At 43.5% G+C, this 57,671-nt stretch carries 48 protein-coding genes, 1 other RNA gene and 1 pseudogene (1 of these 50 running past the window's edge); 25 read left to right on the plus strand and 25 right to left on the minus strand.

All coding sequences use genetic code 11. The annotated features are described in order from the left end of the window. The first annotated feature begins 210 nt into the window (after nucleotides 1–210). Together AB4384_RS01940 and AB4384_RS01945 are read left to right on the plus strand one after the other, a co-directional pair. Nucleotides 211–1,761, plus strand: a complete 1,551-nt coding sequence (locus tag AB4384_RS01940) for a Na+/H+ antiporter NhaC family protein (protein WP_372128773.1) — start codon at nucleotides 211–213, stop codon at nucleotides 1,759–1,761. Nucleotides 1,762–2,127: 366 nt separating this feature from the next. Then, nucleotides 2,128–2,721 (plus strand): acetate uptake transporter, encoded by a 594-nt coding sequence (locus AB4384_RS01945; protein ID WP_010440610.1) that lies wholly within the window; start codon nucleotides 2,128–2,130, stop codon nucleotides 2,719–2,721. A 145-nt stretch (nucleotides 2,722–2,866) separates the two neighbouring features. On the opposite strand, the gene AB4384_RS01950 is transcribed toward AB4384_RS01945, so the two are convergent. From AB4384_RS01950 to AB4384_RS01965, 4 genes are all read right to left on the minus strand, one after another. Next, on the minus strand, nucleotides 2,867–4,414 hold the full coding sequence (locus AB4384_RS01950) for a sodium:alanine symporter family protein (protein ID WP_017069529.1): 1,548 nt from the start codon (nucleotides 4,412–4,414) through the stop codon (nucleotides 2,867–2,869). A gap of 470 nt (nucleotides 4,415–4,884) precedes the next feature. Beyond that, a complete protein-coding gene (locus AB4384_RS01955) occupies nucleotides 4,885–6,255 on the minus strand; it encodes an MBL fold metallo-hydrolase (protein ID WP_372128775.1) in 1,371 nt (456 codons plus the stop codon). A 147-nt stretch (nucleotides 6,256–6,402) separates the two neighbouring features. Then, a complete protein-coding gene (locus AB4384_RS01960) occupies nucleotides 6,403–7,170 on the minus strand; it encodes a 1-acylglycerol-3-phosphate O-acyltransferase (RefSeq protein ID WP_017065917.1) in 768 nt (255 codons plus the stop codon). Nucleotides 7,171–7,366: 196 nt separating this feature from the next. Next, nucleotides 7,367–8,305: a hypothetical protein gene (locus AB4384_RS01965; RefSeq protein ID WP_136974081.1), complete on the minus strand. Its 939-nt coding sequence runs from the start codon at nucleotides 8,303–8,305 to the stop codon at nucleotides 7,367–7,369. A 259-nt stretch (nucleotides 8,306–8,564) separates the two neighbouring features. Here AB4384_RS01965 and AB4384_RS01970 point away from each other — a divergent pair, with 259 nt between their 5' ends. From AB4384_RS01970 to AB4384_RS01995, 6 genes are all read left to right on the plus strand, one after another. Beyond that, nucleotides 8,565–10,277: a class I SAM-dependent methyltransferase gene (locus AB4384_RS01970; RefSeq protein WP_372128776.1), complete on the plus strand. Its 1,713-nt coding sequence runs from the start codon at nucleotides 8,565–8,567 to the stop codon at nucleotides 10,275–10,277. Between the two features lie 58 nt (nucleotides 10,278–10,335). Beyond that, on the plus strand, nucleotides 10,336–11,064 hold the full coding sequence (locus AB4384_RS01975; protein WP_017062812.1) for a DUF429 domain-containing protein: 729 nt from the start codon (nucleotides 10,336–10,338) through the stop codon (nucleotides 11,062–11,064). Between the two features lie 81 nt (nucleotides 11,065–11,145). After that, on the plus strand, nucleotides 11,146–11,955 hold the full coding sequence (locus AB4384_RS01980) for a M15 family metallopeptidase (RefSeq protein ID WP_372128778.1): 810 nt from the start codon (nucleotides 11,146–11,148) through the stop codon (nucleotides 11,953–11,955). Nucleotides 11,956–12,260: 305 nt separating this feature from the next. Next, entirely contained in the window at nucleotides 12,261–14,141 is a 1,881-nt protein-coding gene (locus AB4384_RS01985; protein ID WP_372128779.1) for an ATP-dependent zinc protease, read from the plus strand. 244 nt (nucleotides 14,142–14,385) lie between these two features. Beyond that, nucleotides 14,386–15,450: an HlyD family secretion protein gene (locus tag AB4384_RS01990; protein ID WP_017059741.1), complete on the plus strand. Its 1,065-nt coding sequence runs from the start codon at nucleotides 14,386–14,388 to the stop codon at nucleotides 15,448–15,450. Further along, entirely contained in the window at nucleotides 15,440–16,453 is a 1,014-nt protein-coding gene (locus AB4384_RS01995; protein WP_017059742.1) for a DUF2955 domain-containing protein, read from the plus strand. Before AB4384_RS01990 ends, AB4384_RS01995 begins: the two co-directional genes overlap by 11 nt. Nucleotides 16,454–16,566: 113 nt before the next feature. On the opposite strand, the gene AB4384_RS02000 is transcribed toward AB4384_RS01995, so the two are convergent. The 7 genes from AB4384_RS02000 to AB4384_RS02030 all read right to left on the minus strand — a co-directional run bounded on the left by AB4384_RS02000 (nucleotide 16,567) and on the right by AB4384_RS02030 (nucleotide 23,333). Beyond that, nucleotides 16,567–17,574, minus strand: coding sequence for a succinylglutamate desuccinylase/aspartoacylase family protein (locus AB4384_RS02000; protein ID WP_017059743.1), 1,008 nt, complete (start codon nucleotides 17,572–17,574; stop codon nucleotides 16,567–16,569). Between the two features lie 128 nt (nucleotides 17,575–17,702). After that, the gene (gene yfcC / locus AB4384_RS02005; protein ID WP_017059744.1) at nucleotides 17,703–19,181 is read right to left on the minus strand and encodes a putative basic amino acid antiporter YfcC; all 1,479 of its coding nucleotides are present in this window, start codon (nucleotides 19,179–19,181) and stop codon (nucleotides 17,703–17,705) included. Nucleotides 19,182–19,478: 297 nt separating this feature from the next. Continuing rightward, nucleotides 19,479–19,817 carry an Arm DNA-binding domain-containing protein gene (locus AB4384_RS02010; RefSeq protein WP_137001232.1) on the minus strand — a complete coding sequence of 113 codons (339 nt, stop codon included), beginning with the start codon at nucleotides 19,815–19,817 and terminating at the stop codon, nucleotides 19,479–19,481. A 443-nt stretch (nucleotides 19,818–20,260) separates the two neighbouring features. Continuing rightward, on the minus strand, nucleotides 20,261–21,211 hold the full coding sequence (locus AB4384_RS02015) for a hypothetical protein (RefSeq protein WP_372128781.1): 951 nt from the start codon (nucleotides 21,209–21,211) through the stop codon (nucleotides 20,261–20,263). A 302-nt stretch (nucleotides 21,212–21,513) separates the two neighbouring features. Further along, the gene (locus AB4384_RS02020; protein WP_372128782.1) at nucleotides 21,514–22,347 is read right to left on the minus strand and encodes a hypothetical protein; all 834 of its coding nucleotides are present in this window, start codon (nucleotides 22,345–22,347) and stop codon (nucleotides 21,514–21,516) included. A gap of 159 nt (nucleotides 22,348–22,506) precedes the next feature. Then, nucleotides 22,507–22,893 carry a hypothetical protein gene (locus AB4384_RS02025; protein WP_136982748.1) on the minus strand — a complete coding sequence of 129 codons (387 nt, stop codon included), beginning with the start codon at nucleotides 22,891–22,893 and terminating at the stop codon, nucleotides 22,507–22,509. A 77-nt stretch (nucleotides 22,894–22,970) separates the two neighbouring features. Beyond that, nucleotides 22,971–23,333, minus strand: a complete 363-nt coding sequence (locus AB4384_RS02030; protein ID WP_372128784.1) for a hypothetical protein — start codon at nucleotides 23,331–23,333, stop codon at nucleotides 22,971–22,973. Nucleotides 23,334–23,573: 240 nt separating this feature from the next. On the opposite strand from AB4384_RS02030, the gene AB4384_RS02035 reads away from it, so the two are divergent. Continuing rightward, on the plus strand, nucleotides 23,574–23,930 hold the full coding sequence (locus tag AB4384_RS02035) for a hypothetical protein (protein ID WP_372128785.1): 357 nt from the start codon (nucleotides 23,574–23,576) through the stop codon (nucleotides 23,928–23,930). A 60-nt stretch (nucleotides 23,931–23,990) separates the two neighbouring features. Here the strand turns inward: AB4384_RS02035 and AB4384_RS02040 are convergent, their stop codons facing one another. The 3 genes from AB4384_RS02040 to AB4384_RS02050 are packed head-to-tail and all read right to left on the minus strand — an operon-like array spanning nucleotide 23,991 to nucleotide 29,779. Further along, nucleotides 23,991–26,945, minus strand: a complete 2,955-nt coding sequence (locus tag AB4384_RS02040; RefSeq protein ID WP_372128787.1) for a type I restriction endonuclease subunit R — start codon at nucleotides 26,943–26,945, stop codon at nucleotides 23,991–23,993. Between the two features lie 8 nt (nucleotides 26,946–26,953). After that, nucleotides 26,954–28,234, minus strand: coding sequence for a restriction endonuclease subunit S (locus tag AB4384_RS02045; RefSeq protein WP_372128788.1), 1,281 nt, complete (start codon nucleotides 28,232–28,234; stop codon nucleotides 26,954–26,956). Nucleotides 28,235–28,240: 6 nt separating this feature from the next. Next, a complete protein-coding gene (locus tag AB4384_RS02050; protein ID WP_372128789.1) occupies nucleotides 28,241–29,779 on the minus strand; it encodes a type I restriction-modification system subunit M in 1,539 nt (512 codons plus the stop codon). A 382-nt stretch (nucleotides 29,780–30,161) separates the two neighbouring features. Here AB4384_RS02050 and AB4384_RS02055 point away from each other — a divergent pair, with 382 nt between their 5' ends. After that, nucleotides 30,162–31,448, plus strand: coding sequence for a hypothetical protein (locus tag AB4384_RS02055; protein WP_372128790.1), 1,287 nt, complete (start codon nucleotides 30,162–30,164; stop codon nucleotides 31,446–31,448). A 50-nt stretch (nucleotides 31,449–31,498) separates the two neighbouring features. On the opposite strand, the gene AB4384_RS02060 is transcribed toward AB4384_RS02055, so the two are convergent. From AB4384_RS02060 to smpB, 5 genes are all read right to left on the minus strand, one after another. Further along, the gene (locus AB4384_RS02060) at nucleotides 31,499–31,720 is read right to left on the minus strand and encodes a hypothetical protein (RefSeq protein ID WP_372128791.1); all 222 of its coding nucleotides are present in this window, start codon (nucleotides 31,718–31,720) and stop codon (nucleotides 31,499–31,501) included. A gap of 78 nt (nucleotides 31,721–31,798) precedes the next feature. Continuing rightward, nucleotides 31,799–32,950: a site-specific integrase gene (locus AB4384_RS02065; RefSeq protein ID WP_372128793.1), complete on the minus strand. Its 1,152-nt coding sequence runs from the start codon at nucleotides 32,948–32,950 to the stop codon at nucleotides 31,799–31,801. A 250-nt stretch (nucleotides 32,951–33,200) separates the two neighbouring features. Continuing rightward, nucleotides 33,201–34,475 (minus strand): tyrosine-type recombinase/integrase, encoded by a 1,275-nt coding sequence (locus AB4384_RS02070; protein WP_372128794.1) that lies wholly within the window; start codon nucleotides 34,473–34,475, stop codon nucleotides 33,201–33,203. A 96-nt stretch (nucleotides 34,476–34,571) separates the two neighbouring features. Then, nucleotides 34,572–34,938, minus strand: a transfer-messenger RNA (tmRNA) gene (gene ssrA, locus AB4384_RS02075). A 66-nt stretch (nucleotides 34,939–35,004) separates the two neighbouring features. Continuing rightward, nucleotides 35,005–35,490 carry an SsrA-binding protein SmpB gene (smpB, locus tag AB4384_RS02080; protein WP_004735156.1) on the minus strand — a complete coding sequence of 162 codons (486 nt, stop codon included), beginning with the start codon at nucleotides 35,488–35,490 and terminating at the stop codon, nucleotides 35,005–35,007. Between the two features lie 119 nt (nucleotides 35,491–35,609). On the opposite strand from smpB, the gene AB4384_RS02085 reads away from it, so the two are divergent. Together AB4384_RS02085 and AB4384_RS02090 are read left to right on the plus strand one after the other, a co-directional pair. Further along, nucleotides 35,610–36,038: an SRPBCC family protein gene (locus AB4384_RS02085; protein ID WP_010438915.1), complete on the plus strand. Its 429-nt coding sequence runs from the start codon at nucleotides 35,610–35,612 to the stop codon at nucleotides 36,036–36,038. A gap of 3 nt (nucleotides 36,039–36,041) precedes the next feature. Next, complete coding sequence (locus AB4384_RS02090; protein WP_016796754.1) at nucleotides 36,042–36,350, plus strand: RnfH family protein; 309 nt, start codon at nucleotides 36,042–36,044, stop codon at nucleotides 36,348–36,350. A 171-nt stretch (nucleotides 36,351–36,521) separates the two neighbouring features. Here AB4384_RS02090 and bamE read toward each other — a convergent pair whose 3' ends face one another. The 3 genes from bamE to nadK form a co-directional block, all read right to left on the minus strand. Then, entirely contained in the window at nucleotides 36,522–36,881 is a 360-nt protein-coding gene (bamE, locus tag AB4384_RS02095) for an outer membrane protein assembly factor BamE (RefSeq protein ID WP_010438918.1), read from the minus strand. A 167-nt stretch (nucleotides 36,882–37,048) separates the two neighbouring features. Further along, nucleotides 37,049–38,713 carry a DNA repair protein RecN gene (gene recN, locus AB4384_RS02100; protein ID WP_017059862.1) on the minus strand — a complete coding sequence of 555 codons (1,665 nt, stop codon included), beginning with the start codon at nucleotides 38,711–38,713 and terminating at the stop codon, nucleotides 37,049–37,051. Between the two features lie 279 nt (nucleotides 38,714–38,992). Beyond that, entirely contained in the window at nucleotides 38,993–39,877 is an 885-nt protein-coding gene (nadK, locus tag AB4384_RS02105) for an NAD(+) kinase (protein WP_017059863.1), read from the minus strand. Between the two features lie 143 nt (nucleotides 39,878–40,020). Here nadK and grpE point away from each other — a divergent pair, with 143 nt between their 5' ends. From grpE to dnaJ, 5 genes are all read left to right on the plus strand, one after another. After that, nucleotides 40,021–40,602: a nucleotide exchange factor GrpE gene (gene grpE, locus AB4384_RS02110; protein WP_017059864.1), complete on the plus strand. Its 582-nt coding sequence runs from the start codon at nucleotides 40,021–40,023 to the stop codon at nucleotides 40,600–40,602. A 392-nt stretch (nucleotides 40,603–40,994) separates the two neighbouring features. Then, the gene (locus tag AB4384_RS02115) at nucleotides 40,995–42,269 is read left to right on the plus strand and encodes a dicarboxylate/amino acid:cation symporter (protein ID WP_372082504.1); all 1,275 of its coding nucleotides are present in this window, start codon (nucleotides 40,995–40,997) and stop codon (nucleotides 42,267–42,269) included. Between the two features lie 257 nt (nucleotides 42,270–42,526). Further along, nucleotides 42,527–43,564 carry a polysaccharide lyase family 7 protein gene (locus AB4384_RS02120; RefSeq protein ID WP_017059866.1) on the plus strand — a complete coding sequence of 346 codons (1,038 nt, stop codon included), beginning with the start codon at nucleotides 42,527–42,529 and terminating at the stop codon, nucleotides 43,562–43,564. Nucleotides 43,565–43,956: 392 nt separating this feature from the next. Continuing rightward, entirely contained in the window at nucleotides 43,957–45,870 is a 1,914-nt protein-coding gene (dnaK, locus tag AB4384_RS02125) for a molecular chaperone DnaK (protein WP_017059868.1), read from the plus strand. 284 nt (nucleotides 45,871–46,154) lie between these two features. Then, nucleotides 46,155–47,303 carry a molecular chaperone DnaJ gene (dnaJ, locus tag AB4384_RS02130; protein WP_017059869.1) on the plus strand — a complete coding sequence of 383 codons (1,149 nt, stop codon included), beginning with the start codon at nucleotides 46,155–46,157 and terminating at the stop codon, nucleotides 47,301–47,303. Between the two features lie 124 nt (nucleotides 47,304–47,427). On the opposite strand, the gene AB4384_RS02135 is transcribed toward dnaJ, so the two are convergent. Next, nucleotides 47,428–47,865: a type IV pilin protein gene (locus AB4384_RS02135; RefSeq protein ID WP_017059870.1), complete on the minus strand. Its 438-nt coding sequence runs from the start codon at nucleotides 47,863–47,865 to the stop codon at nucleotides 47,428–47,430. A 102-nt stretch (nucleotides 47,866–47,967) separates the two neighbouring features. Between AB4384_RS02135 and AB4384_RS02140 the strand changes: the two genes are divergently transcribed. From AB4384_RS02140 to tadA, 7 genes and pseudogenes are all read left to right on the plus strand, one after another. Beyond that, nucleotides 47,968–48,516 carry a GspH/FimT family pseudopilin gene (locus AB4384_RS02140; protein WP_017059871.1) on the plus strand — a complete coding sequence of 183 codons (549 nt, stop codon included), beginning with the start codon at nucleotides 47,968–47,970 and terminating at the stop codon, nucleotides 48,514–48,516. Beyond that, nucleotides 48,500–49,126 (plus strand): PilW family protein, encoded by a 627-nt coding sequence (locus AB4384_RS02145; protein ID WP_029236419.1) that lies wholly within the window; start codon nucleotides 48,500–48,502, stop codon nucleotides 49,124–49,126. Before AB4384_RS02140 ends, AB4384_RS02145 begins: the two co-directional genes overlap by 17 nt. Further along, nucleotides 49,123–50,433, plus strand: coding sequence for a hypothetical protein (locus tag AB4384_RS02150; protein ID WP_372082507.1), 1,311 nt, complete (start codon nucleotides 49,123–49,125; stop codon nucleotides 50,431–50,433). The genes AB4384_RS02145 and AB4384_RS02150 overlap by 4 nt, the downstream gene beginning before the upstream one ends. Next, nucleotides 50,423–50,872 carry a prepilin-type N-terminal cleavage/methylation domain-containing protein gene (locus AB4384_RS02155; protein WP_017059874.1) on the plus strand — a complete coding sequence of 150 codons (450 nt, stop codon included), beginning with the start codon at nucleotides 50,423–50,425 and terminating at the stop codon, nucleotides 50,870–50,872. Before AB4384_RS02150 ends, AB4384_RS02155 begins: the two co-directional genes overlap by 11 nt. A 298-nt stretch (nucleotides 50,873–51,170) precedes the next feature. After that, nucleotides 51,171–52,733, plus strand: a complete 1,563-nt coding sequence (locus AB4384_RS02160) for an AbgT family transporter (RefSeq protein ID WP_017059875.1) — start codon at nucleotides 51,171–51,173, stop codon at nucleotides 52,731–52,733. A gap of 214 nt (nucleotides 52,734–52,947) precedes the next feature. Then, nucleotides 52,948–54,237, plus strand: coding sequence for a hemolysin family protein (locus AB4384_RS02165; protein WP_372082508.1), 1,290 nt, complete (start codon nucleotides 52,948–52,950; stop codon nucleotides 54,235–54,237). 86 nt (nucleotides 54,238–54,323) lie between these two features. Beyond that, nucleotides 54,324–54,928: pseudogene (gene tadA / locus AB4384_RS02170) on the plus strand (tRNA adenosine(34) deaminase TadA). A 61-nt stretch (nucleotides 54,929–54,989) separates the two neighbouring features. Here the strand turns inward: tadA and AB4384_RS02175 are convergent. Both AB4384_RS02175 and mltF read right to left on the minus strand, forming a co-directional pair. After that, nucleotides 54,990–55,121 (minus strand): hypothetical protein, encoded by a 132-nt coding sequence (locus AB4384_RS02175; protein WP_017059878.1) that lies wholly within the window; start codon nucleotides 55,119–55,121, stop codon nucleotides 54,990–54,992. Nucleotides 55,122–55,437: 316 nt separating this feature from the next. Continuing rightward, nucleotides 55,438–57,006 (minus strand): membrane-bound lytic murein transglycosylase MltF, encoded by a 1,569-nt coding sequence (gene mltF, locus AB4384_RS02180; protein WP_372082509.1) that lies wholly within the window; start codon nucleotides 57,004–57,006, stop codon nucleotides 55,438–55,440. A 329-nt stretch (nucleotides 57,007–57,335) separates the two neighbouring features. Between mltF and purL the strand changes: the two genes are divergently transcribed. Continuing rightward, nucleotides 57,336–57,671, plus strand: partial view of a phosphoribosylformylglycinamidine synthase gene (gene purL, locus AB4384_RS02185; protein WP_372082510.1) — the start only. It continues 3,588 nt past the right edge of the window; 336 of the gene's 3,924 nt are visible here — the first part of the coding sequence; its start codon is at nucleotides 57,336–57,338; the stop codon falls past the right edge of the window.

Genomic DNA, 57,671 nt, shown 5'->3' on the forward strand with positions numbered 1-57,671 from the left:
TATTGGGGGTCAGTTCATTTCTACTTTCGGCTTTTTTCCGTTTCGAACTTGGCTATTTAAGCAGGGTGATTGGTCTATTTGGCTATGTTGAAGCGCATTTAAAGACTAATTATCCAGTTAGAGGATAAAGTTCTGTACAAATGATGTTTGTGAATTAATATTCAAATTTAATTTATATTTATTCTTTTATTTTAGGGTTAAGGTGTACCTATGGAACAGACAGATATCACGTCACTCATCCCCATTGTGATTACTTTGGTGTTGTCATTGGCGACAAGGAATGTGGTGATAGGCCTTTTTGCTGGTGTGCTGAGTGGTGTTGCAATGCTGACTGGCATGTTTAGCGAACTTAACCCGCTTGATACGTTTGGTACCATGGTGAAAGGTTACCTAGTCCCTCAACTTACCGACAGCTATAACGCTGGTGTGATCATGCTGTTGGTATTCATCGGTGGCTTTGTAGCATTGATGGAAAAGTCCGGTGGTGGCGTCGCGTTTGCAAAGCGAGTGACTCAGTGGGTAAGCAATAAATGCCAAGCTCAATTGTCAGCATGGTTGGGTGGAATCGTTATATTTTTCTCAGACTTAGGCACCCCTTTAATTGTTGGCCCTGTTTTTCGTCCTCTTTTCGATAAACTGAAACTTTCTAGACAGAAGTTGGCATTCATCATCGACTCTACATCATCACCCGTCGCGATCCTTATCCCTTTTATCGGGTGGGGCGTGTATATCATGAGCCTGATTCAGAAAGAGTTTACGGCGTTGAATGTCAATATGTCTGATTGGGATGCGTTCATCGGTTCGATTCCTTTTCAGTTCTACGCATTCCTCGCGATTTTCATCGTTCCGCTCGTGTCCGTTAAAGGTTTAGATTTTGGGCCAATGGCAAAAGCTGAGCGTGATTGCCAGGCGGGAATTAACTCTGGCGTGAATAACGAATCACTAAATCCGTTCTCGCATAAAAATGCAAAGGCATCTTTTGTCTGGGCACCATTGTTAGTGATGCTGGTGGTGTTGTGTGCTATGCTGGTACCACAAGGTTTCCCGTTCCAAAAGGTCGCAGGTTCATCATTTAGAGCGGCGTTATCATCGGCTTATTTCTTTGCGGCGATTACATTAATTTCGTTAATGGCTTACTACGGTGTAAGAAAGTTGTCTGATGGTGTTTCTGTGTACTTAAAAGGCATGGGAAACATGATGCCAGTCGCGATCATCTTGGTATTGGCTTGGGCATTAAGCACCGTTGGTAAGGAGTTGGGTGCGGCAGCTTATATTGCTGAGCAAGCACAGAGCGGCTTTCCATATTGGTTAGTACCTGCGGTCGCGTTTTTATTATCGGCTATCATTTCATTCGCAACGGGATCGTCGTGGGGAACCTTCGCGATAATGATGCCATTGGTCATTCCAACCGCTATTGCGATCGATGCGCCTTTATTAGTCGCGATCGGTGCTGTGTTATCGGGAGGGTTATTTGGTGATCACTGCTCGCCGATCTCTGAAACAACCATTCTTTCCTCAACAGGTGCAGGGTGTGATCAATTTGAACACTTTAAGACTCAGCTTCCTTATGCGTTGATGAACGGCTCTATCGCTTTGGTTAGTTTTGTAGTGGCTGGCTTTACTGGAAGTGCATTGGTTGTGCTGGGCGCTCTTGTTGCTCAACTTATCCTTGTGACTCTGTTAGCTAAACGCGATGCGAGTAAAAACGCTTCTTCAGAAGTTCAATCTCAAGTGTCTGATTCTAAAGCTCAACAAGCGTAATTTAAGATTACAAAAGAGGGGCGAGAGTTAATGAATCGATACGGGATACGAGTAAACGAGTAGCGAAGAGCTCGCCCTATGTTGCCTACGTTTGCTATTAAGGGGCCGCTTACTCGAATCTAAAGACTTTTTTCGCATCTCGCATCTCGTTACTCGCATCTTTTTCATAGCGCGACAGGGAATTTGTTCATTTATAGGTTCTATGAATTAATTAGCGTTGTTATGAAACTAATTTTCCATAAGATCATTTACACAATCTTAGTTTTCGATAACTGGATTACCTAGTTGTACGGTTTATAGATTAAAATTTTCTGATAACTTTTATCGTTTTTTTTTAATCAACCACTTTAATAAGGTAAATTCGCAATGTCGACCAAACTAGCTAACCCAGCGCCACTAGGCTTAATGGGTTTCGGTATGACCACTATTCTTCTTAATATCCACAACGCAGGTTTCTTTCCAATCGATTCAATGATTCTTGCTATGGGTATTTTTTACGGTGGTTTGAGCCAAGTTATCGTGGGCACGATGTGTTTCAAACGTGGTGACACGTTCGGTACAACTGCGTTTACTTCTTACGGCCTATTCTGGTTGTCTTTGGTTGGTTTAATCGTGATGCCTTACATGGGTCTACCTGCAAGCCCTGCAGCATTCATGGGTTGGTACCTACTACTATGGGGCATCTTCACAGGCTTCATGTTCATCGGTTCTCTATGCTACCCAGTGGCGAAGCAAGTAGTATTCGGTTCACTAACTATCTTGTTCTTCCTACTTGCAGCTCGTGATTTCACTGGCAGCGAACTAATCGGCACTATCGCTGGTTTTGAAGGTATCTTCTGTGGCGCTTCAGCTATTTACTTTGCAATGGCACAAGTAATCAACAACGAATACGGCCGCACAGTACTGCCTATCGGTGAGAAGAAAGCACCTCAAATGGCAACACAAGAAATCGCTGCTTAATACTCTAACTCGGGAACAGTTAGTTTGTTATAAGCCATTTATTGGTTATGAATAAAACAAAAGGGGTTAGCCGAAATGGCTAACCCCTTTTTTATGCGTTATTAATAGCGCTATTTGTTAAAGCGATCTATTTGCTAAGGAAAGCTTAAGCTGAAGGCTGCTCTACAGGTTTAGTGTCTGCAGCTTCTGCTTCAGGAGACTTGCCTGTTTTACGCTTGTACTTCTCTTCCCAGTAAGTAGCACCTTTAATGCCTAGTTTTACAGGGTTGAATGTGTACTCAGTCACACCTTGTTTCTGTTGTTCTTCGTAGTCAGCTAGAGCTTTAAGCGCAGGCTTAGACATGAAGAAGATGATCAGAATACCCACGATGTTTAACCATGCCATCAAGCCAACACCAACATCACCCATTGCCCATGCAAGGTTCGCTGTTTTAACTGTGCCATAGAAAACTGCAGTGATAAGAACAAGCTTAAGTACGAACATCATGCCAGGGATCTTGATGGTACGACGTAGGTAAGCAATATTCGTTTCTGCGATGTAGTAGTAAGCAAGAATCGTTGTAAATGCGAAGAAGAACAGAGCAAATGCGATGAATGGCTTACCAATGCCTGGTAGTGCACTTTCAATAGCAAGCTGTGTAAATACAGGACCATTCGCACCGATGTTTGCTGCTAGGTTCTGAACAAGGAACACACCCTCAGCGCCGCCGTGAACGTTGTAAGCACCAGTGATGATGATCATGAACGCTGTAGCAGAACATACTAGAAGAGTATCGATGTAGATAGAGAAAGCTTGTACCAAACCTTGCTGAGCTGGGTGATCAACACTTGCAGCCGCTGCCGCGTGAGGACCAGTACCTTGACCCGCTTCGTTTGAGTAAACACCACGCTTAACACCCCAACCAATTGCAGCACCGAAGCCAGCCATAGGTGTGAATGCATCACCAACAATCATTGCGAAAACAGTTGGCACTTGGCTGATGTTTAGCAGAATGATAACGAACGCGATGATGATGTACGCCAATGCCATGAAAGGAACAACGATTTGTGTGAAGTTCGCAATACGTTTAACACCACCAAAGATGATGAAAGCAAGGATGATAGCAACAACAGTACCGGTGAAAATTTTAGCGAAACTGAATGTACCGACAGCTGTTTCAATCATATCACCTGAGCCAAATGCAGCTTCTACAGCATTACCAATACTGTTTGACTGAACACCTGGAAGCAAAATACCACATGCAAAAATAGTCGCGATTGCGAAGATCCATGCGTACCACTTCTGACCCATTGCTTTTTCAATGTAGTAAGCCGGACCACCACGGAACTGGCCTTCGTCTTCTTCTTTGTAGATTTGCGCTAGCGTAGATTCTGCATAAGCAGTCGCGGCGCCAAAGAAGGCTACAACCCACATCCAGAATACTGCACCTGGGCCACCGAAACCGATAGCGGCAGCAACACCAGCAATGTTACCTGTACCTACACGGCCAGATAGCGAAACGGCTAGAGCTTGGAAAGACGAGATGCCTTTTGATGAGCTTTTACCCGATAGTAGCAAGCGCCACATTTCAAAGAAGTGACGGATTTGAACAAATCGAGTCATGATGGAGTAGAACAAACCTGCACCTAAACATAGGTAGATAAGTACTGGACTCCAGATTATTCCATTCAAAAAATCAACGAATGACTGCATGAGTATTTTCCCTGTTAGTTTTGCTTATGATTGTTTTTCGAACAACACAATACTTCACTTGTAACCCGAGTGTTAAATTATTTAACTGCCTATTAGGATTACTGTGACATAAAGCATGTTACAGGGGGTGTTTGTTAACGCTTAGTGCTAATTTGATAATCGTTCCATTAAAATTGATATGCAATTAGTTGTTTTTAGTGTCGGTTTGTAAAGTGAATAAATAGTGATTAATACAAATTTTCGAAACTTACAATATGTGTCAGAAGGGAAAATAGAAGAAAAATGAGAGGAAACGTTGTTCAGTACTAATGATTGTTAACACATTACGACGGTAAAGACGCAAGAATATATCACCGATATAGTGAAATTAGGCAGGTTTAAGGGGAGGTATTATTTAAAATGTCAGTAGTGATTTTTAGAACTTTCCGTAAGGATTACCGCAATCAGAAATCGTGAATCAATCGCCTGTTTTAAACGACTTTAAATCCTTTTCCAACCAAAGCTTGAGCGAACTCAGACTGAGTGTTTGGATCTCCGTGAATCAAATGTACCTCTTTGGGTGGCACGGTTATTTCTTCTATAAATCGATTGAGATCATCTTTATCAGCATGAGCAGAGTAGCCAGACATGCCATGAATTTGAGCATTAACCTCAACGTCTTTGTTATCAATAAAAACCTGTTTTTCTCCTTGTTGTAGCTCTCGCCCGAGCGTTCCGTGAGCTTGATAGCCTGCTAAAATCACATCGGTTCGTTTATCGGGAAGCAAGGCAGATAAGTAGTTCATTATCCTACCACCCTGACACATCCCAGAAGCTGCGACCACAATCGCGGGTTCACCTGTCGACTTGAGGCGATTCACGATTTTCTTGTGCATTCTATGTCCATCGACGGTAATGCACTGCTCAAAAGCGAGTGGGTGGCGTTCCAGTTCAAGACGCTGCTTTGCTTCTTGTCCCCACAACTCTTTAAAGCGTCGGTATGAACGTGTCACTTTCTGAGCCATCGGAGAATCGAGAATAATAGGAATATCGCTACTGAGTTGATGCTCAAAGATCAGGTGCTCGATATCAAACAGCAGTTCCTGAGTTCTGCCGATACTGAAGGCCGGAATTAGAATAACGCCACCGTCGAGCAGTGAACGATCAATGATTGCTTTGAGACGCTCAGCTCGCGTAGCAATATCATCATGTGTACTGGTGCCATAAGTGGATTCGATAAACAGATAGTCGGCTTGTCGTGGTGGCTTAGGATCGGGCAGTAGTGGTGTGTTACTTGGGCCTAAATCGCCAGAGAAGACTACCACCTCTTGGTTGGGTAACTTAATCTCGATATAGGCAGAACCTAAGATGTGCCCCGCAGGTTGAAAGCGAGCATACAGAGTATTTGGCCTATCATGAACCTTTCCGTTGTTTTGCTGTTTAGACGTGATTGGAAACCATTCCCCGTAAGGCTTGGGAGCAATTAACGAATGAATCTTTTTGAGTATCAGCTTCGACTGTTTATTGCTGAGTCCTTGCAGCTTTAAGCCATCCTCAATCATTAAAGGGGCAAGTTCAGCGGTGGCTTGCGTGCAATAAATCGGTTGGTTAAACCCACTGGCGAGTAACCAAGGTAATCGGCCAATATGATCAATGTGAGTATGGGTCAGCAGCAGAGCGTTGAGGTGGGATGTTTCAAATTCAATATCAAGAGGGCGAGTGTCCGCACCTTGAAGCTTTTTACCTTGAAGATCTAAACCTTGAAAAAGGCCACAATCGATGAGCACCGCTTGGCCTGAATCTCTTAGCTCGTGACAAGATCCTGTGACAGTATGTTTGCCACCATGGTGAATCACTTCCATCGTTTGCTCCCATTGCTCTATAAAGCCGTTAACGCCTGTTTTTATTTTGCGGATAAGCGCCAGCAAGTAAAACAAGAACAATGAGAGTTGCGATCGTTGAGTGTCTTTTTAAGTAACTGAGCGATGACTCAGTGGTTTCGTTGCGAGTTAGTTCGTAGAAGAACGGTCTGAATCCAACTCTGGTTTTTGCTGCGCCTCTAAACGAGCCACTTCGGCATCAAGCTCTGCTATTTTCTCTGCCATGAGTGCGTGACAGCGATTGGCCAGCTCTCTTGCGTCGCTAAGCTTGTATCCGGATACATCGATAGGTTCCAGCATCTCGGTGATCACAATGCCATTATTGGCTCGATTCAAGTCGATCTTATTGTGCGTGGTGCTGGTACACATCGGGGTGATAGGCACACCAGCTTCGATTGCCATTCGGAAAGCGCCCGTTTTGAATGGCAATAGTCCACGCCCTTTACTACGGGTTCCTTCCGGGTAAACCCAAACAGACAGATCTCTCTGATGAATCGCTTCCGCCACTTGCTTGATGGTATCGCGTGCTTTGGATTTATCTTCGCGGTTAATCATGATGTTACCGGTGATCCAATACAGCAGGCCAAAGAAAGGCACGTACAACAAATCGCGCTTGCCCAATGAAACGGTGCGTGGTCTTAGCATTCCTGGATCGGTCACAAAATCCAATATGCTTTGGTGGTTAGAGATGTAGACGCTGTTTTCTGGTGTCGGGGCATTGTCTAGGCCGCGTTGCACCAGTTTTACACCTATGATCTTTTGGAGTTGGTTGAACCAACGACAGAAAACGTACACATGCTTGGGGTTCTTGGGGCTAAACAAGCAGTAAACAAAAGCACATAGAGTGGTGAAAATAATAAACACCGTAGCCAAAATAATACGAAGAACAGCAAGCACAATTCACTCCTTACTCACCGCAGATGGCAGTGATTAAATAGTTTTAGATGCTTGAAGTTTTCACTCTATTTAACCGAATTGCAACAATTAACTGTTATAGGGTTCTGTTTTTAGATCTTTATATAAAACAAGGACTAACAATGGGTGTTTGACACGATTATCGAGCTTACACGTGTTCACCAGTAGCGAGGCATGTTCACCAATACTGTTTATTTGGATCCAACTCTTCTACCCATTCAGGATCTTGACGCGACTCTAAATAGAGTTGTAGGCCGTTATAGGACATGAAAGCTGCAGGGCCGCCGAGGTGCTCGAAATAGTCAAAATACTCATCTTCGAGAGCACAAAGGTGGGCTAAATCTTTAACCTTGTTAGCCAGCGCCCACTGAATGGCAAATACAGGCGCTATTGAGCCTGAAATATTCACCTCTTCGACGTTTGGGTTAAACATTGAATTAGCTTGCTCAAGCAGTATCTCTTCTTGTTCAGACTCTTGTTGTAGTACCTCTTCGACGATCTCCGAGCGCTTGGTATTAGAGACATTCTTGTTCAGCTTGGTGATTCGCAGTGCGTAGCTAAACCTTTCTGATGAAACGATGTCGACAAGCTGCGACAACAGCTCTTTGTCTACGCCTGCTGCCTTGGTGAAATAGTCGATACATGAATTGATTGAGGCATAACGAGTACCGTCAAACTCAAAGCCACTGGTTTCGTCGTATACCTCAAGTGGGATGTCATCAACCGACAAAGGCCAGCCTTTATAATCGACGCGTTGTTTGGCGATTTGATACATCTTCCAAGCGCTGCGCCCAAACCCACCGAGCGTCGAACCCGAGAAATCAGAATCAATAAGCTCTTGCTCCGTCCAGTTCTCACCGATGCCAAGGTGCTTAGCGTACTTGTCTATCAGAGTGTGTTTTATCTGATCGCGCACAGACCAAATTGAGGTCAGATTCTTTGAATAGTTAATTCTCGCACACTCATTACAAGCCGGCAGTGCTATCGGTGAATGGCCAATCTTGGCAACTGCCTGCGCTGTCTTAGGAAATTCAACAAGGTTACTGGAAGGCTCACCACAAAACCAACAGGTGTGGCGCAGATTGAATGGGGTATCTATGTGCGAGTATGTGTTCATTAGTTTTCTATCGGTTTGGTGCTTGAGGCGAGTTAATCATCTTCAAACAATTATCTCTGTTCGCACGTCAGCTTGCACCTTGTTTGTTTTTGTTTTGCTGACGAGACTGATTCGCCTGATGCACTCATTAGGTGGATATTGATATAAAACAGTCACTAACGATAAATATTGCTCGGTGTGGCTGAACTTGCATGAGCTGCTAGCAATCGCCTAAGCTCCCCATTACTATTGAGATAGACTCCTTACTCCAATAGCGCATATGTCCTCATCGATTCCTTTTTACGATAAAAATGCTCACACACTTTGCCAGCAGTACAACTCAGTGACGTTCGAGACGGTGCATAAAAGCTGGCAAGCTTATTGGCCTTTAGAGGGCGATAAAGTATTAGATGTCGGTGCTGGGAGCGGTCGTGATGTGCTATGGATGCACAAAGCCGGAGCTGATGTTATTGCGATAGAACCAAGTGCTTCATTACGCGAACAAGGCTCGAAATATACAGGCCCAAGTGTTACCTGGATTGATGATTCACTGCCTTCGCTTAGCCGCACTGAAAACCTCGGAATGCGTTTTGACCTGATATTGGTGAGTGCGGTTTGGATGCACTTAGCCCCGTCTCATCGAGAACGAGCATTTAGAAAGTTGTCTAACTTGCTAGCTCCAAATGGCAAGCTGGTGATCACTCTGCGTCATGGGGAATTTATAGACAGTCGACAAGGCTATGAAGTCTCGGTTGAAGAGCTCGAGCGTTTGTCAAAAAACAGCGCCTTGTTGGTTCGTCATGTCGATGATAGCCAAGACACATTGAACCGCAGTGAAGTGTGGTGGCAAACCGTGGTGATGACATTGCCAGACGATGGCTCCGGTGATTTGAACAAGGTGCGCCACATTATTGTGAATGACAACAAGTCGGCCACATACAAGTTGGCTTTGTTGAGAACATTACTGCGAATTGCTGATGCGCATTCAGGCGCTGTGATAGATCGAACTGATGGAAAAATTTCTCTACCAGTGGGCTTGGTTGCTCTGTATTGGGTTAGGCAGTTTAAGCGACTGATTGATATCGACATAGAAGGCGCAGGGATTCAGCAAAATAGCAACACAACGAAGGGACTTGGGTTTGTAAAAGAGGATGGGTGGAATAAACTCAAACACTTAAGTGCTGATGATCTAGCGATAGGCGCTATGTTTCTCGGCGATGAAGCCAAGGCTCTACAAAAGCTATTTTCACAAACGATCAGCACCATTAAATCAGGACCTGTGACTTTCATTTATCAAGGCTCGAAAGACAACCGACTATTCGATATATACCCACCTCACAAACGACGGAAGAGCCGAGAATCACTGGTCATTGATAGTGAGTTCTTAGAAAGTTTTGGTTATTTCACTCTCGATGAAAGCCTGTGGGAGTGCTTTAGAATCTACCACTCTTGGATTGAACCACTGGTGGTGAATCAATGGGTCATGGAGATGCAGCGTTTCGAGTTGAACCGACAGCGAAGCATTTCACTACAGACTTATCACGACTGCTTGGTATGGATCGATCAAAACCATGATACTCGCGATGTGCGTAAACGTGTCGAGCAACTTAGATCTGATCGTGCCGACATTGTCAGCGTGTGGAGTGGAAAATCATTAAAAAATGAGTATCACGTTGATCACTGTTTGCCTTTCGCTTACTGGCCAAACAACGATAAGTGGAACCTCTTTCCTACTACAAGCAAAGAGAACTTAAGTAAAAGTGATAAAGTTCCTACGGCTGAAAAGCTGCGCTCGTCTAAGTCGAGGATTCTAGAGTGGTGGCAACTCGCTTGGAACGATTCGGCTCATTTTGAACAACAATTCTTTTCAGAAGCCGCGCTTTCGTTACCTAACATCCCTGCGCAGTGTCGAGACTTTGAAGAGGTGTTCGATGCAATGGGCTTGCAGGTACGTGGTGTAAAAAGCAGACTGCTGATTAGTGAGTGGCACTGATCATTAAGTGGGCTAGTTATCCCAAATAACCCTCAACAAACTAATCATCGAGAACATAATGAAATACATCGGAATTGATGGCTGCAAGTCGGGTTGGATCGCTTGGATTGTCTCTGACAATGAGATACCTGCGTTTAAAGTGGTAAACACCCTCGATGAGCTAGCGAGTGATCTTATCGGTTCAACGGCGCTTATCGATATGCCTATTGGTTTTAGTGATGCACAAACTCCAGATCGCTTGTGTGACAAAGCAGCAAGGCGTTTTCTAACCAGCAAACGTGGTTCTTCGGTGTTTCCGGTTCCGTGTCGTGAGGCGGTTTACCAAACCGATTACATTGCGGCGTGCAGTGCCAATGTGGAGCAGCTTGATAAGAAGTTTTCTAAACAGACTTGGGGAATTGTGCCCAAGATTCGCGAGCTTGATGAGCTCATTGAAACTCATCCCAATCTTTCTATCAGGGAATCACATCCTGAAGTGGTGTTTGCAGCATTGAAAGACGAACCGCTGACGTTTTCAAAACGAACGCAAGAAGGCAAAGAGGAACGGCTTTCTATTATTCAGCAGCTATCCCCTCAATGGTGTGACCGCTTGTCGTTGGCCATTTCAAATACCAAACGTAAAGACGCCGCGATAGACGATATTTACGATGCGTTCGTACTTATGTTAGTTGCCTATTACGCTCCGCAATTATCGACCTTACCTGAACTTTCTGATGTTGGTGGAGAAGCTGACAAGGATCAGAACGGACGAGTTAGAGAGATTGTTTACTGGAACAAAACACGCTAACAAAGCGTGCGCTCAACTTGGCTTAATATGCTATTTTCCAACTTCTGCTACTTTTCACTCTTACTATTTTGAGTTTTTGATATGAAACGTTTTATTGTCGGCTGTCTGGCCACTGTGCTCAGTGCAGTGAGTTATGCCCAAGTCGCTCCTATATCTCAATGGCAATGCGACATGATGAAAAAGAACAATGTCTTGAGTAGTGGTGCGCCCGTTGGTTGTGAGCGACTATCCAAAGTGGATTTCGATTTCATTAGTTTCAAAGGGGAAACGCAACAGGGCAATATGATCGTGCTTGATGTTATTGCGCCTGCTGTTGAACAAATCTTTTCAGAGCTCAAACAGCGCAATTTTCCTCTTCATTCCGCTCGCCTAATGCGTGAATTCAGAGGTGATGATAGCGCCTCAATGGATGCGAACAACAGCAGCGCCTTTAACGCTCGTCCTATTACAGGCGGAGGAGGTTGGTCGAAACATGCCTATGGTGTGGCAATCGACATCAACCCAGTTCAAAACCCTTTCTTAGAGTTTGATAGCACCGGAAGAATCACGGTAAAGCCTTCACAATCTGCGACTCGTTATGTGAACCGTACTCGTTTTCGTGCTCGTGATGAAATTGAACGCCGCGGCATGGCTGAAGATGTGGTGGAGCTGTTTGCCCATCACGGATTTATGATCTGGGGAGGGGATTGGAATAGCCCAATCGATACTCAGCATTTTGAGGTTGGATCAAGAAAGTTCGTTAACCAACTGCTCTCTAAACCACAACCTGAAGCCAAGGTGTTATTTGAGCGCTACGTCGAATCTTATCGACAGTGCTATCTCAAAAATAAAGGTGAGGACGCAGAAAAAGCTCGAGCTATCTGTGCAAAGAAAACAGTCGGGACTTTTTAGTGCTATGTTTATCTAGAACCGTTTGTGTTTTAGCAAGTTAAACTCGCTTCAGGTGTGTTTTGAATAGCTAAGGTCAGCGCTCGTCGTTGGCCTTTTTTGTATTCATTTCTTCAATAGAACACCGAGCATTGAAAAGGTTATTGGGTATCCATTAGTCAATAATCGATAAGCGAATGCAGCGCAAAGTCATCGGTTTGTCATTTAAAAACTCATAGCGTTAACGTTATGTGAGAACCATTGCTGGTGGGGGAACTCTTCGCGCAAACGCCAGTATTATTAGTGAACTGATCACAACGGACCAACTAATGAAAAAGATACCTTTGGCTCTAACTCTTTTAAGCACTCTACTTTTTTCACAATACACTTTGGCTACTGACACTTCACCTACCACTCAAAATCCCACTTACGAACTCGATGGTAAGTCGGTATTAGGTCGCACTGAGAACGTGTACCTATCTAGCGTTCAAGGGCTAAAAGACGTTCCTTTCATTGGTAAAATTGATACCGGTGCAGAAACCACTTCTATGCATGCTGAAGACATTCATGTGAAGAGCTCTAATCCCGATTACCAAAACCTCAAAGACAAAGAGTTGATGGCGGCGTTAACCGAAGACCTATTGAACAATTCTGATGTTGATTACGATGATTGGGATGGCAGCACCTTTGCGAAATATGAAGCTGTGGTCTCTTTTAAGGTTCAAAACCCGCGGACGGGAGACATGGTATTAATCGAAGCGCCTTTAGAGCGTGTCAGCATGATACGCAGCCGCACTAGCAGCACGCCTTTACTTCGTCCTACCGTAAAAATGTCGCTTACCATTGCAGACCAAGAGCTAAAAACAGACGTTAACCTGACTGACAGAAGCCACTTCTCTGCACCAGTATTGATCGGCAAAACCTTCCTTGCAGATAACGCACTGGTGTTTGCGGGCTATGACTACTTACAAGAGCAAGAGAACGCGACCGTTGTTGGCCGAAAAGAGGTGGTGTCTATCTCTGGAATGGCGATGAACGCGACCTTCTCATTAAAAAATCGCTACAGCATCCTTCATGCAAAAGACATCGATATAGATAAGAAGAACAGTGAAGTGACGTTTGATATGTTCGACAACGACGGCAAGCAAAAAGAGATGACATTGCCGTTGGTTCGTATGTTAAGCGTGAGCGGTAAGAAGAGACCTTTGGTGTATGTGCCTGTTCAACTCGATGAAAACACGACTAAAGACGTTCTGGTGTACCTACGTGAGCGCTCGAGTAGTGAGTCGCAGTTGAGACTTGGAACCAACACCGCCAGCGAACTCTTCATGATTGACACCAGTGCTGAGAATATTTTATTAGAAGGTTCAGAGAACTTTAGTGATGTGGCTGAGTCTGGTGAGCCTATGATTATCTCGCCGGAAGAGGACATCACCCTAGATGACTTCCCGCTTAAGGCTGTGGCTTCTTTCACTGTCAATACACCTTTGCTGAAGGTCGACAGTTTTGAAATGACAGGTAAAGGCAAAGATGCTTCCGTTGAATTTTATCTTACGGATGTAAATGGTGAGAAGCAGAAGGTGACCAAGCCAATTATTAAGAAGCTTAAAGTCGGGGATGATACTCGCCCTGTTGTAAGTGGTGAGTTTGCGGTGTCTGGAAAAGTGCGTACGCAAGAGTTCGCCATCGACGTGCTCAATACAAATGAGAAAGAAGCGTACTTTATTTTAGGCAAGAAGATGGCAAAAGAGGGCGTTTACGTTAATACGCGTTCTGATTACCTTCTGAAAGCCGAACCACTGTTTAAAGTTGGGCATATTGAAGTAGTAGAAGTGAACGGCATGAAGTTCCCGGCCAAGCTCGACACTGGTGCGGATGTAAGCTCAATGAACGCAGTCAACATCAAACGATTTAAGAAAGATGGCCAAGACATGGTGAGCTTTACCTATCAAAACAACCAAGGCGATAAGCAAGATTTCACCAAGCCAGTGATTGATGTAATGCGTATCAAAGCCAAGAAAGGCGAGAAGGTGAACATTCGCCCTGTGGTAGAAATGAAGGTTAAGCTCGGAGACCTAGAGAAAGAGGTGAGGGTAAACCTTCAAGACCGTTCTCGCTTCGAATACAGCATGATCCTAGGTAAGAACTTCTTGAAGCACGGCGCAGTAGTGAGCAGCGATGAAGATTACTTGTTAGGTGATATGGAGTAACCCCTAAACTTATCTAAGTTCGTAGCAGAACAGATCTAAACAGCCACACATTTCATTAATGGGATGTGTGGCTTTTTGTTGATTGTTAATTGATGATTGTTGCCGTGACAATATTTCAAGTAATCGTTTGTTTTTAATCAAGAGACAGATCGACTAGACTACAATGAAGTGGAATTCACTTTAATTTTTAAAACATCGTATTCGGCAGGCGAGTAAATCGTGCTGTCGGATCGAGAGAGAGAGCATGTCAAAAGCAGAAAAATCTTCGCGTAAGCTTAGTTTAATTATTATTTCGGTTATTTTAGTAGTGTGGCTTTACAGTTTGTGGGCCGACCGCGTCACACCAATGACGGGGATCGCCCGTGTTCACTCTTATATTGTGCGTATTGCTCCTGAAGTTTCTGGCAATATCACGTCTGTGCAAACTGAAAATAATCAGGTCGTTGAAACGAACCAAGTGTTGTTTGAAATTGATGCTCGAAACTATCAGATCAGTTTGCGTTCCGCTGAAGCGAATCTTGCTCAAGTAGGCCAAAATATTGGCGCAAGCACAGCGGCGGTTAACGTTGCACAAGCGAAAGTGACCGAGGCGGTTGCGGCTCGGGATAATTCTCGAGAGCAAGCGAGTCGAGTGAGTGAACTCGCCAGTAAAGGGCTGGTTAGCCGCTCTGAATTAGACAACGCCATAGAGAACCGTGATCGTGCTGAAGCGTCATTGAAAGCCGCAGAAGCCTCTTTGGTTCAGGCAAAACAAGCGTTAGGGCCAGAAGGGAGTGATAATCCACAAGTGTTGGCGGCGATTGCAGCCCTTGAGCAGGCTCAGCTCAACTTACAGAAAACCCAAGTGATGGCTCCTTCTCATGGCGTGGTGAGTAACCTACAACTGACGGTAGGCCAGCGAGCAACCGCAGGCTCACCTGTTTTGACCTTTGTTGATCCGCGAGAGGTGTGGATATCTGCGTTATACAGAGAAAACTCGCTAGAGCATATACAAGTCGGGCAAAGAGTTGAGATCGTATTGGATGCGTTACCGGGGCGAGTGCTATACGGCACGGTTGATAGCATCGGTTGGGGAACGGGTGGCAGCAATAGCACTGACCAAGAGACTGGCTTTTTAAATTCAGACACCAATTCTATTGCCGCGCAGCGCTACCCAGTCAATATTGTGTTTGATCATGGTGAGGTTCCAAGCAACATTCGTTTTGGTTCACAAGCCACAGTGGCTGTCATGACAGAGCAAAGTACCCCAGGTGAGTGGCTTGCTCAGCTTTGGATGAGAATTCTAAGCGTGTGGACTTATGTTTCATAGCTCAGCTAACTCCATTATTCGATTGGTGTTACTGCCGCTTTCGCTATTGTTCTACCATCAACAAAGTGGGCAGATGCTCGCTGTTTTGTCGCCCATATTTGTTGTGATGTTCATGACATTGATGCCATCCAAACCACCGATTAATTTAATATTAAAGGTGATTGTTGCATTAATCTTAATCAGCTTTGGTGTGGTGTTTTTTGGTAGTGTATTGGTCGACTCGCCAACCGGTTTTGTCCTCTATTGCTGGCTATTGCTGTTCTGGAGTTATCAGCGTAGCCATCAGAATACAAAAGATATCATCGCGACACTGACCATTATCGTGGTCATCGTGATGGTGGTGGTCAACAAGCAGATGCATCTCCCAATGGCGGGATTGCCCCTATTGTTCTTTGAAAAGCTGGTGATAGCTTTGATCGTCACTTACTTGGGGTTCTGGTTGTTCCCGGGGGATGAAGTGAATGTCCTTCCGACTGCGGCCGTTTCCGATGCGCCCACTACTGGTGACTATATCATGGTTGCATTTAAAGCGACCGCGGTTGTGGTTGTGCTGGCGATTTTGGTAGGAAATTCGGTGTCACAAACGATGTTGATTGCGATTACGCTTGGCAGTATGTTGAAAAGCCCATCGAATCACGACCACCGTACATTCAGCCGAAACAAGCTTGTCACCACTGGCGTTGGCATTCTGTTTACGTTACCTGTGATGATCATGATGGTGTCAGGCGCTCCAATCTTGGTTATTTATGGCGTGAGTTTGGTGTGTGGTTTGCAACTTGCGTGTTTTGCTATCAGGCGGCAGGCGAATCTGACGATTTATCAGCTCTTGTTTACTAATTTTACGACCTTGGCTTATCAGATCATCAGCCACCCAGGATCTGCGTCCCTCTCGGCACAAATGACACGTCTATTTGCCATTGTTTGTGCAGTCATGGTTGGCGCAGTGGTACTGGGCTTTCTCAGCAGTAATACTAATCATAGTCATACCGATCACAGTAAGTGATTAATATTTATAAGTAATAATAAGGGGATAGCTCTGCCGAGTTATCCCCTTTTCACAATATGGGTTAACGACTCAAATGCCATCAGTAAAGAGCCATTTGATGAAGTGACGTGTTACTTCAATAGTCTGACTAACAAAGCGCCCGGTTCACGCATCGGATCTTGATTGACACTGAGTACATAGCCATCAGCAGGGGCGTAATAACGTTGTTTCTCAGAACCAAAACTATCATATTGAATTGAAATCAATTGTTTTGATTGTACTGATTCACTGACCTTAACTTGAGGGAGAGCGAAACCACCGACATTGGCTCTAATGGTCACCGTTTCTTTGCCTTCAAAGCAGGCATAGTGAGGCTGATCTATCTTTGTAGAGATGATATTTTCCGAGTGCAGGATATTCATCACGCCATTCACTGAACGCTCAATGAGGTCGGGTTGTAAAACCTTTCCAGAACCAACCTCGACGGTGATAGCGGGCGTACCACTTTTATTGAGCTGCGTTTCTAAAACGCCATCATCACCTGGATCATCAAAAATACAGTCAGGATTGATCAATCGAGCCATTTTGATTGCTGCGGGGATTCGATAATCGGCAAAGACATACAAAGGATACTCTGCTCCGCGAGTTTGGGTATGCAGATCGATAGCAAGATCCGCATTATGGCTGAGTAGGTTCTGCCAAATTGAATGTGTAAAACGTTGTGAGGCATCACCGTTCGGGTTTCCAGGGAATATACGGTTAAGGTTTGCTGGGGATGCATCCGGATCCGATGAAATAAAATCTCGGCTGTGCATCAACATACCTGACACATTAATCATCGGAATAATGATGACTGTGCCGTGTATCTCCTCGTTTACGAGCTTTTGAATGACCTTCTGTGCGGTAATAACTCCATTTAATTCATCACCATGAACGCCTGCCGTTACCATTATTTTGCGAGCATTTTGACTTTGCTCACCGCGATAGACGACCACAGGTAAATGATGATTTTGACCAACACCGTTAGTTTGTGCCTCAAACCAGAAACGATGGCATCCCATCGGTAAGTCATCAACATTGAGTTGAGATATTACAGGGTGTCCATTTAGAACATCATTGGTATAAGTAGTTTTTCTCACACTAGTTTCCTTTGTCTCTGGTTCACAATCTATTCTGAGTCTGTGTTGGATGATTGTTATTGAAAGCTGTGATTAAAAATGGGCAGTAAACTGCCCATTGAGATACACGTAAATATTGAAAGGCGCTGTTATGCAAAACCCAGCAGGTGAGCCGCAACAATAATAACGCTCGACAAGCAGAATAGCAGCACGATAAAGCGCCAGCAGAATTTTGCCCAATCACCCCAGTCAATGCGGCATACACCTAGTGTTGCCATCAAAGAAGCTGATGTTGGGACGATGATATTGGTAAAGCCATCACCTAGCTGGAATGCTAAAACCGCGACTTGACGAGTCACACCTGCTAAATCGGCGAGTGGCGCCATTAATGGCATCGTTAGAGCTGCCTGCCCTGATCCTGACGTTACAAAGAAGTTGAAAATAGCTTGGAAGGCGAACATCAGCCAAGCAGCCATCGCTTCTGGCAATGCACTAATCACACCGCCCGCACTGCTTAAGATTGAATTCAGTACGCTTGGCTCGGTTGCATCGCTGCCGCCGCCTAAAATCAGCAAGATACCTTTAGCACTACCCACAAGAATAGCGGGCGCTAGCATCACACTTGCGCCTTCCTTAAATGAATCGGCCATGTCGTTGATGGTCATATCATTTAATCGGAAAATAACACCGATTAAGCCAGCAACAAATCCCATAGTGAAAAACTGAGAGGCAATTTCAGGAATGTACCATGCGTGAACCACTACACCCCAAATAACCCAGGTCATGCTCGCTATCACGGTGAGAATCACCAACGTATCGCCGATATTCCAACGTGATTGAGTCAAGTCTCCTTGTTGCTTCTTGAAGTAAACATCACCAGCTTTACTGTAAGATTTCGAAGGGTCTTTCTTTACCGAATTCGCATACCACATCGTAAAAGCGATGCCGAGCGCGGTGAAGAAAACCCATAGAGCGATACGCACCGATGCCCCAGATAAGACAGGTACACCAGCAATGCCTTGGGCAACAGCAACAGAAAATGGGTTCATCCAAGAAGCAGCAAAACCAATCTGAGTCGCTACGTACGTCACCATTACCGTAGTAATACCATCATAGCCAATACGTACCATTAGCGGCGCGATAATAATGGCAAAGGCGACGGCTTCTTCACCCATACCAAATACAGCCCCACCGAGCGAGAACAGTGCAAATAATACTGGAATGAAAAGCGATTGACTGCCCTTGGTTTTGTCTATGAGACGCAAGATACCGTTATCAATAGTACCTGTGCGCATCACAATGCCGAAAGCACCGCCAATCACAAGCATAAACATGATAACGCCGATTGCTGAACCCCACTTAGATCCAGACACTAAACCTTCAAATACGAAGTTCATTAAGCCGATATCACCACCGCTGGCGAATAGTCCGACAGTATTGTAAATCGGGTTGCCTTGGGGGTCGGTGTGATAGGCAAATGAAGCTGGATCTAGAACGGTACGAGTTTTCTCTGCACCATCAGAAACATAGCTGATGTCTTGTGTTTCAAACATGCCTGCAGGTATGACATATGTCATTGCAGTCGCAAGCAACGCGATAAAGAAAATTAGCACCAGAGTATCTGGCATTTTCCATGTCTTATTTTGGATGGTATCCGATGTTGTGGTTGTCGTGCTCATTGTCAGTTTTTAGCTATAATTAAGATTGGCATAAAATATCACTAATTAAGCATATAATGTCAATTTTAAGTTGGTTTTTGGCTTGTTTGGTGGTGTTATGTTCTTGTTTTTGCGTGGCATGATGGTTTTTATTTTTAACTTGTTATTGCCTGGTTTTATTTAGAGGTAAAAAGTCCTAGCTCAGGTGCTTTTTAAGCAGTGCGGTAAGTTTCATAGAGCGACTCTGGATATATAAAAAACTATACCTTATGAGACTGTATCTAAGGTTGTCTCAAAAGTTTTCGCTTCTTCCTTTTTTCTTTCTTGGAGTTTGTGAGCTTTGGGATCTATACGTTGTGCTACAAGCTCTCTGAGTTCCTGTACTAGAATCCTTTCGGTTGCGAGCGTCGTAGTTGGATAGGTTCCTAAGGAAATACTAGCGCGCTTTCTTGAAGCTGGATTGGTATAAACGTACCGCCATGATTTAGTTCCATTTGGCAATACTCTGATCTGTAACCCATTCCCATCAGAAAGAACTTGCTCTTTGTCTGTTGCTCGAGTGTTTTTAACTTTAGCGTCAGTTAGAGGCGGAACTCGCCTTGGCATTTAGTTTCCCTTAGTACCCAATTTAAGTGGTGATTTGAGTATAAGGTAAATAGTTGGGTACTAAAAACGTGGGATAGTATGAAGCATCATGAGGCAGAATAGGTGGTGTTTTATAAGTAAGTACATGTAATTAAATACAAAAAAGGCCACCCGAAGGTGGCCTTTTCCAAACGTTTGGTGGAGCTGGCGGGAGTCGCCTTCAACTGCCTTAAAAAACAGTGACTTCAATAGGTTAGGGTGTTTGTGGTTTTTGAGATTAACCCTTTAGTACCTCATCTTAGTACCATATAAGGCCAGTATCAAGATGGAAGTCTATTATCCTAAATTAAGGACGCCAGTTCAGCTCCCTCATCAGAGTTGAACTGGTGGCGAAAATCATTAAGTAGGTATCTCTGGAGGTAAAAATAAAGGGCTGATTATCAGCCCTTTTGTATAGATTTGTTTTATTTTTTAATTTTATTATATTCAGTTTCAAGCTGATCAGCAGAAGTGCCTATAGGGATATTGTACAGGGCATGCAATACAGCTTCTGCTCGCTCGTCCCACATCCCGTCAATGCCAAATCCCGGGAAATGTTGAGAGTCACCGTTTCCTATTTCATCTCCGAATTGAGTAAACCCAAGAGCGTGTGCAAATTCATGAACAATTAGGTTCGTTGGTGCTATGCACTTATAGCTTTCATCAGGAAGATGAATCCAGCTAAACCCAGAGTCAGTGAGGTATTCATTTTGAGCATTAATTACGTGTTTCCCTGAATTACCATGTCGGGTAGCTGTCCAGTTACCACAGTTGTATCCTTCGCCTTTATCTGTGCCGTAAGTTCCAGTAGAAACAATGATGCCGCCATTTATATTCGCATTGTAAGCATCTGCATAGACCAGATATGCGTCGTAATTAGAATCATCATGTTCTTCTTCAATCACCACTCTTTGTACTGTGCTATCAGAACTGGTTCCACGGTTGAACATAGTGCGTCCGACAATCGATTCGATCATATCAAGAGCTTCAAGCAACTCTTGAGGTGGTTGCTTATTGTTGTTATCTGGATCATTGAAATAAACGTTTATCAGCTCACCATCGTTATCGCCAGCGACATAGCGAGAAAGCGCTCCTAGAGTCGGTAGATTGTCTTGCTCTTCCGCACATAGGCTATGGGATAGATATGGGTTGATAGTGCAATGATAATAATCGCCATCATTTGACAGATCCAGATAGTCATGAGGGAAAGAATCTTGATCATTGATATTTGAAAAGTTATTTTCGCTTAAAGCAGTTAGAGTTTTGACAACGGTGTCGTGATTGACAGGAGGAGTGCCACCATCGTTTTTATCATCAGAGCTGTTACATCCAATTAAGGTACTAGCAATGATGCTGGCGAGTAGAATTTTTTTCATTAAATGTTATTTCTTTCCAATTGAATTAATATGCTAATTTATCAATTAAGTGATTGTTACTTAATGTGTTAGTAATATAACCTTACAAAGTTAGTAGTTTTTTGGAACTTAGAGCATTGGTAGGGCATAAGAACATGCTTTATGGGGAGGTTCATTATCACTAAAAGCGATGACGCCAGTTCAGCTCCCTGTTTGGGAGTTGAACTGGCGTCTTTGGCTTAGTGTTTAGTGCAGTCGTCTTTTTTGCTGCCTTTCAGCTTCAGAATATCGGTGCCATTTTCCGTTGTAATAAGGCATAAGTTCTATTTTATTATTTGTTTTATTTTACTTAATTGCTCTTGTTGCTGCTTCGATAATGAGTGAGAGGCGAGGGATTCATAGGTTTTTATGAGTCGGTTTTCTTGGCGTCGTTGTTGCCTGTCGTTATGCTCTTCCTTGGCTTTGAGCCATTTATCAAATTGACTTTGCATTTTCGCGATAAGTTTTTCTATCTCTAAAGCTTGATTGGCTTTCTCATACTGATATTGCCAAGTCGAGAGCCTCCTGCCTTTTTTAGCTTCAATTGGTTCATAACTTCGATGATCTACCCCGACATGTTTTAAAACAGCAGAATTGAAAGCTTGCTTGATTAATTTAGTGGCTCTCTTCTGCTGAAGCTCCTTCAGAACTCGCTTGCCAACGACCTTCCCAATAATTAAGTGGACGTGATCACCGCTGCCGCGTTTTCCGTCTTGCTTTTGTTGGTGTAATACAGCTCGGATTTGCTGGCGATATTGTGCGAACTCTAATTTGTTGAGCTTGCAAAGCCTTGCGAGAGCTAAACAGCAATCTTTGACAATAGATTGCCATTGCTCATAACTAGGTCTGTAGCCTTTTGGCAACGTAAGGCAATATTCCATAGCGTAGCTTGATAACGGACGACCTCCATGGCGGTTATTTAACTGTTGATTAAGCCTGAATTGTTCGCCTGCAAGAGCAATGCGCTTGGAGTTATTGGCACAGCCGAAGAGTGATACGAGGTCCTCGGTGCACCAGTGGTTGGCGTGTTTGGTGTTTAACAGGTAACGTTCGCGCATCATGACGCCATCAGTAGCGAGGCGGACGGGTTGGGTTATTACAGTCCAGTTTTTTAGCATATTGGATGTTTATTTAAATTTTAGGCTTTTGCCTTAACTTGTACAAACTACTGGACTGTAAGCATACATATTCAGTAGTGGTTCCAGATAGGACAACGGCTTCGCTTTTCGTTGTCCACTGGCAAGAAGGGAGACCCTTCTTAACTACCCTTTTTAAAGCTAGCGGTGTTTTTCAAGGTAGTTGTCATCATTAGGAAAAAATGAATCTAACAGAAGATCATTGGCTAGCATTTCTATTTCTTCAAAATGGGACACTTTAGCAATACAAACCTGTGGTTGTTGAGTCTCTTTATCTCTTATATTTTCCAGAATTTTCCAACTGCCGCCATATACTTCAATTACAGTTAAGTCATACTCCTTACACAGCCCATTTAGCAGGTCAGCAAAAGCATCAGCAGCAACTTGAAGAAACATTTCAAGTTGCTCTATTGTCTGGATAAATTTTACATCATAAGAGTATGATGCTTGGTAGCCTTCTTCACAGACTTCAATTAGAAAATAAGGAGGAAAAACCGTAGTGTTTATGTAGTGTTCTAATGGGGTCATGTTTTCTATTTCAATTAGCAGGTATTTGACAATAAGGGATCGATATGGGTTATCGCCCATTTATATAAAAGTAAGTCTTATTGGGAACTCTGGATTTGCTCTCTTAGTTCTTCAGTAAGGCGGTGAATATCACCAAAGTGCGAAACAGTACCAATGCAAATTTGACATACTTGACCGCTAATATCGGTTAAATTTTGCATTATATCCCAAGAGTCATTGGTGCTAGGGTGAGCACTAAGACCGTGTTTTTCTAATAAATCATTGAGCATATTATCAAAAGAAGTTTTTGCCTCATCAACGATCTTATCTAGTTGATCTTTGGTGCTAAAGGTTTCAGCTACATCGTAATACCACGCTTCGTACTCGCCATTGTCGTTCTCTTCAACGTCCATATAAATCGGTATGTTTACGCATGCCAGTATCACTTCTAACTTATTCATCGTAGATATCTCATTTGGTTTTGATTGTTTTACTATGCCACGTATTGTTGAATAAAATAATCTCAAAAATTACTTGCAAGTAAATTTTAGTTGCAAAATCAACGTTTTAACGTTGCTTGGGAGGGCTGTTTTCTATTTAATTCAATAGCTTAAATTTTTAAAAAAATGTTCTTTTTATTGAGTTCTGCACGTCGATTTGAGGGTCTAACGAAAGTTCATTACCCTTAAAGAAAACCTATTATGAAAGAAACCCCCGTTACATCCGCTACAAGGCTTGCTCAAAAACAAGAAGAAAAGCTTCAAGAGTGCCGAGAAACCACAATAGAAAAGCTAGTGATTCGTCTGTGTATTGAAGCTGAATATCTGACTAAACAAGATGTTAAAGAAAGATCTCGTCGATATCAGTGGGTGCTTAAAATTACGGAATACTGCGTAGATGCAACATCGTTAGAAGATGTAGTTGAGGGCGAACCTGTCGTGCCTCTGACCTATTCAAACTGCAATAGATTTATGACTGAAAAGCAAAGGAAGGCGAAAGCGATTGTTACTATTGTTGCCAAGGAAATCGTTCGAGGGCTTCCGCCGTATCAAGGTTGATGATTTGAATTTGTTTAAATGCTGGGGCAGGGTTGCCCCAGTTTTTGAGAGGGAAGGGGGTTAATGAAACCCTTGAATGAACGTCTCGGCGAAGGCTTTAAGCCTTTCGGTGATCCTTGGCAAAATGGTTCTTCGGGTTCTAAAGGTCATCTTTTCAGTAGTTAGCTGAGCGATGTCATCTGACTTCAAGCTCTCCACATTCAAACCATTTTCGATATTCGTGACCATTTCCCCAAACTTATCGGAGTCGAGCTTCTCTTCTTCGGCTATCTGGCTAATTTCCTTTTGTTTCTGCTCTTCGATGTACTCATCGAATTGTTCACCCTGTACTAAGCCCTGTAAGCTCTTTTCGATAAACCCTTCAATCAGGTGGCGCTTACTGTGAAGTGTTGGCTCAGAAGCAAGGAGGTTTGCGATAACCTGACGTTTCTTATCTTTGGCGTCATCACATGACTCTTCTAGCATGGTTTGTAGAAGGTGACGTATGTAGCCTACATTCACGTTGTCGCGTTGAAGCAGCTCTAATTCAAAGTCGATGTCAGCGAGGATTGATTCTTTATCCGTCGGGTTGCCTTTCAACTCTCTGGCTAAATCACCGTACTTCGAGGCGTAATCAACAAACTCTTGTTCTGAAATACCTAGTGCTTCTATGTCGAAATCACTGAAAGTTTCAAGCTGGTTTTTCAGGCGCATTAAAATACGGAACTGTTTAATGAATCCTGCTTGCATGTCTTCATCTGGAAGATTATCAACACTTTGAACATCTGGAGCTATCGCTTTTAACGCTTCAAGCGCTTTGGCAAAGTCTTCGGTTAACCCTTCAAGATCGGGTACTTCGATGTACTCTGTCGGTTGTTTGTTAGAAAACAGTGCAAACGCTTCATCTGCTTGTGGCTTCAGGTTGCGGTAGCACATCACGTTTCCATGAGATTTCACCGTGCCGTTCAATCTATTTGTACGAGAGAAGGCTTGAACCAATCCATGATATTTGAGGTTCTTATCCACGTAGATGGTGTTTAGGCTCGGCGCATCGAACCCCGTAAGGAACATATTCACTACAAGTAGGATGTCTACTTCACCATTTTTAGTGCGGTTAGAGAGATCTTTGTAGTAGTTGTAGAAGCTATCGGTATCTTGAGTCGAATAGCTGGTGCCAAATTGCTCGTTGTAGTCACCGATATACGAATCTAGCTTGTCTCGGCTGTGTACCTTAGCGTTCGCTTCCGCTAAGCCCTTAACATTGACTTCACCCTCAAACTCTTCAGCTTCGTTGACGCCATAGCTAAAGATAGTGGCGATATTGAGCTTGTGCTTACCTTCCGCCTTAAGAGCCTTAAAGGTGTCGTAGTAGGTGATTAAATCAGGGACACTCGCCACACACAGCATTGCATTGAACTTGTGCTTGGTCTTGAACTTATGAATGCCAATGATGTGCTCACAGACTTGTTTGATACGCTTAGGGGAACTGAAGAACTCCGCAATATCAATGCTCGACACATCCGCATCTAAACCTGTTTGTTTGTGCTTTAGCTTGCCGTAGTATTCAATCGCAAACGGCAGTACGTTGTCATCTCGAATCGCATCGACAATCACATAGCTGTGTAGGCGATCACCAAATAGATCTTTGGTGGTTCTCTTCTGTACTCCCTTACCTTCTACTTTCTTAGCAGTAGCGTTATCGGCAAAGATAGGTGTACCCGTAAAGCCGAAAAGCTGAGCTTTCTCAAAGAAATCAACGATGTTTTTGTGGGTTTCACCAAACTGGCTGCGGTGACACTCGTCGAAAATAAAGACCACGCGCTCTTGGCGTAAGTGTTCGACTTGTCCTTTGAAACGAGGCTTGGTGATCAGGTTATTGAGCTTTTGAATCGTGGTAATAGTCAGCTTGTTGATGCGATTCACATTACTGCTGTAGATTGGTGAATATTCAGCAACTCGTGCCTGTTCTTCAGCAAGTGGTAACAGCGCTTCACCATCATTAGCGCTACTCCCTGACGCATTAGCACTTTGCTTAGGTACAGGTCGAGAGCCGAGGAACTGGTTTAATAAACTCTTGGTGTCACCCGTACTGTCGACACTGCCTTTTAGGAAGGCATCAAACTCTTTGGCGGTTTGATAGTCGAGGTCTTTACGGTCAACGACAAACACCACTCTATCGACGTTATCTAATCTCGATAATATTTGTGCAGTCTTGAAGCTGGTTAAGGTTTTACCACTGCCAGTGGTATGCCAAATATAGCCATGCTTATCACTGGTCTTAACCTGCTCGACTATCGCCTCTACTGCGTAAAATTGGTAAGGGCGCAGCACCATTAAGAACTTGCCTGTCTCATTCTGGACGATATAGCGGCTGAGCATTTTAGTCAGATGTTCTTTATTTAAGAAAGCATCCGCAAATTGGTGCAGCACATTAATCTTATTGTTGTCGACATCCGTCCAGTGGAAGGTCTGTTTGAATGACAACTCACGGTTGTTTGAGAAGTATTTCGTATTCACGCCATTAGATATCACAAACAACTGTATGTAGTTAAACAGCCCACCTTCTGCGCCAAAGGTGTGCTTGTCGTAGCGTCTGATTTGGTTGAATGCTTCCGCCATTTCAATGCCACGGCGTTTAAGCTCTATCTGCACTAACGGCAAGCCATTCACTAAGATAGTCACATCGTAGCGATTCTCATATTTACCGTGCATGGTAACTTGGTTAGTCACTTGGAAGATATTCTTTGAGGCGTCGGTATTCAACAAAGTGAGGTAGCTGATGGTGCCATCGTCATGCACCACATCGACCTTACCTTTGAGGCGTTTGGATTTGTCGAAGATGTTGCCTTTTTCGAGGCTAATGAGCACATTCTCAAATTCACGCTCGGTTAGCGTTAGGTTGTTCGCACGCTCAAGCTGAGCCTTTAGGTTGGCTTTAAGCGCGGCGGCGTTCTCTATTTTGACGGGTTCAAAGCTCGCTGCGGTAAGCTGAGTGATTAAGTCATTTTCAAGTTTAGCTTCTGATTGTGTGCTCATTTCGTCCCTTACACGAACATTTGTTGTAACAAGCCTTTTTTCCACTCTTTGGCTTTGTTAAGTTCAGAGTTGGCTAGATCTATCTTCTGGTCGATAGCTGATAGGAAGTGGACTATCTTAATTTGCTCATCCGAGCTAGGGACTATGATTTTTAATTTAAGTAAGTCTCTAGTGTAGATAGCTGCAACACTTGTTGTGCCTGTGGCAAAGCGTCTTAATCCACTGATTCCATTAAAAGAATTTAAGCAATAGTTCATAAAGCGATTATTCTCAAACTCAAGTCTAAGTAAGTTAGAGTTGTAATAAGCTTCAGGTAATTCATTATTCCAAATTGCTACTTTCCCAACTAAATCTAAAGTATTTCGAGTGTTGAAGAATAGATCGCCCTCTTTGATTCGATCTTCATGGTCAATAGCTTCACCTGATTTGATATATTCGACTTTCTTTAAGCTAATCGAACCTCGACCCAAATTCCCCATTTTTATAAGTGGGTGCTGAGTCGTATCTTCTGAGTTTTGATAATTTCCTCCGAGCTTATGACTCAAGAGTACCTCACCTAACTTCCTCTCTTCCCAATCAGGAAACTCGCTGCCATCATCGGCTTTGAATCGTAGCGTGGGTGGCATAAAGATAAGTTGCCCGTCTTGCTCATGCCACTTGCCATTAAACAACTGTTGCATCACTCCAAGTTTGTATTCGGTGAGCTTGTCTTTCTTCTCTGACAACAACCCAATCTTCTCATCGACCTTTGATAAGAAAGAGGCGATTTTTTGTTGTTCAGATAATTCGGGTAAGTTGGCTTTTAAAGTCTTTAGATCAGTGTTGTATACATTACTAATACTTGCCCCTCTAGCAAGCTTTGAAATTCGCTTTCTCAATTTTTCATTTATGTAATACGACACATAAACATGAGAATATTCAATGTCACCTTTTGGTCTCAAGACATTGATGGTTCGACCTATTGCTACATCTTTAAGCATTAGAGCTGAGGCAGATCCAATATCAAGAGGGTCTTCTCCTGCTGATGGCAAAAGAATCTCATTACCGTAACTAAACGTAAGCTCTGAGTGATCTAGATTTGTGCGGTTAATAGTCTCTGTAATCACTTCACCATACATGTGGTAAAGCTCTCCATATCTTACACAAGGAGTATTAAACTCTGGTGAAGCTTCCTTTTGCTTAATGTTTTTTCCTGAGGAAAATACGAAAATATCGTCAAACTTATACTGAGTGTATTGAGGGGCTTTACTAAACTCAGCAAGGCGTAGTCTTGGTGTTAAATTCATCATGACTCCCTAAAACGGCGCTTTGATATTAAGCTGAGAGCAGAAATCAGCGATATCTGCATCCACAGAGTGCATCTTAGTTTCAAGCTCGGTTAGCTCTGTTGCTACCGCATCAAGGTTTACAGCCTCTTCCTCTTCAAAGGTATCCACATAGCGAGGGATGTTGAGGTTGTAGTCGTTCTCTGCTATCTCAGACAGCTCCGCGACATGCGAATATTTATCGACTGATTCTCGCTTGCTGTAGGCTTCTACGATACGAGTGACGTCTTCTTCACGAAGGTGGTTTTGCGCTTTGCCTTTTTCGAAGTGGTTAGATGCATCAATGAATAAGACGTTATCAGCGTGTTGGCGAGTCTTCTTGAAGACAAGGATACAAGTCGGAATACCCGTACCGAAAAAGATACCCGCAGGTAAGCCGATCACTGCATCAAGGTAGTTTTTGTTCTCGATAAGGTGCTTACGAATATGACCTTCCGCCGCACCACGAAACAGAATGCCATGCGGCACAACAACCGCTAGTGTGCCTGTCTCGTTTAACTGGTGCACCATGTGCAGTACAAAGGCAAAGTCTGCCTTCGTTTTAGGGGCAAGTTTACCGTAATCAGCAAAACGCTCATCGTTTAGGTGCAGATCGCTTGCGCTCCAGTTAGCAGAGAACGGAGGGTTGGCAACCACAGCATCGAAACGTTTGTCGGTATGCATTGGGTGCTCTAGGGTGTCGTCGTTCTTAATATCGAACTTATCGTAACGCACACCGTGCATCAGCATGTTCATACGTGCAAGGTTAAAGGTGCTTGGGTTTTGTTCTTGTCCACAAAACTCTAGGTTGGTGCTACTCACTTCTTTTGCTACACGTAATAGCAATGAACCTGAACCACACGTTGGATCATAAACAGATTTCACATCACCGTTTAGGCTCACTAACTTCGCAAGGATTTTAGACACTTGTTGTGGGGTATAGAACTCACCTGCTTTTTTACCTGCACCTGAAGCAAATTGCCCAATCAGGTATTCATAGGCATCACCCAGTAGGTCTATCTCGGTGTTGTCGATTTGGAAATCGATGTTCTCTAGGTGAATCAGCACTTGGCAAATAAGTTTGTTACGTGCGTCTGGGTTCTTACCTAGCTTGCTTGAGTTAAGGTCGAGTTCTTCAAACAACCCGTTGAAGTCGTCCGCAGAATCAGCAGAGGTGGTGGATTGCTCAATGTCATTAAGGATACGGCTTAGCTCATCAAGGATAAACTCAGATTTCTCGCCACGCTTAGCCAGGCTTGAGAATAGCTGCTTAGGGGCAATGAAATAGCCAAGGTTCTCGACACACTCATCATGCAATTCTTTAATCAACTCATTATCAGATTCTACGAACTTGATACCATCTTCAGTAAGTAGTTCATCACAGTAGCGGTTCAGCTTATCTGATAGGTACTTGTAGAAGATAAGCCCTAGAATGTAGTCACGGAAATCGTCGGCTGACATATTGCCGCGCAAAGTGTTAGCGATGTTCCAGAGCTGTTTTTGTAATTCTTGTTGGTGTTCACGAACCATGATGTGCCTATGGGTTAGGTTATGACGTTAGTTGCTGTCATCTTACCCAAAATCTAGGTTTTTGTCTTTGAAACACCTTGTAAGTTAGGTGGTATCTACATAATCTTTCAGACTATTCTTTCAATTTAGTGCAAGCAACTCGGGGGGAATGTGCCAACATTGCCTTATATAATAATAAATCTTTCTAAATATTAAATAATTTTACGTGGCATTGTGGTTAGGCTGGAATGGTTTAATAATCAATGCATTATAAGTCAATGGTTGTTTTTTATGTGATAGTATTGCGACATTTCGAAATTTACACATGAGAAAATTACGACATTGTGAGTGAGAGTATTACGACATTGTGTTATTATTAAAGAAAACTATAACACCTTAAATTATGTCAAATACTCCAACGATTGAGCACTTAGCCTCATTGAAAGAAAAGCCATGGTACGTTGTCAATAACTCTTTTTCTCAGGCGACGTTCACACATCTATCCCCCCCAAATATCAATATATTGTCATACAAGTCTTTGCTGTGTGCTATTTGTGGATGGCAGCAACTTTTCCATGTTAATCAGTTTAATTCCGATCTTTGGAACGAGCATGACCGAGCAACCAATGACGAGATTCCTGATTTAGTTGCATCTGCATTTTCTAAAGAAGAAGAAAGGAAAGTTACGCTTTCGTTTGAAGATATGAGTCAGTTTTGCACAGTTAGTCGCAAAGGCTCAAAGAGAAGAAAAACTTACAATAAAGATAAGTATGCAGATGCTTTACGACAAGCTGAGCAAATTCATATATCAACCGAGAAGGAAGTTACAATCTCAGATTGGACTAAGTTTAGGGAAAAGGTTCATGTTGAGCAGAAGATTGGTCAAAATGTAGGTGATGCAACAAGGCATCTTTCTATTTTTAGCCAGCCTGAAGAGTATGACCTAGCTTTTTTACCTATTGGTGCCTTTATTGGTCACCCTATCGAAAAGGTTGAGATCGACGATTCTAAACCGCTAGTCACTATTACATTTAACGTAAAGTTTTTGCCCCTCCTGTTTGCTACATCTAGTTATAACACAATGTTTCTCGACCGATTAAGTAGCTTTAAATCACTGGCTGGCTTACGACTCTATGATCTACTTTATAGCCGACTTGGCATGCAGCATGAACTCGTTGATCGAGGTCGTGTGAACTTTTCAGTCCCTCGCTGGCGTAGTTTTTTTGGTATCAATAGCAGCATTGATATCGTCTTTACTGAAGTGAAAAAAAACTCCGGATCTTCTGAAAATCCTTGGTACTTTAAATTGTCTGAACTGGAAAAATACGCTAAAAGTTTGAACTGGTACAGTCTTGCTAATAAAAAAGGCTATAGCAGTTTGACCAAAGAGGAAGCTCTTATCTTTGATGATTCACAAGACTTATTGCTAAAAGCGTATCGTTGTCACCGTGAGAGAGATAAAAAGAAAGAGCAGTTAGACGAGGCTGGTGTAATTGTGCGCGTACATGGTGACAAATACGTTGATATAAATACGTTTCGCCGAGATGTATTTAATAAGGCGATTAAGGAGGTAGATAATTACGCTAAATGGAGGGGGGATAGAACCTTTGAAGTGGTTGACTTTGATAAGAAAAAGAAGAAAGGGTCAAAGATCACAACATCAATTAATATAGTTTACGAACGTTGCTAGCAAGCTTTGGCAGATGTTTTTGACATCTGCCAAACAATTAAAATTTGATATCAAGATACTCGGTGTGGGAAATCCTTGAAGCCGTTTTCCATTATGTATTCCTTGCTGTTGCAATTAATTACCCAACGCAACCCTGCTTCACTCCAGTCACCGTTAGACTGTAGGTACTCGACGGAGAGGATGAACGATAGGTAGTTACCGAAAATATCGGCATAAGTTCGTTCAAGGGGGTATTTGGTGCGAATGGTTCGGTCGGTGTTATAAACGTACATGTAATGTTTTCCTTTATTCAGGTAACAGTGATCCCTCCGCATTTTGGGGATAGGATCAAAGAGGATTTAAATTAAGAGTTAAGCTGCCGCTTTCTTTTGCATGTAAGGCAGTACAGAAGCCGTATGTGATGTATCAATCATGTTTACAACCGAAGCTAGTATGGCAGGGCTGTACTGGTAGCTATAGGTGTCGAATGATTCAGATTCATGTGAGTGACCGACGATACACTCAATGATTTCTTTAGAAACTTCTTTTTGCTTCAACTCGTTGATAAAAGTATGGCGGAATGAGTGGGCATCAAAGCCTTTGCCTAATCCTAGTTTTTTCCGACGGCGAGCAAACCATTTAGAAGCGTTGTTCGAGTAATAACCTTTAACTAAAGTTAACTCGGGGAATAGGCGGCCACTTTTCTTCGATTCAACGAAAGACAAGAAACCTTTCTTTTTTAGCTCATCATGGATAGGCACAACTCGGATTGATGATTCAGTTTTTACTCGTTGACCATCAAACACTTGTTGTACTAAGAAGCAATCAATACCATCAACTTTTTTGATATCGGTGACATCAAATTGGCAGACTTCGTTGAGCCTTAATGCACTATAGCGCTGGATCAAAGGGACCCAATAATAGTACGGGTGGAGGTATTTATGCTCCGAATAATCTGGCATAGAAAAAATGTTAGTGAGCTGCTCGCCATCGAAAGGGAAACGTTTTTTGCCCTCATGAACTTTACCAATAGGTAGTTTATAGAAGACATTGTCATCAACATAACCATGACGTTTAGCCCATTTCAAGAATGAAGAGAACTTCTGGATATAGCCTTTCTTAGTGGACTGTGAAATACATGGATAAGGTTCTGGCAATGAATAGTTTTTAGCAACTAATTCGAACCCGAATAGACCTTTTAGCTCTGCGTATTTTTCTGAGTTCGCAGGAAGATACGTTAATGCTTTACCAACGGCTTCTGAACCTGCGTAGTCAAGATCTTTTAAATCAGTAAAATCCAAAAAACCAAGTGTCTTAGTGATGCGTTGGTGATCTTCTTGAATGTTCTTTAGGTTTGCACTTGCTAGCTGAGTTCGAGATTTTGTATAAGCATCTAGCAGCTCATAAGAAGTCATTGCCTTAGCGTTTTTCTTGCTTTTCTGTATAGGGAGATCAAGCTCAAGAGCCACGATATTAGGGTTATAGTTAAGATGTATGCTATTTGTGACAGTGGATAGATTCATTGGAATCTCCTATTTCTTCCGTTGGTTTCCATTTAATCTAAAGGGAAGGTTCACGTCCGAATAGTAAAAAATCAGTCATGCTAAAAACCCTTACTCGATAAGTTTGATGATGGTCAAGTTTTTTTAAGCTGTTGATTGTAAATGATTTTAAATTACCACTCCTATTGAGTGCTTATTTTTTAGGCGTGAAAATAATTTAAAGTGGGCGTGAATTCACGCCCCAAAAAACGAGTCAAGCGTTTATATCAATTTAAATTTTAGTTAAGCGGGGAAGTTCAATAAGGTTAATTACTTCTTGAAGCTGGCTAACATCAAGTTCTTTTCCGTAACGATCGTAGGTAATGTTGTTTAAGGTGTGACCTAAGATTGCACCAGCGGCAATATGTGAAACCTGTTTTCGTTTGAACTGCGTAGCAACAGTATGACGGAAGGAATGAAAGTCGTGGCCTTTTCCAAAACCGAGCTTGCTTTTAAATCGGCCATACCACTTAGAAGCGGTGCTACCAAAGCCGTCTCGTGAGTCCTTCAGCTCAGGAAAAACACGCTCGTGTTTTACTGAATGTAGGTACTCAATGAAGCCTAGTTCTATCAAATTTCGGTGAATTGGAATAACACGACGGCTCGTCAAGTTTTTGAGTTTTTGTCCCTCATGTCGGTCATCAATATGAATTACCCAAATTCCATCTCGTTGGCAAATATCTGACTTGTAGAGCTGGCAGAGTTCATTCAGTCTAGCTCCCGTTAGGCTGGCAAGGACTGGTAGCCAGTAGTAGTAGGGGTGTTTGAACTGTCGCTTAGTATGAATCTCGGTACTAAATATTTTTTGTAAATCTCTGTTTGTATAGGCGTTTTTTGCTTCACTGTCTCTGCGCTGTTTGCGAAAGCGGATTGCCTTGAATGGGTTGATGTCAGTGAGTTCGTTCAAGTGGCACCACTCAAAGAACCCAGACATCTTCTGACAATAGTCTTTTACTGACTCTTCACTCAGTGTAGGCATATCGAGGCTATTATTGAGTTTAACCGCTTCCTTGGCTGTTAGACCTTTGAACTGAGGGTGTTTCTTCATGTTGACGGGATACTGCCGTAATAGCTGCACTGCGTCTTCTGCATCACGTCTGCGAATCTCAGGGAGGTGGGACTTTCCAAGTAAACCAAGAACGGTTTGGCACTTAGCTTTCAGCATTCCAACAGCCTTTGGCGATATATGCTGAGCTTTATAGCTACAAAAGCGTTCCAGCATCTTTTCTGGGCATAGCGTTTTAGTTTGTTTGGCTTTCGTTGCGGTGGGTGTTTTATCTTGGTTGAGAGGTTTTACTTGAGGTGATGTTGCGTTGATAGTTGGCGCTAAAATGGTACGACGAACCTGTATCTCTAGCTCTAACGCTAAAAGAATAGCTTTGTCTTTGTTGGATGTTTTCAGTGAGCGCTTGATCTCATGGAATCCATTAAACCGATGTCGATGCTCAGAGGGGATCTGATATCGGAACTGCCAAATACCGGATTTCGAGATAGATAAATAGTGCATGTCTTAGTACCAAAATGTAGTACAAACAGCCTAATATCGAAGTTATAAATACAAAAAGGTCGGTAAATCAGTGACTTACCGCCCTTTCCAAACGTTTGGTGGAGCTGGCGGGAGTTGAACCCGCGTCCAAAAATCATTCATCATTGGTACTACATGCTTAGTCGATCTTTAATTTCACCAGCAACCTGCGAACCGACACGCTAGTTAAAGGCTAACCTGAATTATAATTCGCGCTTTTCCTCTCAGGTGGGAGAAGCCACGCTAGCTAGTTTGGGTTTGATCTCTTATTGGTCCCCGTCTTACGAGCGGAAGCTAGGGTAAGAGAGCTCTGAGCAGGTTATTAAGCTGCTAGTGCGTAGTTTTCGTCGTTTGCGACTATTTTTTTGCGGCTTTTAACGTGGCCAACCGCCCCACGGCATGCACCTCAGACTTCAAAATTCCTGTCGAATCCTAAATCAGCCCCAAGTGTTATTTGCATAGTACCAGAAAAGCTTACCCTGTCTAGCACTGTGCGTTTAAGTGCTTAAAATTAACGCAAATTACTCTTCATAATTCGTGCTTTATCTCTCGCCCAATCTTTTTCTTTCATATCAGTACGTTTATCGTGCAGCTTTTTACCTTTCGCTACGCCAACTTTAATCTTCGCCCAAGAGCGAGACCAGTAAAGTGCGGTTGCGACAAGCGTCATGCCTTCACGGTTAATACGACCGATAAGGTTGTCGAGTTCTTTTCTCGACATTAATAGTTTACGGATACGTGTTGGGTTCGCCACGATATGAGTACTCGCTTGAGTTAGCGGAGTAATCGTCATACCACTGATGAATGCTTCGCCATCTCGGATGTATACGTAGCTTTCTGCGATATTGGTTTTGCCTTCACGTAGGGATTTTACTTCCCAGCCTTGTAGCTCAAGCCCCGCTTCTATCTCATCATCGATGAAATATTCGTGGCGAGCTTTCTTATTAAGCGCAATGGTATTACTACCGGCTTTTGATTTTGATTTATTCTTTGCCATAATGGCCTCATTATACGGAATGCGCCCTAGATGGGGAATCCTTTTTATTTGCGCTCTGGCCCAATACAATTAAAATTGCAGTTTGTGTTAATGTAACGCTGTCTTTAACAGGAGTCTATATGCCAAAGGTTACTCGTTCAGCATTAGTGTCTTTTAGTGCCGACCAGATGTTCAGCTTGGTCAATGATGTTGCTCGTTATCCTGAGTTTTTGCCAGGATGTTCTGGTTCTCGTGTGATCGAATCTTCAGATTCCGCGATGGTGGCTTCGGTTGATGTCTCTAAAGCTGGTATCAGTAAAACATTCACTACGTCGAATCGAATGGCGGATGGTGCTGAAATTTTAATGGAGCTGGTAGATGGCCCGTTTAAGAAGCTGGAGGGGGGCTGGTATTTCACTCCTCTAGACGACCAAGCATGTAAGGTTGAACTTAAACTAGAGTTTGAATTTTCTAGTCGAATGATTGAAATGGCATTTGGCAAGATTTTCAATGAACTGACAAGCAATATGGTCAGTGCTTTTACTCAACGAGCGAAACAGGTTTACTAAGCCATGACTATTGAATCAGATATGATCCACGTAGAAGTTGTGTTTGCGCTTCCACATGAGCAGCGTGTATTTACCTTAGTGGTAAATAAGAACGCGACCGTTGAAGAGATTATTGCGCAGTCTGGTGTTTTAGAGTTGTATCCAGAAATCGACTTGGCGAAAAATAAAGTTGGCGTATACAGCCGCAACGTTAAGTTAGATGCAACCGTTCGAGATAAAGATCGTATCGAAATTTATCGAGCACTGTTAGCCGATCCAAAAGAAATTCGCCGTAAGCGTGCTGAACAAGCGAAAGCGGCGGCTAAATCGTAATACCAAACAAATTTGAATGATAAAGAAGCTCGTATTAGCGAGCTTTTTTTCATCTGTTTGTTAGACAATACAGTCTACAGTCTCATTTGTTAGCAGATATTAAAAAGCCTGCTCATATGAGCAGGCTTTTGCGATTCTTGCTTTTGACTGGAAAGCTTTGTTAGTTGAAAGCTAGCGAAGGCTTTCGAAGAATTCATCACTGGCTTCAAAATCACCATTGATCGTCACTAAGGTGCCCGTTGCATCAAAGTTAACAACAAGATTTTTTTGAATCGAGTCTTCATGGCCTTTTGTGTGGTGGTAAATGTAGTACCACGTATCTGGGTAGCCATTTTCGATAAGCATAGGTGAGCCCATAACGTAACGAACTTGTGTTTTTGTCATGCCAAACTTGAGCTGATCGACAGCTTCCTGTTCAACATAGTTACCCTGATTGATGTCAATTCGATAAACCAACTTCTCTAATAGAGAGCAACCGGTCAACATTGTTAGTGCAAGTGGAACTGCAACTAACCACTTTTTAATTCGCATAGTTTGAGATCTTTCTTCGCTAAAATACTGCCTGATAATAAACAAGCTCCAGCAAGAAGTAAAAAGCTCCTTGCGCTTTGAGCTTGTTATGACTGGCAATTTTGAATTAAGTTGCAAAATTGCCAAGAATTTTCGGTAAATTATCAGAAAGTTGCTGAATATGTAACCTATGCTGCGATTAATAACTCTTTTGCATTGGCAAGCGTCGATTCGGTAATCTGGCTGCCACCAAGCAGTCGAGCAAGCTCTGAAACGCGTTGTTGCTCATCAAGCGTGTGCATTTGAGTCTCGGTTTTACCTGATTTAGTGTTCTTCGCTACAAAAAGTTGTTGGTGACCGCAACCGGCAACTTGAGGTAAGTGAGTCACGCACATAACTTGTGTCGATTCGCCTAGCTTACGTAGCATTTTTCCGACAACCGCAGCGGTTGGTCCACTGATACCCACATCGACTTCATCGAAAATCAGGCTTGGTGTATCCACTTTTTGCGCTGTGATCACCTGAATCGCTAATGAGATTCGTGATAACTCACCACCAGAGGCCACTTTCGCAATCGGCTGCATCGGTTGGCCTGGGTTGGTCGAAACAATGAAGGTCACGTTATCCATACCCAATGGAGAAGGGTGTGTGTTGGTGTTGTTCACTTCAATGGCAAACTGCGCTTTTTCCATGCTCAGTTCGTGCATGCTTTGCGTGATCAGCTTGTTGAGCTCTTTTGCGTAACGAGTTCGAGATTTATGAAGCTTTTCTGATTTAGCAACGAACGATTGGTATTGGTTTTCCACCTCGTTGGCCAGTTCTTCTAATTTTTCATCAGAGCAATCAAGCGCTTCAACTTGTTGTAGTAAGTCTTGATGGTGCTTATACAGCTCTTCAGGTAACACGTGGTGTTTACGAGACATCGACATCACTTTAGAGAAACGCTCCTCAACGTAAGCCATACGACCGGGATCAACATCAATGCTGTCTAGGTAGGTTCTTAACTCGTTGTTGGTCTCTTCGATCTGAATAATGGCTTCAGAAAGCAAGTTCGGTAACTCGGCCAATCTTTCATCTAGCTCAGCTAGCTGAATTAAGGAGTTATTGGCCGATTGCAGAATACCAAGCGCATTAACTTCTTCGCCTTCATAAATAAGCTCGATAGCTTGCTGACAGGTTGTGGCCAGTTCTCCGCTATTGGAGAGGCGCTTATGCTCTTGTTCGAGGTCTTCATATTCTTCCTCCCCAATAGACAGCTCATTTAACTCTTTGATTTGGTATTCAAGAAGTTGTTTTTGAGCTTGGTTTTGCTGGCTATTTTCACGTAACTCTTTTAAGTGGTTATCCGCTTGTCGCCATGCTTGGTAAGCATTACGTGTCGATTTCAATAGGTTCAAGTGGCCTGCGTATTGATCAAGCATGGCCATTTGATAATCGCTTTTCATCAACTGGTGATGCGCGTGTTGACCATGGATGTTGATCAACAGTTGTCCAAGTGATTTCAATTGCGAAAGAGGGACAGGGCTACCGTTGATGAATGCACGAGAACGACCTTCTTTTGAGATGGTTCTGCGCAGGATGCACTCACTGCCATCAAGCAATTCGTTGTCTTCTAACCAGCGGGTTGCATGCAGATTGTTCTCAAGTAAAAAAGCGGCACTGACTTCGGTTTTTTCTTCACCTTGTCGAACCATTCCTGCATCGGATCTTCCCCCAAGACATAAGCCTAAAGCATCGATAGCGATAGATTTACCCGCACCAGTTTCCCCGGTGATTGTTGTCATGCCTTTAGATAGTTCTAGCTGTAAAGACTTAACAATAGCGAAATTATTAACACTTAAATGAGCCAGCATTTTTATTTACCTGTATAACTGAACAATACTGTATATAAGTTCAGTATATACTGTTTCTTTATACAGTAAAGTCGACAGGTGAAAATTTTTTGCGACCGTTATCAGAATTGAGGTTGTTCGTAGATCACTGAAACCGCTATAGATTCCCAACTCAGTCGTTCCTCCCTCTTGGGAGTGGAGGTATAAGGAACTGCAGAGAAGCTAGAGCCGACGGGCTTTTACTGGCAATAAAAAGGCTGACGAATGTCGTCAGCCTTTTTAAAATCGTTCGCTTTTCACTTAGAACAGCTTGCTCGACCAGCCTAGCTTGTTACGTAGAACGTGGTAGTAGTTGTAGTCTTTAGGGTGGATCAGTTTGAGCACATTTGGGCTTTGGTAAATGTGGATCTCATCACCAGGAGAAACCGGTAGCGAGATTTGACCATCACAGCTCACTTCCTGAGTTCCACGGTTATCAGGCGATACGATAAGCTTAATACGACGCTTGCCATCCACCACTAATGGGCGGCTTGAAAGGGTGTGCGGGAACATTGGCACGAGTGAGATAGCATTTAGGCTTGATGACAGGATAGGGCCGCCGCCGGAAAGCGAGTAGGCGGTAGAACCTGTCGGTGTTGAGACGATTAAGCCATCAGAGCGCTGTGAGAAGGCGAAGCTGTCATCGATATACACTTCGAACTCGATCATGTGAGCAACTTGGCCGGGGTGCAGTACAGCCTCATTAAGTGCTGCATTGTGGCTTTTTACCTGGCCGTGACGATGAATTTCCGTTTCAAGTAAGAAGCGCTCTTCTTCCATGAACTCGCCTTTGAGTACATCAGTAAGCGCACTCTGGAAGTTTTCAGGGTTGAGATCGGTTAGGAAACCAAGATTGCCTCGGTTAACACCAATTACTGAAATGTCGAAACGTGACAAAATTCTAGCCGCACCGAGCATATTTCCATCACCACCCACAACAATTGCGAGATCGGCACGTTTACCCAATTCAATCAGGCTAGAAAAATGTTCTTGTGGGATATCGTCCAAAATGCTGGAGAGCCTATCATCAACAAACACTTGATAACCCTCAGTACTTAACCACTGATAGAGCTCTCTATGAGTCTGAATTGCTTGCTGATCTCGAGGTTTACCAATAATTGCGATGACTTCAAATGGCTTTTTCATAACGTTTCCAAACGAATTAGGCTTGAATCAAAATTCTTCATCCCCATAATAAAGGCAAGTTGAACGTCTATGCGAGTGTTTTATATCAATTTGAGGCGCAAACACGCCTGTCACTGGCATTGAAAACGAATTCTGGAGATATCATGAGCAACGAAGAAAACAAAGTAACCGAAGAAGAACTAGATCAGATCATTGCTGAAGCTGAGAAAGTTGAAGAAGCTGAACTGAATGAAGACGCGGCTGATGAGCAGGAATCAAAAATTGCTCAACTAGAAGCCGCACTGCTTTCTAGTGAGTCTAAAGTGAAAGAGCAGCAAGATTCTGTTCTTCGCGCAAAGGCTGAAGTTGAGAATATGCGTCGTCGTACTGAGCAAGAAGTGGATAAAGCACGTAAATACGCGCTAAACAAATTCGCTGAAGGCCTACTACCTGTTATCGATAACCTAGAGCGTGCAGTACAAGCTGCAGATGCTGAGAACGAAGCGGTTAAGCCGATTCTTGAAGGTGTTGAGCTAACTCACAAAACGTTCGTAGATACAGTGGCTAAATTTGGTCTTACAGAGATCAACCCTGAAGGTGAAGCATTCAACCCTGAATTCCACCAAGCCATGTCTATTCAAGAAAGCCCAGACCACGAGTCAAACACTGTGATGTTTGTTATGCAGAAAGGCTACGAGCTTAACGGCCGTGTTATTCGCCCTGCAATGGTAATGGTTGCTAAGTAATTGAGTGGCCGCTTGCTAAGCAGTTGATTATTGCAGTTGTGAAGTAAGACAATAGCGGCGACAAAACAATTCACTGGTTAACGTGAAATGAAAAGAGAGGCATATGCCTCTCTTTTTTTATGCCTGTAACTTGAGAGTCCACGTGAATAGTCACCAAAATCGCATTAAGAATGTCGTTCTTTTTATTTTATCCAGAACAGTAATTTAGAGTTTTATATTATGAAACTGGTTGTTAATGAAGAAATGTTTTGATGTCACACTTGTAATGTTTTTGTAAATAAATGCTTTTAATTGTTACCTTTGTATGTAAAATCCACTGCAATATAGCGATTTGGGTCGCATATATAACTATAAAAGTACAATTTTTAAACACAACAAACTGGAGAAGAACGATGGATAAATCGCTCTCAAGTAAGATTTTTGTAGGCTTGTTTGCCGGCCTTATTATTGGTACTGCTATTCAGTACCTATTCAGCGGCATTGCTATTTTTGATACGTACCTACTCGGCGCAGCTGAAGGTGCTGGTGGTATGTTCGTATCACTTATCAAGTTGCTTGTAGTACCTCTTGTATACGTATCTATTGTTTGCGGTATCGTTGAGCTAAAAGATATTCGTTCATTTGGTCGTCTTGGTGGTAAAACCTTTGGTCTTTACATTATTAACACCATCATCGCGATTTCAGCAGCGCTAACGATTGGTCTTATTTTCCAACCAGGTGCAGGTGCGAACCTTGCGGGTACGGTTTCTGAGACAATTGCGCTTACAACAACTGAAACACCAGACATCTTCTCTCTTGTTGTTAACATCGTTCCTAGCAACCCTGTAGAAGCGTTCGCAAGCGGCGACATGCTACAAATCATCTTCATGGCAATTTTGACAGGTCTTGCTATTCAAGCGCTTGATTCTCGTGGTGGCCCAGCTATCAAGACATTCAAGATGGCTAACGAAATCATGATGAAGCTTATCGGCCTAGTAATGAGCTTGGCGCCTTACGGTGTATTTGCTCTGATGATTCAACTGGGCGCAACACTGGATGCAGACACGCTAATGTCAGTTGCTGGCTATGTGGCGCTTGTGGTTGCAATGCTTGTGTTCTGGATTTTCTTCTTCTATCCAATGATGGTTGGTTCATTCACTGGTATTTCTCCAAAGCAGTTCCTACGTGCAACTCGTGAGCAAGTTCTATTCTCACTATCTACAGCAAGTTCGAATGCAACAATCCCAGTAACAATGCGTACTCTTACTGACAAACTAAACGTATCTAAGTCAGTAGCAGGTTTCGGTGTACCACTAGGTGCAACAATGAACATGTCTGGTGTATCTATCTACATCGCACTAGCAACTATGTTCGTAGCAAACGCGTTTGGTCAGCCAATCAACACTGCTGATATCTTCACTCTTGGTCTAACTATCCTGCTACTGTCTATCGGTGCTGGTGGTGTTCCTGGTGGCGGTGTTGTGATGGTAGGTGTTCTATTGCACCAACTAGGTTTACCACCAGAAGGTCTAGCGATTGTTGCTGCTGTTGACCGTATCTGTGACATGTTCTGTACTTCTTCAAACGTAGTGGGTGACACAGCGGTGAACACTATCGTTGCTAAATCTGAAAACGAAATTGGCGTTGAAGCTAACGAAGAAGCTGAGCTGCAAAAAGCAGAAGTTTAATTCTTAATTAAGACTCAATAACTGCGAAGCCCCGCTCAACCAGAGCGGGGCTTTTTTGTTTCTGATGATAAGTGCTTTGGGCTATCTGATAACCTGGCTAAAAATATCTTTGATTGGTGTTAAGTCTCATTTTTTCTTTTTACTCGTGCCGAATTGGCCATCAGTTTTCAATCTTTAATATAGATCACATATAATAATACAATATTATTTTATTGTTCTGACAACCTACATTATGACGACATAAAGGAAACCCAATAATGAAGCTGTCTTACCTTAGCCTACTGACTGCCAGCCTTTTAGCCGCTCCCGCTCTTGCTTCTAATCACGATATTGGTCAACAGTTCAATCTTGACCCTGCAAAAGCACCAGCACAAAACTTCGATTTATCTAAATGGAAAATTAACTTACCGGAGCTGACGACTGAAGGGTCTAGAAAAGGTAAAACGCTGGAGATTGGTAAAAAGGAACTGTCGAATGTAGACACGCCTTACGTTCACCCTAAATGGTTCTACACGGATGCTGAATCTGGTGCGATGGTGTTTGTGGCTCCGAATACAGCTCCAACGACGCCAAACAGTAAAAACACGCGTAGTGAGCTAAGAGCGATGCTAGCGGATAGCTACTCTGCGCCGAGCAACAACTTCGCGATTTCAAGCCATAAGAACGCGGAAGAGTTTGGCTCTATCGGTGGCCAGATGACGGCAACACTTTCTGTTGATCAGGTGAGCACCAGCGGTAATTATAAGAAAACCGGTGCATTCTCTGTGGTTATTGGTCAAATCCATGGGTCGGATAATGAGCCACTGAAAATTGTTTACCGCAAGTTGCCAGAACATGAGCATGGTTCGTTAACGTGGAACTATGAGTTAAACCCGCCGACAGAGATGAAAAACGCGAAGGATGAAAACGGAAAGAAACTTCGTAAAGACATTCGCCATGATGTATTTGGTCAATACAATCTGAAAAAAGGCAGCTCGGACCCTGCTGATGGCATCAAGCTAGGTGAAGTGTTCTCATATGATGTGAATATCAAAGATAACATCATGCACTTAACCTTTACTAAAAATCCAAATTCAGCCGATCCTATTGTGAAGACCTATGATGTTGACTTGGCAAAGGGCAAATATCAGGGACACGATATCGATCTTGGTTACGGTCAAGACTGGATGTACTTCAAAGCGGGTGCGTATAACCAGTGTAATACTAAGAAGTCGAGTTCTGCCTGTGAGTGGCGTGGTATGGAAGCGGGTGACTACACCCAAGCAAGCTTCTACCAGTTAGTTCTTAATCAATAATATTGCCGAATCAAAAATAGTGCAGAATCAATAACGGTTCGACTCGCTGTTAGTTGAAAAAAGACCTTCCATATGAAGGTCTTTTTTTATGGCATCTGGAATAGGGTTGAGGTTTCAATGTGGCGACAAATGCGAGAGTTTCTCAACATTGGAGCCTTAATTGGCAAGGGATCGGTCACTTTTTACCTTTATGTAAAAAGATACGGGAAAAAATAGATTTTTTTTACTTATTCCCTTGAAAACCAGTTTGCAGCCCTTATCTATGGTGCATACGAAAGCAAATTACATTTGCACTTAAATTTTGTGTATTAGGGTTGAATCCCTGATTACCGCCCCCCACATATGTGGGTATAGCAAAAAACTAATATAGATTATATTTCGGAGATAGCCTGATGGGTCGAATCATTGGTATTGATTTAGGTACTACTAACTCTTGTGTTGCTGTTTTAGACGGCGACAAACCACGCGTACTAGAAAATGCTGAAGGCGAACGCACAACAGCATCGGTAATCGCATACACTGACGGCGAGACGCTAGTTGGTCAACCTGCGAAACGTCAAGCAGTTACTAACCCTCAAAACACGCTATACGCAATTAAGCGTCTAATCGGTCGTCGTTTTGAAGATGAAGAAGTTCAACGCGATATCGAAATCATGCCTTTCAACATTGTTAAGGCTGACAACGGTGATGCATGGGTTGAAGCGCAAGGCCAAAAAATGGCTGCTCCTCAAGTATCTGCTGAAGTTCTTAAGAAAATGAAGAAAACAGCTGAAGACTTCCTAGGCGAAGAAGTAACTGGCGCAGTTGTTACTGTTCCTGCTTACTTCAACGATGCTCAACGTCAAGCAACGAAAGATGCTGGCCGTATCGCTGGTCTAGATGTTAAACGTATCATCAACGAACCAACAGCTGCTGCTCTAGCTTACGGCCTAGACAAGCAAGGTGGTGATCGCACTATCGCTGTATACGACCTTGGTGGTGGTACATTCGATATCTCTATCATCGAAATCGATGAAGTAGAAGGCGAGAAAACTTTCGAAGTTCTTTCAACTAACGGTGACACTCACCTTGGTGGTGAAGATTTCGATAACCGCATGATCAACTACCTAGTAGATGAGTTCAAGAAAGAGCAAGGTATCGACCTTAAAGCTGATCCACTAGCAATGCAGCGTGTTAAAGAAGCAGCAGAAAAAGCGAAAATCGAGCTTTCTTCTACTACTCAAACTGACGTAAACCTACCTTACGTTACTGCTGATGCGACTGGTCCTAAGCACATGAACATCAAAGTGACTCGTGCGAAGCTTGAGTCTCTAGTTGAAGACCTAGTTCAACGTTCTCTTGAGCCACTAAAAGTTGCTCTAGCGGATGCTGACCTATCTGTAGGCGAAATCACTGACGTTATCCTAGTTGGTGGTCAAACTCGTATGCCTATGGTTCAAGCTAAAGTAACTGAATTCTTCGGTAAAGAGCCACGTAAAGACGTGAACCCTGACGAAGCTGTTGCAATGGGTGCTGCTGTTCAAGGTGGTGTACTAGCTGGTGACGTTAAAGACGTTCTACTACTAGACGTTACTCCTCTATCTTTCGGTATCGAAACGATGGGCGGCGTGATGACTAAGCTTATCGAGAAAAACACAACTATCCCTACTAAAGCGGATCAAGTGTTCTCTACAGCTGAAGACAACCAAAACGCAGTAACTATCCACGTTCTTCAAGGTGAGCGTAAGCAAGCGACTTACAACAAGTCTCTTGGTCAGTTTAACCTAGAAGGTATCCAACCAGCACCACGTGGCATGCCACAAATCGAAGTAACATTCGACCTAGATGCTGATGGTATCCTGAACGTATCTGCTAAAGATAAAGCAACAGGTAAAGAGCAGAAGATCACTATCCAAGCATCAGGCGGCCTGTCTGAGGAAGAGATCGAAGCAATGGTACAAGAAGCAGAAGCTAACAAAGAAGCGGACAAAAAGTTCGAAGAGCTAGTAACTGCACGTAACCAAGCTGACCAAATGATTCACGGCACTAAGAAGCAAGTAGAAGAAGCTGGTGAAGCTCTACCTGCAGACGAGAAAGCTAAAATCGAAGCGGCTATCACTGCACTAGAAGAAGTTAAGTCTGGTAACGATAAAGAAGCTATCGACGCTAAAGTTCAAGAACTTATGCAAGCAGCTCAAAAGCTAATGGAAATTGCTCAACAGAAAGCTCAAGCTGAACAAGCTGGTGCTGACGCTGGTGAACAACCTAAGCAAGACGACGATGTTGTAGACGCTGAGTTTGAAGAAGTTAAAGAAGACAAAAAATAATTTCGTCGCAGAGTAGCCTGATTTCGTTATCGGAAGTGTCCACCTACTAACGTAGGCTCCGCGCTTCCACTTAGGACTCAAGCTATCTGCTTAGAAATTTGTCTCAAAGACTTATTATTGCGGGCGTCAGAGGTAACTCTCACGCCCGTAAATTTGTATTTAGACTTGTCGATCTAGATAATAGCTTTATTCGGCATTTCAGCCGGCAGAACTTTTATCTAGATTGATACACAGACTACTGAAGTGATCATTCGGTAGTAGCAATTATTTTGGTGACCTAGAACATGTCAAAACGTGATTTTTACGAAGTATTAGGCGTAAGCCGCGATGCATCAGAGCGCGATATTAAAAAAGCGTACAAACGCTTAGCGATGAAATTCCACCCGGACCGTAACCAGGGTGATGAGACCGCAGCAGATAAGTTTAAAGAAGTAAAAGTAGCGTACGAGATCCTAACCGATTCTCAAAAGAAAGCAGCTTACGACCAATACGGTCATGCAGCCTTTGAACAAGGTGGCATGGGCGGCGGCGGTGGTTTCGGCGGCGGTGGCCAAGGTGACTTCGGCGATATCTTCGGTGACGTATTTGGCGACATCTTCGGCGGCGGTCGTCGTGGTGGCGGTCAACAGCGTGCACAACGTGGTTCAGATCTACGTTACAACATGGAACTTTCTCTAGAAGAAGCGGTTCGTGGTGTTTCTAAAGAAATCGAAGTACCAACACTTGTAGAGTGTGATACTTGTGACGGCAGCGGCGCGAAAGCGGGTTCTTCTGCACAAACGTGTGGCACTTGTCATGGCCACGGCCAAGTACAAATGCGCCAAGGTTTCTTTGCGGTTCAACAGACTTGTCCTACTTGTAACGGTAAAGGCAAGATCATCAAAGACCCATGTAACTCATGTCATGGTCAAGGTCGCAAACAGAAGACGAAAACACTTAACGTTAAGATCCCTGCTGGTGTTGATACTGGCGATCGTATTCGTCTATCAGGCGAAGGCGAAGCGGGAGAGCAAGGCGCTCCAGCTGGCGATCTGTACGTACAAGTACACGTAAAAGAACACAACATCTTTGAACGTGACGGCAACAACCTTTACTGCGAAGTACCAGTAAGCTTCTCTATGGCTGCTCTAGGCGGTGAAGTTGAAGTTCCAACACTGGATGGTCGTGTAAACCTTAAGGTACCAGAAGAGACACAAACGGGCCGTATGTTCCGTATGCGTGGCAAGGGCGTGAAAGGCGTTCGTGGTGGCGGTGTGGGCGATCTAATCGTTAAGCTAGTGGTTGAGACTCCAGTTAAGCTAAGCGCTCGCCAGAAAGAATTACTGCGTGAATTCGAAGAAACCTGTGGTGGTGAAGCGGCAAGCAAGCATAAGCCAAAGTCTGAAGGTTTCTTTAGCGGCGTTAAAAACTTCTTCGATGACCTAACTAAGTAATTAGATTGTTGATACTTTAAGTTGTTGATAAAATTAAAAAACCTGCTCATGTAGCAGGTTTTTTTTGTATCTCAAACCTGGTTCTTTCTCTTTCTCTTTCTCTTCACCTGAAACCCTCATCACACTACATCCAGCAGGCTTCTGGGTATTCGACATTAGCACTGTCGAGAGTGAGCACTTTATGGTTTTGTCCATCGAAGCAGTTGTCTTTATCTTGACCTACTCCCGACTGAGGTGTTGCTGTAATCGTATAGGCAGCAGAAGCCGAACTGGTGACACTGAAAACAAAACGACTCGCTTCGGTATCGCAGATCAAACAATCGCTTCCCGAAACAATACCACTCCAGTCATAACCGCTGTCATAGGCTGCTTCTAGTTCTAATTGAATTCGAGCTATGTCAGCGAGTGCGCTAGTTCGATGTCCAGTCACTACGTGGTTGGTATAGCTCGGATAGGCGATAGCCCCCAAAATCCCAATGATGGCAACCACAATCAATAACTCGATCAATGTCATCCCTTTTACGCGCGTGTTGTTGCTGTTGCATTTATTTTTTCGAATCATCACGAGGACTTCCTTTTCACTTATCTGGCTATTTTTCCTTAGTGTTAGCATGTGCGCAAGGTTGAGTACGGTTGCTCAAGTTATTACATAGGAATTTGGGAAATGACTCGCGGGTTTACGCTATTAGAGCTGCTGATTACTGTAGTGGTGCTTTCAGTGCTACTGGCTGCGGCTGCCCCTAGTTTTAGTTCTTTGTTGGCTTCTTCTAAACTGCAGCGCTTAGCCCCTGAGGTTCATAGTTTTCTTATTACTGCCCGATCAGAAGCGGTCACTCGTAACCAAGAGCTTTATGTTTTGTTCTTGGTTTCAGGTGCCTTAGGTGGAACCGAAAGTTCTGATGGTGATTGGGATATGGTGTTGAGCAGTTCAACATTTTACGTTTCTGATAATGTACTTATGCATCTTGATGGTTCGGCATATAGAGGTATAAAAGTAGACTTTAATTTCTCCAATAGTACTTCAATTGCGATCGATAACGTCAGGGGACGTTTTCGAGACGGTAATGTTTCACTCGCCTCCACGAATGCGCTGTCGGATGTACTTTCAATCATCGCATCGAAAACGACAGGGCGGATCCGAATTTGCAGCAGTGACCCAAACAGCGATGGGCGCAATAGCATAGGTCATTATGGTTATGAGATCTGTGGCTAGGAGTGTTCAAGGTAGTACCTTGGTCGAAATGTTAGTGGCCTCTGTGATCGGTGTGATTGTTATCGGTACTATCGGCTCGGTATTTGTTACCAACCAACGTTTGAGTTCAGAAAAGAGCTTGGAGCTGCTCTTATCTCAGAACCTATTCGCTACTACTCAAATGATGAAAGAGGAGCTCTGGCGAGCCGGTTATGATGCAGACTCTGGACAATCAGTGAAGCTATCGGGCGCTGCCAATACGATTTATACCTTTCAATCCAGTGCCAGTGAATCTTACGTTGGTTTTGTTTATCGACAAAACAGCGCATCTTCGGCCTATCGAAACATTGTCTATCAATTTAAGGGTAATAAGCTGAACTATTGCCAAGAAGAATCTTCTTATTTATTAGATATCACTCAGATTACGTCATCTGGTTTGGGAGCAATGACATGTGAAAGTTTGTTTTTCGAAAAGCAAATAGAAGTAGAACTTTTTTTGGTTTCTGTAACTGAGTTATCTAACAGTCTGGCAACCTCGCAAAGAGTCGATATCGCTCTAGAAGCTTCTCTTGTGAATGCAGATGAAAGTCAGAGAGTAGTGACTTCAGTGGTACAAAGGAATTGGCAATGATGCGATTAAAGCAAAATGGAGCGGTAACACTACTTCTAGTCAGTATTCTATTGATTGGTGTGCTGATCGTTTCTCTTGGTAGCTTTAAAACCACTTTTTACCAAATAAAGCGTGCTCAAAACGAGGTTCAAGCTCGCAAAGAACATTGGACCGCCGAGGGGGGATTGGAGTGTGGTCTAAGCGTTATTATTGAAAACAGCAGTACCGCGATCCCAGGTGATCTCCTGGATTCCTGTAGCAACAAGCTTTCTTCATTAGATAAATCATCCGATAACGCTAATATCCTTGTCTCAACCGCCAACAGAACATCGATTAATAAAGAAATTCGATTTTCTAATGATTCGGGTTTGGGGGCCATACAAGCAATATCGGCTCTCGAAATTATTTCCGAGGACATCATGGATATCGACCCTGAACTCAGTGAAACCAGTAACAACGGTGTATATGAGTGTGTGGCAGTTCGGTTTTTCGACTCTGTTATACACACCAAAGGTACAGGGGGGAGCTTAACCACCGTTTCTAATCCTGAGAATGCACCTGCAGATTTTAGCGCTTGTAAAGATGCGGTAACTGACTTGAGTGAGAGCGCAACGATTACCGCATCGGGTAGTGATCCTAGCGGTGCTTTTATGAGTGATTACGTTCATGACACCAATCTAAATGGTTTCGAAAACTACTTCGGGGTAAAGAAAACAACGGACAATATCAACGCCCTTAAAAGTAATGAATATGAGGTAATAAACCTATTAGAGACGGATTCTCACGGGAATACCGTGCATGTAGATTTCGATTCAAACACAAATAAATACGTGGGCAAGGAGTGCAGTACTCGAATCAATGATGCCTTTTCAGCTGGTAAAACTAAGGTGTGGGTCATTGGGGACTGTGTAGTTTGGCACCCAGCCATTAATATTGTGGATAGTGCAGGAACGATCACACCACGATCTTTAGTGGTCGAAAATGGGATTTTCGCAAATGGAAACGCCAGTGTACTTGATGGTGCTTTTTATCACTTGAATGACATGAGTGTCTTCAAGGACGCTTCAGGTGCTGAAAAAAACACGGACTTTCTTGCTGATAGTTGGGATAAGTTACCAGCAACGATGGATTACTCTTTATTGGTTGAAGAAAATAGTACCTATATAGCTAACGCTTCCTTCTTCCCTAAAGGAGGCATATTTTTGGATTCAATCGGGGGGCTTTCTACGATTAAAGGCTCGATGAATCTAGATTATCGAGGAGAATACAACCCGCATGATGAACCTGTCGAAATACAGTGGAAAAAGGGCTCATGGAGTGATTTCTAACCAGCGTGGTTTTAGTTTACTTGAAGTACTTATCTCTTTTCTACTGGTGGGCGTGGCCGCGTTAGGCATGGTCAAGCTGCAGACCTACACTGAGCAGAAAGCCGACTATGCGATTCAGAGTATCGAAGCGCTGCATTTTGCAGAAAGGCAGATGGAGTATTATCGAACTCGGGCGTCTAATGCGAGTGGGGCGGTAGGTTTAATTCCTTTTTCAGAACTAAATCAGGCGAGTCATTGTCTCAACACAGCAAGTTCAGATCCTTTATCCGGTTTGTCGGGGTCTGCCTATGCCATGACTTGTGAAGTGACTAATGCAAACGGTGCTCTGTCTAGCGCATTAAAAAGCATTACTGTCACAATTGCATGGCAAGATCGTATGAACCACGCACAAAGTATTTACCTCGAAACTATGCTCTCCAAATACAGTGAGTTTGATTGACCCTCAAGCAAACGTTTACTGCATGCCAAGGCTCATGCTACCCCTTTTACTGATAATTTTCACTCCTCGGACATTGTTTACGTGCTAGTTAAAACTCTGTATATGGAATGGTGTTTTTTATGTTTTTATATTGTTGTGGTTGTATGGTATTTTTGCAAAATATGTCTCCATTTATGGAAAATTAGGTGGAATCTTGTGCTTTTTAACAACGACTTTAATAGAATATGTGCTGTATCAATAGGCCGTGGTCAAAACTTATATTAGGCCTAAACAAAACAACATCACATATGGAGTTACAATGAGTAACCAAGCCGTAAAAAAAGCACCATCGACTGAGAAGATCAGTGGTATGGACCGCTTTCTAAACTTCATTGAACGCGCCGGCAACAAAATTCCAGATCCAGCAATCCTGTTCTTCTGGGCTCTAGTTATTGTATGGGTAGCATCTGCACTTTTATCGAATCTTTCATTCGACTTAATCAACCCTCAAACGGGTGCTGCTCTTGAAGTAAACAACCTACTAACTGGTGAAGCGCTTGCTAGCTTCCTAGCGAATATGGTTACCACGTTCACAGGCTTCGCACCTCTAGGCATCGTACTTGTTGCTATGCTAGGTGTTGGCGTTGCAGACTCTTCAGGCTTCATTACGACTGGCCTTAAGAAGATGCTTAACTTCACGCCAGCTAAGCTACTAACGCCGATGCTAATCTTGGTTGCTATCGTGTCTCACACAGCAGCTGATGCAGGTTACGTTCTAGTAATCCCTCTTGGCGGTATCATCTTCCACGCTGCGGGTCGTCACCCTCTAGCGGGTATTGCAGCAGCGTTTGCTGGTGTATCAGGTGGTTTCTCAGCGAACTTTATCCCTTCAGGTATTGATCCGCTACTAGCTGGTTTCACTCAAACAGCGGCAAACGTTCTTGACCCTGCATATGTGATCAACCCTCTAGCGAACATCTTCTTTACTGGTTTGTCTTCAATTCTAATTGTGGCAATTGGTTGGTACGTTACAGAGAAAATTATCGAGCCTCGTCTTGCTAATACGCCTGTAGATGAAGATGCAGAACAAGCACCTGATCTAGGTACGTTCACAGCCATTGAATCTAAAGCATTCAAATTCGCTGGTTGGGCAATGGTTGCCGGTATTGGTCTGCTTATCGCGGCTCTAATGCCTGAAAACTCAGCACTTCGTTCACCTGAAGGCGAATTAACGGCGTTCTCAGCACCAGTAATGAAGTCTATCGTTCCTCTGATCTTCATCCTGTTTATTATTCCGGGTATCGTCTACGGCCGTGTAGCGGGTACATTCAAGAATAGTAATGATGTTATCAAAGCAATGTCTGAGACGATGGCAACGATGGGCGCATACATTGTAATGTCGTTCTTCTGTGCTCAGTTCCTATCTGCATTCGCTCAATCAAACATCGGTACTATGCTGGCACTTTACGGTGCTGAAGGCTTGAAAGCGATGGACCTTCCAGGTGAAGCAACGGTTGTTGGTATGATTCTACTAACGGCTGCAGTTAACCTTCTTGTTGGTTCTGCTTCAGCTAAGTGGGCACTGATTGGTCCTATCCTAGTTCCAATGCTAATGGTTGTGGGTATCTCTCCTGAGCTATCTCAAGCGGCTTACCGTGTAGGTGACTCAGTGTCTAACATCATCTCTCCACTAATGGTGTTCTTCCCACTGGTTGTTGTTTACTGTCAGCGCTACGTTAAGTCGACAGGTATCGGTACTCTAGCTTCTCTAATGATGCCATTCTCGATTGCGATGTTAATCGGTTGGTCTATCTTCTTGCTAGCTTACTGGGCTCTTGGTATCCCACTAGGTATCCAAGCACCTTATACTTACACAATGTAAGATTGAACTAAGCAAAACTAAGCTTTATTCATTGCTAAGCCCGCACCGAAATGTGCGGGCTTTTTTTCGCTATTTTTTCCGTTTTTTATATCCAAGGTTTTTATATCCAAAACTTTCTATATCCAAAACTTTTTATATTCAAAATAAAGGCACTCAGCTTATACTCCGGATTACGGCTAATTGTTGGCCGGTAAATTTAGGAAATCCAAGCCACATGAAAATTCTGCTTTTAGTAGGGTTAATTGTTTTAAATGGTCTGTTTGCCATGTCTGAGATTGCATTGGTAGCAGCAAAAAATAGTCGGCTGAAACGCTTAGCCAAAAAACACCGCTCCGCTCAGGTTGCTCTTGATCTCAAAGAAAACCCAACCCGCTTCCTCTCTACAATCCAAATCGGTATCACGGTAATCGGCCTACTCAGCGGGATTGTGGGTGAGGCGACGCTATCGGCTCCACTAGCCGTTCAACTTGAACTGTGGGGAGTAGACCCAACACAAGCGAACATCTTGTCTACTGCGGTTGTGGTGGTAGGTATTACTTATTTCGCTATCGTTGTCGGTGAGTTGGTACCAAAGCGTTTTGCTCAGTCTCAAGCTGAAAACATTGCTGTGTTAGTCGCGCTGCCAATCTTCTGGTTATCTAAAATCGCGACGCCGTTTGTGTTTGCGTTGTCGGCTTCAACGGAAGGTATTCTTAAGTTGATGGGCCGAGGCGGTGAAGAAGATAGCGTTACCGAAGATGATATCCATGCACTTGTGAAAGAGGGCTCAGAATCGGGTGTGATTGAACGCGGCGAACAAGAGATGATTCGTAATATCTTGCAGCTTGATGATCGTCTTGTGAGCTCATTGATGACTCCGCGTCGAGACATCGACTTTCTGGATGTCGACCAACCCGTTGAGCAGATATTAAAGAAACTGCGTTCATCAAAACACAGTGTGTTTCCATTGTGCCAAGATCACCTCAATAAAGTGGTGGGTACAGTGTCAGCCAAAGCCTTGCTGAATCAGGCGGGCAATCTAAGCATTCAAGTGATCATGGGGCTGTCTCGCTCGCCGATCTATGTTCCAGAATCGATGAAAGCTCTGCGTCTACTTGGCTACTTTAAAGAGTCGGGCACCGAGATGGCATTCATTGTCGACGAGTATGGCGATGTTCAAGGTCTTGTGACTCATTACGATATTCTTGAGGCGATTGCTGGCGAGCTATCGAATAATCCGAACGATCTTTGGACCGAGCAAGTGGAAGACGGTTTGTTGGTGGATGGATTGATTCCTATCAGTGAACTGAAAAACCGTTTAGAGCTATCGGATTTTGAGGGCGAAAGCGAGAGCTTCCAAACGCTGAATGGCCTTGTGACATGGTTAATAGGGCGCTTACCGGATGCAGGCGAAGTTGTTCAATACCAGCAGTGGCAGTTTGAAATTATCTCTGTTGAGAACAATCGCATTGTGAGTATCAAAGCGACGCCAATAGCTGATGACATAGAAGACGCTAATAGCTAACAGTTCGACCAACCAGCAAGCGGCAATGGTTCATTGTCTGTTGTTGTCTATTACCTCTTTATTGTTCATTATCTCTAAGATTAGGTATGCTTCACCGCATACTTATTTTCGTTTTTATCCTTTGTTTCTGGAGTTCCCTTTGTCAGACCATCAATTCACCCCTCAAGATGAAATCTTCATGCGACGCGCCATTGAGGTAGCTAAGCAAGCAGAGAGCGAGGGAGAGGTTCCTGTTGGTGCAGTATTAGTAAAAGATGGGGAGATTATCTCTGAAGGATGGAACCGTTCGATTGGCAGCCACGATGCTACGGCACACGCAGAAATTGAAACCTTGCGTAAAGCCGGTCAAACCTTAGAAAACTATCGGCTACTCGATACCACTTTATACGTTACGCTAGAGCCTTGCCCAATGTGCGCAGGTGCCTTGCTACACAGCCGAGTAAAGCGCATTGTGTTTGGTGCTCCAGACTTAAAAGCAGGCGCTGCAGGTACAGTGTTGAATTTGTTTGAAAGCCAAGCCTCATACCACTATGCCGACGTTGAACATGGTTTGTTAGAGGAAGAGTGCCGTGAGCAATTACAAGCGTTTTTCAAGCGTCGTAGAAAAGAGATAAAAGAGAAGCGAAAGCAAGAACGTCTGTTGGAAGAGCAGCGTTTAGAAGCAGAGATGAAGGCTGGCAATAAGAAATAGCAGCGTACTTTCGGCACTCTCTATCGCAAGAGTGCCAAGCAAACTGACTGAGTAACTACATTTACTCAGCAATCATCTGCATGAAAGCGCGATTGCGCCAAATGATCTTCTTCTTATTATTTGAAAGCATACGCTTACGACGGTTTGCAGCAACGGTCTTATCAAGGCGTTTCGATTTCAGTTTCTTCATCATTTCAATGATTTCCTATTTGTCGTCTGACTTTTTAGTTTGGACTAACGATTTAATTATAGTGTTATTCGTTTGTTTGGCCTGTCGCACGCTTGGCTTAAATAGAAGAGCAGTTCTAGTCTAAAGCCAGCATTGCAGTGCAACAGAGCATAATCTTGATTGTGGTGTGCCGTTGTAAGGTTCGATTGTTACTGCAATATGACACTCTAGATCTCATCATCATTTTCTTGCCTGCTTCCCTTATCCCTTAGTGACGAAAGAAGAGTCGAAAAAAGACAATAAAAAAGAGCAATGCTAGATGGCATTGCTCTTTTGGGTTTTACTGTGAAGGCTCAGAACTGCTTACTGTCGACTGAGCTGCGCTGATACTCGATTCAGCACCTGAGGTTTCTAAAGGTGGGATCACCACCAAACCTTCAAGGGTCGCTTCTTGTTCTTTATTGCGCTTATTTACATGGCCAATAATGCTTTGGTAATAACGGCGAATGTTTTCAACGTAGTTTCTCGCTTCATCACCACGCGCATACCCATATCGAGTTTGGCTGTAGTACTTCTTCTGTCTTAACAGAGGTAATCTGTCTTTCACATCGCCCCAAGCATCAGGATCTCCTCCTTGTGCCTTCGTGAGGCGACGCGCGTCCATCATGTGCCCGTAACCGACATTGTATGAAGCAAGTGCAAACCAGATCTTTTCGTGTTGAGTGATTGAATCTGGTACTCGGTTCACGATACGACGCAGGTACTCAACACCGCCTTGTACCGACTGGTTCGGGTCGAGACGGTTGGTTACCCCAACACTCTTCGCGGTGGGCAGTGTCAACATCATCATGCCACGAACACCCGTTGGTGAGCGCGCAACAGGGTTCCAGTGTGATTCTTGGTAGGCCAAAGCGGCAATCAAGCGCCAATCAAATTCTTGAGAGTACCTTTGAAATAGCGGCGACCATTTTGGCAACTTGCTGTCCAGTGCGCGGATAAAGGCACGAGTATCAACGTAGTCAAAAGTGCCGATGTGGCCGATGTATTTCTCTTCTAGTGAAGCCAGTTCACCAGACTGTTTTAGGTTACCGAAGAACTCAATCAGCAAAGCATACAGGCTTTCATCTTCCGATCTATTTAGGTACCAAGAGATAGGTTGGTCTTCTGTCAGCTCAAATGCCAAGGCAACATCTGGGTACAAACGTTGCGCCAGTGATAGCTCGATAGAGTCGGCCACTGTGAATAAACGTTCGCCTGTTGATACTTCTTTTAGCAGGTCATTGATGTCTGCATTGCCAACCGCGTCATAGATGAAGTCATCGTGCGTTTTCTGCAGCAGTTTGAGTGTTGGTTCAAAGTGTGAGTCTTTCACCACAACCAAAGATGGCGTTAATGTGTCAGTAGACGCCGCCTCTTCTGATTCAGTTTGTGCTTTAACAAAGTCAGCCTGACGCTCATTCTCGAAATTGATCAGTTGTTCAAGGTTTCTCGGTCGCCACTGGCCTTTTTTGTATACGACCTGTTGGCTTACGTAGTAATAAGCAGGTGCGGCGCGATAAGCTCGTGTCAGTTTGTTGTTTTGCGTTAAGCCGGTCGCGATAAGATCGATTTCGCCTTTCTGCAGTGCAGGGAACAAGCCAGACAAACGGTAAGCGGGTTTAACCTCAAGCTTTACACCAAGCTCCTGCGCAAATTCACGAGCTAATTCGTAATCCAAGCCAGCAGGACCATCAGGACCGATGTAATAAGAGAGTTGGTTATTTAGGGTGCCGACACGAAGAACGCCACGATCTCGTATCTGCTCAAGGACACTTTTAGGTTCAGATTCAATCTGGCATCCAGCCAACCCAAATAGGGCGATGGCGAGCAGAAGGAACTTAGACGAAAAGATGAGCGTAAATTTAGGCATCAAAATGAAATCTCGAAAAGTGGAAGCTCCTTTATACCAAACCCCGCAAGGCTGGCAAAGCAGGTTTAATTAAACAGTTGTAAAAGTGGTGATAAATGCAGCAAAAGTACCATTTACGCAGAAAGATAAAAAAAATCACGCAAACGGTTGCTTTTGGTGTTACGTCACAAAAAGAAATGCTTTATAATGCGCTCGCATTGAAGAGGTGGGATCGGCATAGGTTTTTAAACCTTCGGGAATAGCTTCGAAGAAAACAGTTAGGTTTTTCCTTTAACCCACTGAATTTATTCCAATACTACCTTAATCAACTGCATAAGAGACGTAAGCACATGAGAATTTTGCGTGGCTCCCCAGCTCTATCTGAGTTTCGTGTTAACAAGCTTTTAGAGCTTTGTCGTGAATTAAGCTTACCTGTAACAGGTATTTACGCTGAGTTTGCCCACTTTGCTGATCTAACGGCAGACCTAGATGAGTCTGAAGTTGAGAAGCTAGAAAAGCTACTGACTTACGGTCCAACGATTGAAGAGCATGAACCTGAAGGTTTACTGCTGCTTGCAACGCCACGCCCAGGCACTATCTCGCCTTGGTCTTCAAAATCAACAGATATCGCACACAACTGCGGACTGGCTAAAGTGTCACGTCTAGAGCGCGGTACTGCTTTCTAC

Source organism: Vibrio sp. 10N.261.51.A4 (assembly GCF_041471945.1).
Taxonomy (GTDB): Bacteria; Pseudomonadota; Gammaproteobacteria; order Enterobacterales; family Vibrionaceae; genus Vibrio; species Vibrio crassostreae_C.

Coding starts and splice junctions, on each gene's coding strand:
- AB4384_RS01940 (WP_372128773.1), top strand. CDS start 211: ATGGAACAGACAGATATCACGTCACTCATCCCCATTGTGATTACTTTG.
- AB4384_RS01945 (WP_010440610.1), top strand. CDS start 2,128: ATGTCGACCAAACTAGCTAACCCAGCGCCACTAGGCTTAATGGGTTTC.
- AB4384_RS01950 (WP_017069529.1), bottom strand. CDS start 4,414: ATGCAGTCATTCGTTGATTTTTTGAATGGAATAATCTGGAGTCCAGTA.
- AB4384_RS01955 (WP_372128775.1), bottom strand. CDS start 6,255: ATGGAAGTGATTCACCATGGTGGCAAACATACTGTCACAGGATCTTGT.
- AB4384_RS01965 (WP_136974081.1), bottom strand. CDS start 8,305: ATGAACACATACTCGCACATAGATACCCCATTCAATCTGCGCCACACC.
- AB4384_RS01970 (WP_372128776.1), top strand. CDS start 8,565: ATGTCCTCATCGATTCCTTTTTACGATAAAAATGCTCACACACTTTGC.
- AB4384_RS01975 (WP_017062812.1), top strand. CDS start 10,336: ATGAAATACATCGGAATTGATGGCTGCAAGTCGGGTTGGATCGCTTGG.
- AB4384_RS01980 (WP_372128778.1), top strand. CDS start 11,146: ATGAAACGTTTTATTGTCGGCTGTCTGGCCACTGTGCTCAGTGCAGTG.
- AB4384_RS01985 (WP_372128779.1), top strand. CDS start 12,261: ATGAAAAAGATACCTTTGGCTCTAACTCTTTTAAGCACTCTACTTTTT.
- AB4384_RS01990 (WP_017059741.1), top strand. CDS start 14,386: ATGTCAAAAGCAGAAAAATCTTCGCGTAAGCTTAGTTTAATTATTATT.
- AB4384_RS01995 (WP_017059742.1), top strand. CDS start 15,440: ATGTTTCATAGCTCAGCTAACTCCATTATTCGATTGGTGTTACTGCCG.
- yfcC (WP_017059744.1), bottom strand. CDS start 19,181: ATGCCAGATACTCTGGTGCTAATTTTCTTTATCGCGTTGCTTGCGACT.
- AB4384_RS02010 (WP_137001232.1), bottom strand. CDS start 19,817: ATGCCAAGGCGAGTTCCGCCTCTAACTGACGCTAAAGTTAAAAACACT.
- AB4384_RS02015 (WP_372128781.1), bottom strand. CDS start 21,211: ATGAAAAAAATTCTACTCGCCAGCATCATTGCTAGTACCTTAATTGGA.
- AB4384_RS02020 (WP_372128782.1), bottom strand. CDS start 22,347: ATGCTAAAAAACTGGACTGTAATAACCCAACCCGTCCGCCTCGCTACT.
- AB4384_RS02025 (WP_136982748.1), bottom strand. CDS start 22,893: ATGACCCCATTAGAACACTACATAAACACTACGGTTTTTCCTCCTTAT.
- AB4384_RS02030 (WP_372128784.1), bottom strand. CDS start 23,333: ATGAATAAGTTAGAAGTGATACTGGCATGCGTAAACATACCGATTTAT.
- AB4384_RS02035 (WP_372128785.1), top strand. CDS start 23,574: ATGAAAGAAACCCCCGTTACATCCGCTACAAGGCTTGCTCAAAAACAA.
- AB4384_RS02040 (WP_372128787.1), bottom strand. CDS start 26,945: ATGAGCACACAATCAGAAGCTAAACTTGAAAATGACTTAATCACTCAG.
- AB4384_RS02045 (WP_372128788.1), bottom strand. CDS start 28,234: ATGATGAATTTAACACCAAGACTACGCCTTGCTGAGTTTAGTAAAGCC.
- AB4384_RS02050 (WP_372128789.1), bottom strand. CDS start 29,779: ATGGTTCGTGAACACCAACAAGAATTACAAAAACAGCTCTGGAACATC.
- AB4384_RS02055 (WP_372128790.1), top strand. CDS start 30,162: ATGTCAAATACTCCAACGATTGAGCACTTAGCCTCATTGAAAGAAAAG.
- AB4384_RS02060 (WP_372128791.1), bottom strand. CDS start 31,720: ATGTACGTTTATAACACCGACCGAACCATTCGCACCAAATACCCCCTT.
- AB4384_RS02065 (WP_372128793.1), bottom strand. CDS start 32,950: ATGAATCTATCCACTGTCACAAATAGCATACATCTTAACTATAACCCT.
- AB4384_RS02070 (WP_372128794.1), bottom strand. CDS start 34,475: ATGCACTATTTATCTATCTCGAAATCCGGTATTTGGCAGTTCCGATAT.
- smpB (WP_004735156.1), bottom strand. CDS start 35,490: ATGGCAAAGAATAAATCAAAATCAAAAGCCGGTAGTAATACCATTGCG.
- AB4384_RS02085 (WP_010438915.1), top strand. CDS start 35,610: ATGCCAAAGGTTACTCGTTCAGCATTAGTGTCTTTTAGTGCCGACCAG.
- AB4384_RS02090 (WP_016796754.1), top strand. CDS start 36,042: ATGACTATTGAATCAGATATGATCCACGTAGAAGTTGTGTTTGCGCTT.
- bamE (WP_010438918.1), bottom strand. CDS start 36,881: ATGCGAATTAAAAAGTGGTTAGTTGCAGTTCCACTTGCACTAACAATG.
- recN (WP_017059862.1), bottom strand. CDS start 38,713: ATGCTGGCTCATTTAAGTGTTAATAATTTCGCTATTGTTAAGTCTTTA.
- nadK (WP_017059863.1), bottom strand. CDS start 39,877: ATGAAAAAGCCATTTGAAGTCATCGCAATTATTGGTAAACCTCGAGAT.
- grpE (WP_017059864.1), top strand. CDS start 40,021: ATGAGCAACGAAGAAAACAAAGTAACCGAAGAAGAACTAGATCAGATC.
- AB4384_RS02115 (WP_372082504.1), top strand. CDS start 40,995: ATGGATAAATCGCTCTCAAGTAAGATTTTTGTAGGCTTGTTTGCCGGC.
- AB4384_RS02120 (WP_017059866.1), top strand. CDS start 42,527: ATGAAGCTGTCTTACCTTAGCCTACTGACTGCCAGCCTTTTAGCCGCT.
- dnaK (WP_017059868.1), top strand. CDS start 43,957: ATGGGTCGAATCATTGGTATTGATTTAGGTACTACTAACTCTTGTGTT.
- dnaJ (WP_017059869.1), top strand. CDS start 46,155: ATGTCAAAACGTGATTTTTACGAAGTATTAGGCGTAAGCCGCGATGCA.
- AB4384_RS02135 (WP_017059870.1), bottom strand. CDS start 47,865: ATGATTCGAAAAAATAAATGCAACAGCAACAACACGCGCGTAAAAGGG.
- AB4384_RS02140 (WP_017059871.1), top strand. CDS start 47,968: ATGACTCGCGGGTTTACGCTATTAGAGCTGCTGATTACTGTAGTGGTG.
- AB4384_RS02145 (WP_029236419.1), top strand. CDS start 48,500: ATGAGATCTGTGGCTAGGAGTGTTCAAGGTAGTACCTTGGTCGAAATG.
- AB4384_RS02150 (WP_372082507.1), top strand. CDS start 49,123: ATGATGCGATTAAAGCAAAATGGAGCGGTAACACTACTTCTAGTCAGT.
- AB4384_RS02160 (WP_017059875.1), top strand. CDS start 51,171: ATGAGTAACCAAGCCGTAAAAAAAGCACCATCGACTGAGAAGATCAGT.
- AB4384_RS02165 (WP_372082508.1), top strand. CDS start 52,948: ATGAAAATTCTGCTTTTAGTAGGGTTAATTGTTTTAAATGGTCTGTTT.
- AB4384_RS02175 (WP_017059878.1), bottom strand. CDS start 55,121: ATGATGAAGAAACTGAAATCGAAACGCCTTGATAAGACCGTTGCTGCA.
- mltF (WP_372082509.1), bottom strand. CDS start 57,006: ATGCCTAAATTTACGCTCATCTTTTCGTCTAAGTTCCTTCTGCTCGCC.